Source organism: Actinomycetota bacterium (genome assembly GCA_040757835.1).
Classification (GTDB): domain Bacteria; phylum Actinomycetota; class Geothermincolia; order Geothermincolales; family RBG-13-55-18; genus SURF-21.
Window position 1 is genome coordinate 26,028 of the sequence record JBFLWJ010000017.1, and the last position, 42,471, is coordinate 68,498.

The 42,471-nt window shown below is 60.1% G+C and carries 46 protein-coding genes and 3 tRNA genes; 10 read left to right on the top strand and 39 right to left on the bottom strand.

Annotated features, from left to right (window positions below; genetic code table 11):
* From AB1384_12485 to AB1384_12610, 26 genes are all read right to left on the bottom strand, one after another.
* Nucleotides 1-1,212 (bottom strand): hypothetical protein (locus tag AB1384_12485; protein MEW6555090.1); only part of this gene is annotated, 1,212 nt, incomplete at its 3' end.
* Nucleotides 1,213-1,215: 3 nt separating this feature from the next.
* Nucleotides 1,216-1,695, bottom strand: coding sequence for a hypothetical protein (locus AB1384_12490; protein MEW6555091.1), 480 nt, complete (start codon nucleotides 1,693-1,695; stop codon nucleotides 1,216-1,218).
* A complete protein-coding gene (locus tag AB1384_12495; protein MEW6555092.1) occupies nucleotides 1,664-1,972 on the bottom strand; it encodes a hypothetical protein in 309 nt (102 codons plus the stop codon). Before AB1384_12495 ends, AB1384_12490 begins: the two co-directional genes overlap by 32 nt.
* Complete coding sequence (locus tag AB1384_12500) at nucleotides 1,972-2,403, bottom strand: hypothetical protein (GenBank protein MEW6555093.1); 432 nt, start codon at nucleotides 2,401-2,403, stop codon at nucleotides 1,972-1,974. The genes AB1384_12495 and AB1384_12500 overlap by 1 nt, the downstream gene beginning before the upstream one ends.
* Nucleotides 2,394-3,896, bottom strand: a complete 1,503-nt coding sequence (locus tag AB1384_12505) for a phage portal protein (GenBank protein ID MEW6555094.1) — start codon at nucleotides 3,894-3,896, stop codon at nucleotides 2,394-2,396. The genes AB1384_12500 and AB1384_12505 overlap by 10 nt, the downstream gene beginning before the upstream one ends.
* 8 nt (nucleotides 3,897-3,904) lie before the next feature.
* A complete protein-coding gene (gene terL / locus AB1384_12510) occupies nucleotides 3,905-5,347 on the bottom strand; it encodes a phage terminase large subunit (GenBank protein ID MEW6555095.1) in 1,443 nt (480 codons plus the stop codon).
* Nucleotides 5,319-5,837: a helix-turn-helix domain-containing protein gene (locus AB1384_12515; GenBank protein MEW6555096.1), complete on the bottom strand. Its 519-nt coding sequence runs from the start codon at nucleotides 5,835-5,837 to the stop codon at nucleotides 5,319-5,321. Before AB1384_12515 ends, terL begins: the two co-directional genes overlap by 29 nt.
* Nucleotides 5,838-5,929: 92 nt before the next feature.
* Nucleotides 5,930-6,796 (bottom strand): ParB N-terminal domain-containing protein, encoded by an 867-nt coding sequence (locus AB1384_12520; protein ID MEW6555097.1) that lies wholly within the window; start codon nucleotides 6,794-6,796, stop codon nucleotides 5,930-5,932.
* Entirely contained in the window at nucleotides 6,780-8,171 is a 1,392-nt protein-coding gene (locus AB1384_12525; GenBank protein ID MEW6555098.1) for a hypothetical protein, read from the bottom strand. The genes AB1384_12520 and AB1384_12525 overlap by 17 nt, the downstream gene beginning before the upstream one ends.
* A gap of 103 nt (nucleotides 8,172-8,274) precedes the next feature.
* Nucleotides 8,275-8,347: transfer RNA gene (locus tag AB1384_12530), tRNA-OTHER, on the bottom strand.
* Between the two features lie 310 nt (nucleotides 8,348-8,657).
* A complete protein-coding gene (locus tag AB1384_12535) occupies nucleotides 8,658-9,026 on the bottom strand; it encodes a DUF488 family protein (protein ID MEW6555099.1) in 369 nt (122 codons plus the stop codon).
* A gap of 423 nt (nucleotides 9,027-9,449) precedes the next feature.
* Nucleotides 9,450-9,758, bottom strand: a complete 309-nt coding sequence (locus tag AB1384_12540) for a hypothetical protein (GenBank protein ID MEW6555100.1) — start codon at nucleotides 9,756-9,758, stop codon at nucleotides 9,450-9,452.
* A gap of 3 nt (nucleotides 9,759-9,761) precedes the next feature.
* A complete protein-coding gene (locus AB1384_12545) occupies nucleotides 9,762-9,992 on the bottom strand; it encodes a hypothetical protein (protein MEW6555101.1) in 231 nt (76 codons plus the stop codon).
* The gene (locus tag AB1384_12550) at nucleotides 9,980-10,327 is read right to left on the bottom strand and encodes a hypothetical protein (protein ID MEW6555102.1); all 348 of its coding nucleotides are present in this window, start codon (nucleotides 10,325-10,327) and stop codon (nucleotides 9,980-9,982) included. Before AB1384_12550 ends, AB1384_12545 begins: the two co-directional genes overlap by 13 nt.
* On the bottom strand, nucleotides 10,324-10,680 hold the full coding sequence (locus tag AB1384_12555) for a hypothetical protein (GenBank protein MEW6555103.1): 357 nt from the start codon (nucleotides 10,678-10,680) through the stop codon (nucleotides 10,324-10,326). The genes AB1384_12550 and AB1384_12555 overlap by 4 nt, the downstream gene beginning before the upstream one ends.
* Before the next feature lie 384 nt (nucleotides 10,681-11,064).
* Nucleotides 11,065-11,421, bottom strand: coding sequence for a hypothetical protein (locus AB1384_12560; protein ID MEW6555104.1), 357 nt, complete (start codon nucleotides 11,419-11,421; stop codon nucleotides 11,065-11,067).
* A gap of 610 nt (nucleotides 11,422-12,031) precedes the next feature.
* Entirely contained in the window at nucleotides 12,032-12,385 is a 354-nt protein-coding gene (locus AB1384_12565; protein MEW6555105.1) for a RusA family crossover junction endodeoxyribonuclease, read from the bottom strand.
* A 16-nt stretch (nucleotides 12,386-12,401) separates the two neighbouring features.
* Entirely contained in the window at nucleotides 12,402-12,566 is a 165-nt protein-coding gene (locus AB1384_12570) for a hypothetical protein (protein MEW6555106.1), read from the bottom strand.
* Nucleotides 12,567-13,322 (bottom strand): phage replisome organizer N-terminal domain-containing protein, encoded by a 756-nt coding sequence (locus AB1384_12575; protein MEW6555107.1) that lies wholly within the window; start codon nucleotides 13,320-13,322, stop codon nucleotides 12,567-12,569.
* Nucleotides 13,280-14,350, bottom strand: a complete 1,071-nt coding sequence (locus tag AB1384_12580; GenBank protein MEW6555108.1) for a DnaB-like helicase C-terminal domain-containing protein — start codon at nucleotides 14,348-14,350, stop codon at nucleotides 13,280-13,282. The genes AB1384_12575 and AB1384_12580 overlap by 43 nt, the downstream gene beginning before the upstream one ends.
* Nucleotides 14,325-14,669 carry a hypothetical protein gene (locus AB1384_12585; GenBank protein ID MEW6555109.1) on the bottom strand — a complete coding sequence of 115 codons (345 nt, stop codon included), beginning with the start codon at nucleotides 14,667-14,669 and terminating at the stop codon, nucleotides 14,325-14,327. The genes AB1384_12580 and AB1384_12585 overlap by 26 nt, the downstream gene beginning before the upstream one ends.
* Nucleotides 14,670-14,734: 65 nt before the next feature.
* On the bottom strand, nucleotides 14,735-15,181 hold the full coding sequence (locus tag AB1384_12590) for a DUF669 domain-containing protein (GenBank protein MEW6555110.1): 447 nt from the start codon (nucleotides 15,179-15,181) through the stop codon (nucleotides 14,735-14,737).
* On the bottom strand, nucleotides 15,181-15,900 hold the full coding sequence (locus tag AB1384_12595; GenBank protein ID MEW6555111.1) for an ATP-binding protein: 720 nt from the start codon (nucleotides 15,898-15,900) through the stop codon (nucleotides 15,181-15,183). The genes AB1384_12590 and AB1384_12595 overlap by 1 nt, the downstream gene beginning before the upstream one ends.
* Nucleotides 15,900-16,898: a PD-(D/E)XK nuclease family protein gene (locus AB1384_12600; protein MEW6555112.1), complete on the bottom strand. Its 999-nt coding sequence runs from the start codon at nucleotides 16,896-16,898 to the stop codon at nucleotides 15,900-15,902. The genes AB1384_12595 and AB1384_12600 overlap by 1 nt, the downstream gene beginning before the upstream one ends.
* Entirely contained in the window at nucleotides 16,895-17,110 is a 216-nt protein-coding gene (locus AB1384_12605) for a hypothetical protein (protein ID MEW6555113.1), read from the bottom strand. The genes AB1384_12600 and AB1384_12605 overlap by 4 nt, the downstream gene beginning before the upstream one ends.
* A gap of 147 nt (nucleotides 17,111-17,257) precedes the next feature.
* A complete protein-coding gene (locus AB1384_12610) occupies nucleotides 17,258-17,446 on the bottom strand; it encodes a helix-turn-helix domain-containing protein (protein MEW6555114.1) in 189 nt (62 codons plus the stop codon).
* A gap of 182 nt (nucleotides 17,447-17,628) precedes the next feature.
* On the opposite strand from AB1384_12610, the gene AB1384_12615 reads away from it, so the two are divergent.
* Complete coding sequence (locus AB1384_12615) at nucleotides 17,629-18,093, top strand: helix-turn-helix domain-containing protein (GenBank protein ID MEW6555115.1); 465 nt, start codon at nucleotides 17,629-17,631, stop codon at nucleotides 18,091-18,093.
* Between the two features lie 2 nt (nucleotides 18,094-18,095).
* The gene (locus AB1384_12620; GenBank protein ID MEW6555116.1) at nucleotides 18,096-19,202 is read left to right on the top strand and encodes a site-specific integrase; all 1,107 of its coding nucleotides are present in this window, start codon (nucleotides 18,096-18,098) and stop codon (nucleotides 19,200-19,202) included.
* Nucleotides 19,203-19,250: 48 nt separating this feature from the next.
* Here the strand turns inward: AB1384_12620 and AB1384_12625 are convergent.
* The 3 genes from AB1384_12625 to nth all read right to left on the bottom strand — a co-directional run bounded on the left by AB1384_12625 (nucleotide 19,251) and on the right by nth (nucleotide 21,714).
* Nucleotides 19,251-19,327, bottom strand: a tRNA-Ile gene (locus tag AB1384_12625).
* A gap of 100 nt (nucleotides 19,328-19,427) precedes the next feature.
* Complete coding sequence (locus AB1384_12630) at nucleotides 19,428-21,005, bottom strand: hypothetical protein (GenBank protein MEW6555117.1); 1,578 nt, start codon at nucleotides 21,003-21,005, stop codon at nucleotides 19,428-19,430.
* On the bottom strand, nucleotides 20,998-21,714 hold the full coding sequence (gene nth, locus AB1384_12635; GenBank protein MEW6555118.1) for an endonuclease III: 717 nt from the start codon (nucleotides 21,712-21,714) through the stop codon (nucleotides 20,998-21,000). The genes AB1384_12630 and nth overlap by 8 nt, the downstream gene beginning before the upstream one ends.
* Before the next feature lie 202 nt (nucleotides 21,715-21,916).
* Here nth and AB1384_12640 point away from each other — a divergent pair, with 202 nt between their 5' ends.
* Both AB1384_12640 and AB1384_12645 read left to right on the top strand, forming a co-directional pair.
* The gene (locus AB1384_12640; protein MEW6555119.1) at nucleotides 21,917-22,507 is read left to right on the top strand and encodes a TetR/AcrR family transcriptional regulator; all 591 of its coding nucleotides are present in this window, start codon (nucleotides 21,917-21,919) and stop codon (nucleotides 22,505-22,507) included.
* Between the two features lie 97 nt (nucleotides 22,508-22,604).
* Complete coding sequence (locus AB1384_12645; GenBank protein ID MEW6555120.1) at nucleotides 22,605-24,986, top strand: hypothetical protein; 2,382 nt, start codon at nucleotides 22,605-22,607, stop codon at nucleotides 24,984-24,986.
* Between the two features lie 28 nt (nucleotides 24,987-25,014).
* On the opposite strand, the gene AB1384_12650 is transcribed toward AB1384_12645, so the two are convergent.
* The 5 genes from AB1384_12650 to AB1384_12670 form a co-directional block, all read right to left on the bottom strand.
* On the bottom strand, nucleotides 25,015-26,088 hold the full coding sequence (locus AB1384_12650) for a hypothetical protein (protein MEW6555121.1): 1,074 nt from the start codon (nucleotides 26,086-26,088) through the stop codon (nucleotides 25,015-25,017).
* 81 nt (nucleotides 26,089-26,169) lie between these two features.
* Complete coding sequence (locus tag AB1384_12655) at nucleotides 26,170-27,084, bottom strand: thiamine pyrophosphate-dependent enzyme (GenBank protein MEW6555122.1); 915 nt, start codon at nucleotides 27,082-27,084, stop codon at nucleotides 26,170-26,172.
* On the bottom strand, nucleotides 27,081-28,256 hold the full coding sequence (locus tag AB1384_12660) for a transketolase C-terminal domain-containing protein (GenBank protein MEW6555123.1): 1,176 nt from the start codon (nucleotides 28,254-28,256) through the stop codon (nucleotides 27,081-27,083). Before AB1384_12660 ends, AB1384_12655 begins: the two co-directional genes overlap by 4 nt.
* 4 nt (nucleotides 28,257-28,260) lie before the next feature.
* Complete coding sequence (locus tag AB1384_12665) at nucleotides 28,261-28,581, bottom strand: 4Fe-4S dicluster-binding protein (protein ID MEW6555124.1); 321 nt, start codon at nucleotides 28,579-28,581, stop codon at nucleotides 28,261-28,263.
* A complete protein-coding gene (locus AB1384_12670) occupies nucleotides 28,581-29,126 on the bottom strand; it encodes a pyruvate ferredoxin oxidoreductase subunit gamma (GenBank protein MEW6555125.1) in 546 nt (181 codons plus the stop codon). Before AB1384_12670 ends, AB1384_12665 begins: the two co-directional genes overlap by 1 nt.
* Nucleotides 29,127-29,371: 245 nt before the next feature.
* Between AB1384_12670 and AB1384_12675 the strand changes: the two genes are divergently transcribed.
* The 3 genes from AB1384_12675 to AB1384_12685 all read left to right on the top strand — a co-directional run bounded on the left by AB1384_12675 (nucleotide 29,372) and on the right by AB1384_12685 (nucleotide 32,728).
* Nucleotides 29,372-30,424, top strand: a complete 1,053-nt coding sequence (locus tag AB1384_12675; protein ID MEW6555126.1) for a hypothetical protein — start codon at nucleotides 29,372-29,374, stop codon at nucleotides 30,422-30,424.
* A gap of 128 nt (nucleotides 30,425-30,552) precedes the next feature.
* Nucleotides 30,553-32,076 (top strand): family 1 glycosylhydrolase, encoded by a 1,524-nt coding sequence (locus tag AB1384_12680; GenBank protein ID MEW6555127.1) that lies wholly within the window; start codon nucleotides 30,553-30,555, stop codon nucleotides 32,074-32,076.
* A gap of 127 nt (nucleotides 32,077-32,203) precedes the next feature.
* On the top strand, nucleotides 32,204-32,728 hold the full coding sequence (locus AB1384_12685; GenBank protein ID MEW6555128.1) for a hypothetical protein: 525 nt from the start codon (nucleotides 32,204-32,206) through the stop codon (nucleotides 32,726-32,728).
* A 13-nt stretch (nucleotides 32,729-32,741) separates the two neighbouring features.
* Here AB1384_12685 and carB read toward each other — a convergent pair whose 3' ends face one another.
* From carB to AB1384_12705, 4 genes are all read right to left on the bottom strand, one after another.
* Nucleotides 32,742-36,002 carry a carbamoyl-phosphate synthase large subunit gene (gene carB / locus AB1384_12690; protein MEW6555129.1) on the bottom strand — a complete coding sequence of 1,087 codons (3,261 nt, stop codon included), beginning with the start codon at nucleotides 36,000-36,002 and terminating at the stop codon, nucleotides 32,742-32,744.
* Entirely contained in the window at nucleotides 35,995-37,143 is a 1,149-nt protein-coding gene (carA, locus tag AB1384_12695; GenBank protein MEW6555130.1) for a glutamine-hydrolyzing carbamoyl-phosphate synthase small subunit, read from the bottom strand. The genes carB and carA overlap by 8 nt, the downstream gene beginning before the upstream one ends.
* A 497-nt stretch (nucleotides 37,144-37,640) precedes the next feature.
* Complete coding sequence (locus AB1384_12700) at nucleotides 37,641-39,212, bottom strand: FMN-binding glutamate synthase family protein (GenBank protein ID MEW6555131.1); 1,572 nt, start codon at nucleotides 39,210-39,212, stop codon at nucleotides 37,641-37,643.
* A gap of 333 nt (nucleotides 39,213-39,545) precedes the next feature.
* Nucleotides 39,546-40,247, bottom strand: a complete 702-nt coding sequence (locus tag AB1384_12705) for a GAF and ANTAR domain-containing protein (protein ID MEW6555132.1) — start codon at nucleotides 40,245-40,247, stop codon at nucleotides 39,546-39,548.
* Nucleotides 40,248-40,553: 306 nt separating this feature from the next.
* Between AB1384_12705 and AB1384_12710 the strand changes: the two genes are divergently transcribed.
* Nucleotides 40,554-41,381 carry a 4Fe-4S binding protein gene (locus AB1384_12710; protein MEW6555133.1) on the top strand — a complete coding sequence of 276 codons (828 nt, stop codon included), beginning with the start codon at nucleotides 40,554-40,556 and terminating at the stop codon, nucleotides 41,379-41,381.
* A gap of 3 nt (nucleotides 41,382-41,384) precedes the next feature.
* On the opposite strand, the gene AB1384_12715 is transcribed toward AB1384_12710, so the two are convergent.
* On the bottom strand, nucleotides 41,385-41,834 hold the full coding sequence (locus AB1384_12715) for a hypothetical protein (GenBank protein ID MEW6555134.1): 450 nt from the start codon (nucleotides 41,832-41,834) through the stop codon (nucleotides 41,385-41,387).
* Nucleotides 41,835-42,101: 267 nt separating this feature from the next.
* Between AB1384_12715 and AB1384_12720 the strand changes: the two genes are divergently transcribed.
* A tRNA-Asn gene (locus AB1384_12720) sits at nucleotides 42,102-42,177 on the top strand.
* A gap of 106 nt (nucleotides 42,178-42,283) precedes the next feature.
* The coding region (locus AB1384_12725; GenBank protein MEW6555135.1) for a transposase at nucleotides 42,284-42,471 on the top strand (188 nt) is incomplete at its 3' end.

Here is a 42,471-nt window from a genome sequence, read left to right on the forward strand (position 1 = left end):
GCTCATGTCCAGGGCCGGGACGTTGACCCTAGTGAGCATCTCCACCGCCGGCACGTCCGCGGCCAAGCTCATGTCCAGGGCCGGGACGTTGACCGTGGCATTCCCGCTCGTGGCGATCGTATAGGCCACCACCAGCGTAGGGAGGAAGTCGCCCAGGCCGGTACGGTCGTAAGCGCAAATATTGCGGTACTCGTTCTTCGCGTTGGCGTCGCCCTGGTCTATGCGGATACCGATGTAGGGCGCGTCCCCTGATCCGTCCGGGTCGTATCCTTCTTGCTCTACCCGGTAGCTGATCGGATTGGCGATATCCGGGGAGACATAAACGCCCTCAGCACTCCACCCTTCCACGCTCCAGTTGACCGCCGTCTGACCAGAAATGAGAGACCGCGAATAGACCGAGCTCCCTGATGGAAAGCTGCTCTCATCCTCCAGGGTGCCGATGCTCCCATACCAGCCCGTGGTATCGAGCTGGCTGTCAGCCGCCACGATCAGATGAGCCCCGTCTATGCTGGTGACGTCACTCCCTTTGTGGACCTTGGCATTGAAGCGGAAGAAGGCCCGGAAGGAGTTGGTCCCGTCATGGCCGAAACGAGCAAAAGCCGCCGACCTGTTGTCGGTCGTATCGTTGTCCTTGTTGTAGGTATCATCCGCCGAGGCCGCGATGGTCGAGGCCCTGACGTACTTGGTCAAGGTATGCCACTCGACGATGAGGACTGGGTAGATCTTCCCGCCGTAGTTGCTTTGGATCGTCCGGACATAGTTGTTGCTGCCCAGGCCGGGGGCCGTGACCACCAGGCCAATAGCATTGCCCGAAGCCCAGCCTGAACGGTTGACGATGGCCTGGATGACCGTCTTGATATCCGGGCTCTTGTCCCACTCCCAAACGGTAGGGAGCATACCGTTCCAAGTGACGCTCGTCCCGATCTGGCTCCGGCTGTAAGGATTAGAGGTGTAGGCCGAAGCATCGTCCGAGTCCTCCGCCGTCACCGAGCCGTTGACCGTCCCCAACCTGTTGTCACAGTAGAGATACAGATAGGCCGAATCGATCGTGGCGTCCTTGGGAATATCCAGATTGAAAAGGGCATGGTACTGGTTGTCCGTCGAATTGGCGTTGCCGATGTAGGCGTTGTTGCCGCTGTTGTCGTAAGCCGAGCTGGTGGCCTGGCAGTCTTGGTCCGCAGCCGAGCCCGGCCTGTATACTCCATTAGCCATGACCTACACCAGCCTGTTCAAGGCGTCTACGAAAGCGACCCTTGCCCCCTTCGCCTCGTTCCCGAAATAGGCGATACACCGGCGCGCCCTTTCCGCCCCCTCCGTGCCGTTGCAGACCTCGTAGTTGACGCACGCCCGGCAGCGGTTCTCCATGCTTTCCCGACTCTTGTAACCCCCCCTGCCGGAGAGAAAAAGCAGGGTCCTCCCGCAACGCCAGAGGATGTCGATATACGGGAAGCATTGAGAGGCCAAAGGACAGCCAGCGGCCTTGCACCTGTCCGGGCTCGTCCCGCCGTATTGCTCCTTGACCTTCTCGCACATGAGGAGAGTAGGCCCCTTGCAGAGCAGGGTTTCGTACTTGTCCACCAGGGTGGGGTCGTCGAAACCCCGTTCTCCTACCTCCTGGGCGATCTGGTCGATGGTGCTTATGACCCTGCTATACAGGGCCTTGTCATTCTGTATCTCCTTTTTCGTGAACGCCATTTTCCACTTCCTTCTGGGACCCGTAGACGAGGGAGGCCCCCGCGCAGGGGACCCCTACCGTAGCGTCCTTGCGCTCCATGTGGACCTCCTCCGAGAAGCTGATGTGCCCTCGCATCTTCCAGTCCTCCGTCCTCCAGCTCGTCTGGCCGCGCCGGTCCTGGATGATAACACCGTTTGCCGCCAGGGCGTCCCGGATGCTGTCCGCAGTCTCGTAATCCTGGGCGAGACGGGCCTTCTGCCGCTTGTGTAGTTGCGCCTCGATCTCTTGCTGTTCCATTACGCCGGCACCGTCAGGGTGAATATCCCGCCCGCGTCCCAGGTGATGGTGAAGCTCCCACCGGAGGAGCTCATGTTCTCCCCGAAGTCGATGCACAGGATGAGCTTCCCGGTCGATACCTCGTAGAGCACCGCGTACCTCGCGGTGATGGTCGAGTTAGACCACACCACGTCGTCCGCGTCGAACTTGGTCACCCTGGAGGCCTCGGAGAGGGCCTTGTTCGCCAGGGCCGCGCCTCCGGCCGTGTAACCGGTGCCGCTAACCTCGTTTGCGCTGATGTCGCTCCAATCGTCATGGGTCTCCTGGTCGAAGGTGTAGCCGGAGCCCAACAGAGCACACTTGATGGTGGTCCCCGCCGCGTCCAGGTCCGGGAAAAGGTCGTTACACAGGCCCAGCGGGAACTTCGCATAGAACTTGCTCGTTACTGCCATTCTTCTTCCTCCTCACTCTGTCCTAAACCCGGAGGGACCATGATGGAGGGAAGCTCCACCCGCTGTTGCTTGGCCTCCGGGTTTTCCTCTTCGATCTTTTCCTGCTCCCCGCCTTCGCCTTCCCACTCCCTGATAAGGGGCTCGTACTGGCGGAGTATCTTGTTGCCGGTGTCTTCAGAAATCTTCCTGGCGTTGATAAGGGCCATGACCGCGTCCGTCATGACCTTGAAGCTGTCCGCCTTGGCCTTGAGGTCCTCGACCTCGATAGGCGGGAACTCTATCTCGAAGTCGTCATTGAAGTCGTCCTTGCCCTTGGGTCTCTTGGGAAGGGAGCCGTATTCCCGCTGACAGGCTATCACCTGCTTGAGGATGACCCGCAGAGCCCGGCGCATGACCTTCTGCCTGTCCTGGAACTGCCGCAGGGTGGGGAGGTCCAGGGCCTTCGCGGTTGCAAGGTTTGTGTTGCCGGTGTCTCCCAGCCAATGCTCGGGGATGCCCATGCCGGCGGCGACCATGAGCTTGATAGCACGTCCGTCCTCCTTGGCGTCGGAGGCGTCTACCTTCGGCTGCACGGTGTCCCACTTTATCTTGTCCGAGTGAACACGGATGGCCCCGGCCCGTATGCGCTCGCTGGTCGAGAAGTCCTGGTAGTCCTCCCTCATGCTCTTGACCTCGCGGCCCTTGAGCTTGGAGAGGTAGTCCTTGATGTCCTGACGGTTGCCGCCCTCGATGGTCACGTCATAGTGGAACAGGTTGCGAATCTTGTTAGTGAGGGCGCGATCCTCCAGCCATTGGCGGTAGCGTTCCATCCACACGATGATGTCCAGCAGGTCCGAGATACCCCTGACCGCGTTGGACACCCCTCCCACCTTGACGTGCATTGCGTTGAGCAACCCGTCCGACCGTTGAACGTCTATCTTCTCGTAAGCGTTCTCGTACTCCACGTTGACCGAGCCGTCCGGCTGTACCTCCAGGCTTTTCTGCACTCGGTACTTGCGGTGGTAGGCTATATGCCGCTTGACGTTGTCCGGGTCCGTCTCGATATGGACTATCTCGGAGGGGTCGATAAGGCCGATATGCGTCTTGCCCACGTACTGGTCGTAGAAGAAGCGGACGAAGAACTCCCCACAGATCGCCAGCCAATCGGACATCTCCTTGACCGCGACCTCCATGTCGTTGTCATCGTCGCCCCAGAAGCCCTGCAAAACCTCGTTCACGCTCTCCTCATCCGCCACCACGTTGACGCCGTCCCCCACCACGAAGTAGGTGATATAGCGCACATACCGCTTGGCAAGGGGGTTGGTAAGATAGGCCTGATAGCAAGCCTTGTGGTTCTCCAGATACTCCTCCGTGGTCATCTGCTTGTCGGAGTACCCCCCTGACAGGTTTACCCAGTTCTGGTCCTCCAGCTTGAGCTGGGCCAGGGTGAGCTCCTCCCGCAGGTTCTCCACCGTCTCTATGAGGTTAAGCACATCACCCTTATTGACTCTCACGGGTCCTCCTATCCAATCCCGAAATCAACGCCGTCCTCCAGGGTCTCCTCATAGACGTCACCCGAATATTCCGCCAGGACGATAGCCGCATAAGCGATGACGTCCACCTGGTCGTCGTGGGCTCCGTGGGGAAAGGCCAACAGCTCGGCCTCGGTGTCGTCCAGCCAGGGAGCATGGCGCAGGTGGTAGACCGTCCGGGCCTGATACCTTGCCGCGGCTGGGAGAGCGCGGGTGCGTTTGTCCGCCTCCGCCTTGAGCTCCCTCACCGGGAGCCCTGCCCTCACCACGGCCTGGTAGAGGTTGAGCCCCATGGCCCCTGACTCCACCGCCTGGAAAGCAGGCCGGAAGCGGTCGTAATACCTCCGCATGAGGTCCGGCTGGTCCGGGCCTTCAAGCCTGTCCCGCATCATGTCCAGCACCAGCAGGTCGTTATGCGGCGTGACCACGAACGTCCCCAGGACGAAGTAGTCAGCCGAAGCCTTGGTGGAGACAGCGGGGTCGCAGGCCTGGAACATCCAGCAGTCCGAGACCGCGTAGCGGTTGATGCCGTAAGGCCCAGCCAAGACGTAGATATCATCCTCGCGCCAGAAGTAAAGGAAGTCCTGCCGCTTGAACAGCTCCCCTTCTTCCTCTCTCGGCCTCTGCTGGTAGAGGGCCTCCCAGACGTATCCCCCGACTGCGGTCTTTATCCGCGCCAAACTTTTCTCGTCGTACCGCTCCGGGCATAGGGCCTCGCCGGGCTCCCTTCCCAGGGGGTCCTCGTGGCCTTCCTCGGCTATGGCGGGGAGCCGTATGACTTCCCAGGGGTCCCCGTCCTCCCCTTCCTCCGCCTGCTCGATGAGCCTCCCCGCCAGGTCGTCCTCGTGCCAGCGCGTCATGATGAGGATGACCGAGCCGCCAGGCTCAAGCCTGGTGCGGAACACGGACTGATACCACTCCCACGCTTTGTCGCGGTAGGTCTTGGAGTGGGCGTCCTCCCATCCTTTGACCGGGTCGTCGATGATAGCCAGGTGTGCACCCTTGCCGGTGATCGGACCTCCGACGCCGGCGGCGTTCATCTGTCCGCGGTGGCCCTCGGCCTCCCAGGTGCTCTTGCTCGAAGAAGCCTGGGAGAGCTCCATGCCCCACAGCTCCGGCCCCATCTCCCGGAAGACCTCGCGCGAGCGGTAGCTAAAACCCTGCGCCAGGTCCGCGCCGTAAGATACCAGCAACACGTTCTGGTCCGGGTGCTTGCCCCTCCACCATGAGGGGAGGTAGATGCTGAACAGCTCGGACTTGCCGTGCCTGGGAGGGACCTCGATGATGATAAAGGCGTTGCCCTCCGCCAGGCGTTGCTGGACGTATTCCGCCAGCATGAGAAGGTAGCGGTAGGGCTTCCAGCGGGTGCGAGATGCGTACTCGGCGTAGAAGGCCAGGCTATCCCTAGCTATCTGCCTGCTGGCCTCCTGCATCTCCTCCGCCGTGTATGACCCGGAAGGCTTGTTTGACGAGCTCCCTTGCTTCTTCGTTTTCGGCGATTTGCTTTCCCGCTTCCTTGGTCCTGTCATCCGTGATCTCCGCCTCTATTCTGGAAACATCCCGCCACCTCTTGGGCCTCCGGTTCTTGAGCCAGAAGATGCAGGCGGTCACGTCGGGAACCATGTGCTTGTAGGTAGTCTTCACTTTCACGGGCTTGCGGGTCTCCGGGTCCGACTGTACCTCCCGCTCCTCGTAGCTGAAACCGATAGCCCGCTGGTAGAGGGATTCCTCCACCCGCGCGTCCGCTATGTCCTTGCCCTCCTGGAGGGAGGCGTCGAAATCCGGGAACTGCTTGCGCCACTTGCGTATGGTCTCCCGCGAGACTCCGAGCTCGTCCGCGATCTCCACGTTGGTGAGTCCCTGGCGGGCCATCCACTTGACCAGCTCCGGGTAGTGTTCCTTGTACTTTGAGGGGTATGCCATGCCTCTTATCTCCTACCTGACCTCATGAGACCGCCCGAGACGGGCGAACGCATCAGGGTCAATGGGTTAGTATGGGTAGCTGAAGTGGGCTTTTATGACGCCAGGAAATCGGCAGCCATGTATTCCAGAAGCTGCCAGAGGTTCCTGGGGCCTACTATCCCTTGCCCCACCGCCCTGTCCAATGCTTGCTTCAAAACCTTTGCCGCCTCCACCGGGACCTTGTCGTTACCGAATATCGAAACCAGGGGGACCCACCTGTTCTTGTCCTCCTCCACCCAACCTTCAGCCAGGTCGTCCTGGTGGGCCTCGAAGACGTCCAAGATGATGTCCAGGCTGGTAGCGGTGTTCTTTATGCCGTGGGCCGAGCCCGCCGCCTCGAGGTCGTCGAGGAGCCGGTCGTAAGCATCGGCGCGCGCCAGCCATACCTCCTTGCCGGGGGCCTCCTTGCGTACCTCGTCGATTACCTCCCGCACCCGCTCCAGCTCGTGGGGAAGGAAGGATATGCTGATGAGCCGGTAGTCCAGGTTGGCCTCCGACATCGCCATGGCCTCCACCTTCTCCAGCAGCTCCAGCGTGGCGTCGTCCAGGCCGGTGTATTCCTTCCACTCCGCGTCGTCTATTGCGTCGTATATCTCCTTGAGTATCGCAGGGTCGTCCTTGCCTACTATGGCGTTGTGGGAAAGCTGTATGGCGTATCTCTGTGCCTGGGTCAGGGGGTCGGAGGTGACCATGACGTCTATCTCGGAGAGACCTGCCGCGATAGCGGCCTTGACACGGTGGTTCCCGGAGAGCACCAGGAGCCTGCCCTCCTCCTCGCAGCAGAAGGGGGTGCTGGTGAGCTTCCCGTCCCGCTTCACGTTGTCCACCAGGCGCATGAACTCCTCGTGCCTCATATATCTGGCGTTGACCTCCGCGAGGGAGAGGTCCTGGGGGTCAACCCGCTCAATCCTTGTCTCCATCGGCCTCTCTCTTTCCCGCGTACTTCTTCTTCCACATGGCGAGCCCTTCCGCCAGGGTCCACTCCCCCAGCACCGCCCCGTAGTTGAGCTCGTACCGTTGACCGTAGTAGGCGTCCGTGAGGTCCTCGTAATCCTTGTGCTCCTGCTCCTTGCGTGACAGCAGCTCGAACAGGCCCCGATACTTCATGGACACCGGCCTGTCGGTAAAGGCCGTCGTGATCGCGGAGCGTATCCTGTGCCTGGCGTACCGCTCCAGCATAAGCTTGACCTCTTTCGAGAGCGAGGCATACAGCACCAGCTTTGCCAGGTGCTTGTAGTCCGAGGGCTCCACCGGGAAGTCGGAGAGTAGGTAGGCGTGGGGTGTCTGCACCCTGCCCTCCCAATGCGCCATGGTGGGAGCGGTCGAGTAAGCGAACACTCCGACCAGCATACCGTCCACCAGGACCCCGCAAGCGAGAGACGCCTGGCCCGGCCTGATGTAAGCGTTCATGTACTCGGAGCGTAGGGCCGCGAACTGGGGAGCGGTGAAGGGCAGGAGGGCAATCTCTGACCCCACCTCGTCGCCCGGTCCCAGGCGTTCGACCAGTACCTCCTCTGTGTCCTGGTTCGGTACGCATATGCGGGCTGGCCCGTCCGAGGCGTACACGTAGACCTTGACTCCCCGGTTGGTGGTCTGGGTTATCCCGACCAAGTGATCTGACAGCTCCTCAATCTCGAAGTTGACGCATACCTCCCAGAACCGCTTGCTCATGATGTCCGCTATGAGCTCCTCGCGGTGTTCGGCCACGTCCGAGAAGTCCGGGGGCTCCCACTCAAAGAGAGCCTCCAGGCCGCGGAACATCCGCTCGTAGTCTCCTTTGACAAAAGGCGGAAAGGCTATGAGTCCCTGGTCGGTGGGGACCTGCTTCACGTACTCCCTCACGTCCCCGCTGTAAAAACTTGAGAGCCTCATGGAGAAGGCCCGGACCCGGTCGAGGGTTTTTGTATGCAGGCTATCCCATTGCCGCTTGTGGCCCTCGTAGATGCGCTTATAGTAGGCGTTATCCCCTTCCCGGTTGACCGGTAGCCTGGTGGCAAGGAGCAGGGTGGCTATGGACTCCTCCTCCCCGTCAAGGTAAAGCTCCAGCCAGCCGTAGCTGTCCATGACCTCCGGCCTCAAACGCAGGTCCACTCCCATGCTGGCCAGCCACTCCCCGATCACGCAAGAGTAGATGGTGACGTCGTTGCCGTGGAGCCGGAAGCGGTCCAGGGGCCAGAGCACCCGCTCCACCGTGAAGTTGCCGGAGCACCCCACCCAGACATCGGAGCAATCCCAGCCTTTGACTATCTCCTGGGTCATGCTCCGCAAGGGAGCGGGTATCGATCCTCGAAACATCAGTACTCCTTGGTGGTATAATCTTAACGAGGTCACCTCTTTTGAGCCTGGATGAAGCAAGCAACTCCAAGCCCATATGCCCGGAGGTGGCCTCGATGTTCTCTGGAGCGGAGGGGAAGGATTCGCACCTCCCGTCACCGGTGGGGACCGGAGTTGGGCTACTCAACTACCTCCGCAAGGATTGTCAGTTAATTCCTTTAGAAACCAGGATAATAGGGAAGCGCGTGTCATCAGCAAGGTGTATAGTGGGATTGTCGAGCTCGATTGGTGAGCTAACGGCCAGAGGCCGGGGTCCTACTTGGTATGTAGGTCCCGGCCCTCTCTTCTGTAACCATACACCTAGGTGGTGACAAAAAACAACTTTTCTTATTATTGTCAAGTTTCTTTGTTTTCTATCAAAACTTGGAGAAGCCCCCGGCGTGGGGGCCTCTCGTGGTCCGGGGAGACCGGTTTGGGCCTGCATTTTTACTCCATGCCCTTACCTCCTTACGCAAACTCCATGCTCATATTCTGGCCGGGGAGCTGTCCCTTATTCTCAAGCTCGGGGACCTCGATCCCCAGGTTTTCCTGTAACCACTCTGCGACCAGGCGGCGGTGGCAGTTGGCAGGATCGGATTCCCAGCACAATAGCACTTTGCCCTCGAGGACCTCCGCCACCTTGCGGGGGTCGAGCCTGTCCAGGACCTCCCGCTTGTACCTCTCCTTGTAGCGTACCGGGTCGTTTTCGTGTATGAGGGACCAGGGCGGTGCCAGGTCCTCGAAGCTGGGACCGTGGTACCATTCTGGCTTACCCCTGGCTATACAGACCGCCTGGGCGAGCCTGGAGCTCTTGGCGAAGTAGGACGTGTAGATCATGCTCCTCCTCCCGTGCATATTACCACAATAACATCATAACATACCGCGATGACATGGTCTTATGTGTCCCTTTAGGATGGCAACCTTCCTGGCGAAGTCAGCTTCGGTGTGCGCCCTGGCATGGTGCTCCACGCAGAGAGAGAAGAGGTTTTCATCCTCGTCCCCTCCGCCCGACCCCCGCGTCTTGATGTGGTGGGGCGTGGGCATAGCAAACCTCCCACATCCCGGTATCTCGCAATAGGGGTGCCGGCGATGGTAGAGCCGTAGAGCCCGCTCACTCCTGTACGGTATACGCTTGGGCAAAGAGATTACTTCAGCATCCATTCCACGGCATAAAAAAAGCCCCGGCCCCACCGGGGGGCCAGGGACAAACTCCCACTTGATACCACACTACCACATTGTTAGATAAGTTTCAACATTTCTTTACGAGGCTTTTTTCTGCTTCCTGGGAAGCACAACGTCCCAGTTGATGTACTCACGCCAATCCCCGCCGTTCTGTATCCTCCTCCCCAATTTGGAGAGAAAGCGTTGCAGATCTACCAGGTCGCAGAAGGCGTCGCCGTTCTTGACCAGGTCGGTCTTGCGATACAGCCGTTTTGACAGGGGCAGGGTCCCCCCGCTCGATAGCTCGTAAGCCTCGTAGCGGCGGGACCCATAGGCCAGGATGTGTAGGTATTCGATTGCGGCAAGGAGCTCCTCGGGCGGAAGTATGTCCCAGCGATGCTCCGCCATAAACTACCCCCCTATCAAGGTCAGAAGCCCCCCGTCCGGTTCGGGGTCCTCCAGCTCACGGCGCATCTTGCGGAAACCCGCGTTGGCGGGGTGCATATAGTAGCTCTCGTCATGGGGCTCAATGATCCCCTTGAGCACCTTGTTGTGGTAATAGCAGAGAGACGAACCCGGCTCCACGGTCTGATCACAGCGTCCCCAGGGCTGTATGAGCTTACACCTCGTCATTCCGACCATTTTCCTTCCTCCTTGACCATCTCGATGACGCGCAGGGCCACCGGCGGAAAACGCTCCATGAGAAACGTCCAGCAGGCATAGGCCCTGGCATGACCGTTCTTCCGGCAACCGGGGCAGCGGCGGGTGCGTCCGTGGGCTCCCTGAAGGGAGGCCCCGCACACCAGGCATGACCTCTCGGTGTATTCCTCCTTCGCCGCGAACAGCCGGCGGAAGGCCTCCTCCACCTGGACCTGGACACGGTCGTCGATGTACTCCGCGACCTGGCGGGTAAACTCGTGCTTGCGGAAGCCCTCTATAAACTCCGGTGCGGGGGTTGTTTTCATCATTCCTCTCATTGTTCCTCCCACGGGTCCGCTTTGGGCTGGACGATGAAGCCGAGCCTTTCCACCCTTTCCTCCAAGCGGGCCTGGTTCTCCTGCCAAAAAGCCTCGTACTTCTTCAGGCCTTGCTCGTAAGTCTCCGGCGCGAAGATGATACCCTCCGGGTCGTCGCGGTAGTCCAAGAGACCGGCGATTTGCACCTGCTCGGATTCGTCCTCTTTGGCCTCGGTGATACTCAGGTTCAAGGCCAAGCCATAAGGGTGGAGAATGGAGCGGTTGATCTCAAACAGCAATCCAGAGTCCAGAAGAAATCTCAAGGCCTCGTCCGGTCCAATGCGTTGAAGGTCGTCGTTCTGAATGGCTATCATGTCTCACCACCTCATCTTTCTCGTGCTGGATATGAATATCAGGATCACCAGCACCAGGACAGGTATGCCGATATGCGCTCCATTGAGGCCGATCATCCATTCCGGCATTTACACCGCCTCCTTCAGCGTTTGATCGAGATTAGTAAGAGCCTGTAAAAGCTCTCCTACACAAGGACAAGGTGACGGCAAATAACCCTTGGCAGGACCATAAAACTCACTCCTCGTTCCTGTACCCGAACAAGCCTCGCAGTTGATGTGGTACCTCGCTGCCTTTTCCACTTGTTTCAAGGCGGCATAATGATCGGGATGTATCAAAAGCCATCCTTCCGTTATTAACATCGCGTATACACCGGGTATTCGAAACACCCCTGGGATGTCGTCCATCTACACCGCCTCCCTTTCCAGCTCCATGTACTCCGTTACGTCGAACAGGGCCGGGGGGCCGAAGACCTGGGAGCTTCCCAGGCGCAGCCCGTCCACCACTTCCTCCATGACCTTGATCCGGCTCTTGATGTGAGCCTCGGTGCGGCGTATGTCCTCCGGTGCCTTGGGCCAGTAGAAGCCCGATTGAGACGTAGAGCAGATAGGGATGAAGTGCTCCCGGCGTAGGTGTGAGATGACGGCGCGGACGTGTTGCTGACCGAGGTGGAGGTAGCCCCCGAGCTCCCCCGCGCTTATGGGCCCCTGGTGTCTGATGATCTCAACCAGCCTCCTCTCGGTCTCGTCACAGTAGTTCTCCACAACCTCCTCCCTTCAAAGCGAAGGGGACACCCGTATCAGGATGTCCCCTCTCGGCATTAAGCCTTTACTCGGACTCGTGTATGTTTCAATCCACACCCCGCAACAAGGGGGCGACAATCAAGCTATCGATTGATGGTCTCCTTTACCCGCCACCTCCCTTCTCGGTCCATGTACGCAGTCACCTTGCCACCGCGCTTCGCCACCATCGCAAGGTGACGCATGGATAAGATGACCTTCCTCTCTTCCGAAGTGAAAACGCACGACTCGCATCCGTTCTCCGTCTTCAGCATGCTTGTGCCCCCGATGTGAACATAGGGCAGCTCGGACCCTGGAGTATGGTTTCGATTACACCCGGTGACAACGTGTCCCTCACGCCCAATACGTGTAAGGAGACATACATCAGAAGCGGGCAGGCGATCCCTTGGTCGAGGCTCCGGTTGTGAAAGCACTTGTAGCAACGTTCCTCAAGGTGTTTGGACGCCCATTCTGCGTAGGTTTCTGTGAGCAGTTCTGTCATTGGCCCCTCCCGTTTGGTCTGTTCCCGGCGCCCCACCGTCAACATTGCTTGATACCGAGTATAACAACTTTGACGGACAATTCAAGCCGAACATCACACCATTTCCACGATTACCTCAGTCCTGTATTCCCGTCTTTCCTTGGGGACCTTTCGTCCGGTGATCTCCACGACCTGGCGGTCGTCCTTGTAAACGATGCCTTGTAGAGCGTCCATGACGCTCTGCACGAGGTTGTCCAGATCATTTCGGCAGGAGGTCACCACCTCCAGGCGGACGGGGGACCCTGTGGGGGGTCTCCGCCATACGCGCTTGGCCTCCCACCGGGCGTACTTCTGCCATTCCTGGTAGGCGTTGGAAGGTACGGTGAAATCCTTGCCCTTCGGCTTCACCCGGCTGTTCTTCTTGCTCGGGATTCTTCCCTCAAGGGTGAAGGTAACCCCCACGCTCATGCCAATTCCTCCTTCCTCACATCCACCAGTGGTCGCGTCCTCCGTCTTCCAGCCCTTCCTCGTACGCTTCCTCAACAGCCTTCTCAACGTCTGCTTCCAACTGAGCTTTGGCACCTGCATCGAGCTGACTCATATCCAGGTTGCCGATAAGCCTCCTTGCTATCCTGCGTGGGTCTTCCATCTACGCCGTTTCCTCCTTCCTCCGCTCAAGCTCCGCCGTGCATTCCTCGCAGCCGCACCGCATGAGGTTCTTCGGGGACCGGCCCCGGACGTGCATGGCGGCGTTGATGCACTCGCGGTGAGGGGGCCGGTAGTTAAGGTAGTCCTCGAAGGGCTTGCTCGGCCCGAGAAAAGTGGGGGGGTATTTGATGAACTCCGGGTCTTTCCCCTTCATCGCCCTGGCGTAGTTAATGGCGGCGTTTATGAGGTCCTTGGGATCGTGGCCTTCCTTCAATCTGGTCTCCCAACATTTGAAGGCCTTGAGCTTCTCGATCTTACGCGGATATACCTTCCAAAAAGCCTCAAATTGGGGGGAATATAATATCTGTTTCTGTCTCTGTCTCTGGGGCGTTCCCGGAACGTCCCCGGAACGTTCTGATTTGCGACGATGTTTACGTGTCCTTTCGGTGACGTTATCCGAGGTAAACTGGCGTTTTTCCCAATTAAGGATTCGATAGACTGCGCCTTCTTCTGCGACCATCGCAAAAGGTCTCATTTTTTCTGCGATTGCATTTGCGATTGTAGTCGCATCAAGACCACTCTCCGCAGCCAAATCATCTATGTCCAAAGGTATGTCTTCAGCCAGCAAGAGGTATCCAGGCTTGGGGCTTTCTTTAGCCAACGTAAGCATAACTATCCACAACCACCGCTCCTCATAGGTAAGCCTCTTAATCTTCATGTCAGAGCGTATGTCGGTGTAGAGTCTGACCCACGCCACCTGTTCACCTCCTTCGTTTCATAGATCTTCAGGAACCTGCTATCAAACATCATGTCTATATCCGTGGTCCTGCCGTGCCGGTTCTTCAGGATGGTGAGGGAGAAGCTGTCGTCTTCCTCTTCCTCCCCCAAGTTCGGACGCCAGGCACCGATGAGGAAATCGCAGGCCTCCTCTATCTGCCCGGAGTCCCGCGCCATGGCCATGGTCACGCGCTCCTTCCCAACGCCTCCCTCCCGCGAGGTCTGGACGATGGAGAGGACCGCTGTCCCCTTGGCCTTGGCAAACTGCTTGAGGCCCCTGGCGACGTAGGAGGTCCTCTCGTAGTTGCTTCCTCCCCTGCCGCTAACAAGGCCCATGTAGTCGATAACCACCAGTGGAATATGCTTGCCGAGATAGGCGCACGACTTGTCGTATAGCCCGGACATTTCTTCCAAGGACAAGGACCCCTCGTCAATGATGACCAGGTCGTGATAGAGGAGAGCCCACTCCGCCACCAAGGGAGCGTCCGCCGAGAGGGTGAAGTATTCCTCCACCTTGGACGGGAACATCTCGCGGTCGATAACGAACAGGCGCGCCGCGATCTCCGCCGCCGGCATCTCCAGGGAGAAGAAGAGAACCGGGGGGTGACCCTGTCCCTCGCGATAGAGGTTGACTATCACATTGCAGGCAAAGGTTGTCTTCCCTACTCCTGCCCGCGCCATGAATCCGCACACCTGGCCCGGACGTATCCCCCGCATATATGAGTCCAGTTTGGGGAAGCCCAGCATAATCCGTTGCCCCAGGTCCCCGCGCATGATGCGGTGGTAGTCGTAGATTGCACCAGCCACGCTCTTGAGTGTCGGGGCCTGGTAACCGAACCTCTCGAAGATATCTTCCCAGGAGACCTGCGGGTTAGCCCGTTTGTAGCCCGCGACGAGTATCGAGAGATAGTAAGTGGGGGGCTGGATTAACTCCCCGTATATCGTCTGTGACGCCTCCCCGAGAGGCATTGAGCTTATGGTGTTAAGCAGTTCTCTCAAGTGTTCCATAGATACTCGCCTCCCCAAAGACGAAACTGTGAGCCGGGGCCACCGGGACATTGTAGAGGGTGCAAAAGATGTAAACCACGTCCTCCAGCTCCTTAAAAGGCGCGCCCCGCTCGTACAGTTGCCAGAGGTCCCAGATGATGCGCGCCGTCGACGTGTCGAGGGGGCAGGGGTGGAAAGGCTTAGCCCCCACCAGCCTGGTGAGCATGACCTCCTCGTGGTCCATCGGACAGGGGTGCGGGTACTTCTCCACCTCGCCACCGTAGCGCAGCTTCATCATGTCTATAAGGTCGCTAAAGAGCGACCCGGTTTTCTCATTCATCGGCAGCTCCTTGTGGTAAAGAGGGGAGGGGGCCGGGTTAGGCGACCCCCTCCCCAGCAGGGGCGTTAGAAGGATACGCTGTCTCTTGCAACGAGATCGCCGCTGATGACAACGTCGTCTCCGTAGCCGCCGTCCTCGAGAGGAACAATATCCACGACCTTCTCCCGCGTCTTTTCCTTGTAAAGCTCGTGCTCTACCAGAACCCGCGCATACCTGCCGCACAGGTCGTCCAGGTTGATCTTGGCCTTGCCGGTGACGTGATAGCCGATAGCCGTCAGCGTACGCTTGAGGTAGTAGTTCTTGTCCTTGCCGTCGATGGCGTTCCGGAGCCACAACTTCTTACCCGGATAGGGGCCGTTGAGCACGTTGAGCTCGAAGACGATCATCGGGTTTCCGGCCTGTGAATATTCCAGCTTGGCCTCGTACACCGCCACCTCGTACCAGCCCTTGGGCAGGGGCTCGAAGTTGATCTCGTCGGCGTCCGTGAAGTCCACTTCCAAAGGTGCCGCCATTACTTATTCCCTCCCTTCTTCTTGCCGTTGCCACCGACGGCGCTGATCCACTTGCCGATGTCGGGGATGACCGCCTGACCGAGCTTGCTGGTCCTGTCCTTGGCGATGACCTTCCCTTGGGGCTGCACCAGCACCCCGCGCTTGATCTCCCCGCCGTTGTCCTTGTCGATCTTGGTGAACATGTAGCCCACGATATCCACGTAACCCGCCAGCTCATAAGCCAGCTTGCCAGGAAGGGAGGGAAGCCGGGTGATGGTCCCGTCTACCTCGTCCTTCTGGTCTTGGGCCAGGGCGGTGAATATGACATTGACCGGCAAGTCGCGGAAGGCCCGGATGGCCCTCCGCATGAGCTCGGTAGCCCTGCCGTAGTCGCTCTGTGACGCCTGGTCTGTGTACGCCCTGGAGACCTGGGGGTTGGTCTTGATAACCTCGTCCATGATGACCTTGTACATCTCGGTAATCGAGTCCAGGGCCACGGTCTTGTACTCCAGCTCCCCGTTCTTCAGCCTCGCGAGCACCTCCCGGATCGCGTCGGGGCTCTCCACCTTCACCAGGTCCACGTCCTTCCCCGCCAGGGGGAGAGAGCCTCCCTCCATGTCCAATACCAGGACCGGCCCAGGTGCGGTGGCGATAATGGTGGTCTTTCCGACGCCGGAGTCTCCGTAGATGAGGACGTTGAGATGCTCCATGCGTATCTCCTTCGCTTTGACTATCTCCATCAAACAGTCATCTCCTCTCGTGTTGACCGGAAGGCCATTCTCGCTTCCGGCGTGTCCTCGACGCACAGCACCCGGTAGGGGCATGAGCGTATCTGCGTACAGAGCGGGGAGGGGGTCTTCACCGGGGGGACCTTGGCTATCATCCTCCGGTAGAGCCAGTAGAGCTCCGTCTCCACCTCCGCGATCTCGCCCTCGTTGAAGGCGAAGCCATCCCGCTCGAAGAAGGTGTTGCCCTTCGCCTTGAGGTGCTCCAGAATGTCGGTGTAGTCGGCAGGGTCCAGGTTCCGCTTCGTGAGCTCCGCCATATAGAGCTCGTAGGTGGTATCCTGGGCCTTGTCCTTGGACGGGCTGCCGTCCTTGAGCTCCCTGGGGGGGACCGGCAACTTCTTCCGCGCCGCATTGACACAGAAGCCCCGTACCTCCTTGCCGGTCAGCTTCTCGTAGGCCCAGGCATAGCGGCGAAACTGGCGGTCGATGCTGTTCTGGGCGAACCAGCTTGAGCCGAAAGAGCTCACCGTCTTGTGGTCCCAGATGAAGATGCCACCCGTCTCCAGGTCCAGCTCCACCAGGTCGATGACCCCGGTGAAATAGGCCACAGGCCGCTTGCCGCCCGGCTTGATAACGGGAACACGGAAGCTGACCTCCGTCGCCAGGATCACCATGTCGCGGTCCGCCTCTCCCCAGTAGTCGTCGTAGTGGGAGAGCATCCCCCGCAGAAGCTCCAGCTCCTCCTGCATCCGCTGATAGTCCTCGTCCCAGAGCTGGCCCGTATTTCCCAGATCACACACCTGCCTGTTCCACGCCTCGTCCAACGCGTCCAGGGCGTGGGTGTAAGCATTGTGACGGTGTTGGTAGTAGGCTTCCATCGCCTCGTGCCACAAAGAGCCGAACGCGAGCTCTGGTGCGGTCACCTTGGGCTCCAGGCCCTCGACGTACTTGAAGTGGTACCGCTGGGTACAGGTGGCAAAGGCATCAATGCGGCTGCTTGAAAAGCTCAACAACAACGCAGTCTCCCCTCCTCTCTCATCTGCTCGAACCTGCTCTCCCAGTAGTCATCCCGTGCCGCCTCATCGCCGCAGACCCCGCAGAGGTCATAGCTCTTGAAGGCCTGCTCATCCCAGCACTCCTCGCAGAGGTGGCACCCGCAACCCCTGCAGTAGTGGAGCCCGTTCTCTGTGACCTGGAAGTTGCATGAGTCACAGGTTCCCATCACTTTCCTCCTCTCGCTTCTTCGCGCAGGCTCTCTTCGTTGGCCCGCTTCTCTCTCTCCAATTGAGCTTTGGTAATCCGGTAACGACGGCTCCCCCGCCACATATCCGGAACCAGCATCTGTCCTTTGGGTACAGGCCACTTGGTCTTACCCACAGCTCGCCTCCTTCAGCTCCCGCTGGCGCGTTGCCTCCAGCACCTCCGCAGGGTCGAAGCGCATCAGCCTACCGAAACGGTAATAGGGGATGTAGCCTAGACGCGCGCTCCGTCTCACTTCTGCTTCTGAGATGCCCAGAATGGGAGCCATTTCCTTTGAAGTTAGCAACCTCTTATCCATACAACCCTCCTTTCTCTAACTACTTTTACGTGCGTCTAATATGTTGGATTTAAGTTTATATCGGAACACTGACAACCGTCAATGTATATGGATGCTTATCTAACTAAAACCATCTTAATTGTTTGATAAGCGTCAATATGTTAAACTTTCAACAACCGTTTCAATTGAATAGGGAGGAAACAATGGCAACAAAACGCACGCTGTCACACAAGGAATTAGGTGGCTGGATCCGCCGAATCCGCGAGGAAGAATATGGCATGAGCTATATAGACTTCTCGCGCGAGGTACTTCACAGCAAGGTATCACACCAATCAATAAAGAACCTTGAAGACGGTTTATCTCCGCGCTATGAAACCCTTGTCGCCTTGGCCACAGAACTCAACCTGGATATTCACGAGGTAGCCCACTCATATTTTGATCTCCCGGTGATCGTGGAGGAACAGGAAGCCGCAAAGACCTTCATCCGCGTGGTACCCAACCCTTACCTAACTGAGTGTTTCAATAAGATGGGCGACAATGCTGAGAAGAAAATGAAGTCCTGGTGGAGGATGCTTTCTCGTCTAAAGAAAGAAGACTTAGACCTTTGTTTCTCCTTTACAAAAACCTTGTATGACCTACGCACGCGGGAGGCCAGGGAGAATAGATAATCATGCCCGTCTACAAGTACAAGGTTAAGACCGGGGCCACCGAGAAGGACAAAGTCCGCTACATGGTAAAGGTAAATACCCGCGATCTCCAGCACACTCGTCGAGGCTTTCTCACTAAAAAACATGCGGAGGCCTACGATAGGCGCATCAAGGAACAGATGCTTATAGGGGTAGTCCCCCGCTCCATAACTCTCGCCCAGGTGTCCGAGAAGTGGCTTAAACACCACCGGGACGAAGTGAAGGAATCCACCTACCGGGACTACCGGACGCTCCTCGATAAGCATATCCTCCCGGCCCTCGGTCACTACAAGCTGGACGACATAACCGCCATGCAGGTGCAGGAGTTCCTCGGCAACATCAAGGACACCCACAAAGGCCGGAAGGATGACCCGGTCGGCCCGCGCACCCGCGACAAGGTCCGCATGACGCTGGGGGCCGTCTACCGCCAGGCGCGAGCCTGGGGCCTCACCATCAATAACCCGGTGGAGGGGACGCGCACCCCGCCGTACAAACGGGAGCGTACCATCGTCTTCCTTGAGCCGGCCCAGGCCCAGCCCTTCCTCGACGCCCTGGAGGAGCCGATAAAGACCATGGCCTTCCTTCTCCTCTCCACGGGCATGAGGTCGGGGGAGGCCGCGGCCCTCCGCTGGGTTGACGTGAACCCGTCCTTCATCAACGTGGACAAGTCCTTCTACAAGGGGGTCCTCACGGACCCGAAAACATATAAGGGAATCCGGCGTGTGAAGATCACGCCGGAGGTGTATGCAAGGTTGAAGGCATACCGTGGTAGCAAGGGTGATGCCGACCTCGTCTTCTCTCTCGACGGTGGCTATATCCCACACCACTACATCTATCGCCGCGTCCGGGCAGCGGGCAGGGCGGCAGGCATGGACCGGTTAGGCGTCCACGACCTCCGCCACACCTATGCCGCCTGGATGATCTCCGAAGGGTTTAACCTCCGCTTTATCATGGAGCAGATGGGACACTCCGATGTCCAGGTTCTGCTCAACACCTATGGTCATATCATCTCGTCCGTCGAAGCAGACTATGTTGTTCGTTTCGACCGTTTTCTGCACCAAATCGTACGCTTTTCTGGTCACGCGCAGTAAATAAATGGTAAGCAGGTCAGGGTGTATATGCCCTGACCTGCTCTTTCGTGGTGGGCCCAGCAGGACTCGAACCTGCGACACGCGGATTATGAGTCCGCTGCTCTGACCAACTGAGCTATGGGCCCATACGACCATCACAGATGAATATTATAGCGCAAGCGGCGCAGGCGCAAACAATCATGGGGGCTCAGTTTGAAGCCGCGCCTGCCGCCTGTACTCGCCCCCCTATTCGCTCGGCTCCACTGGTGTCGCCGGTGGCGGTGTCGCATCAGACGGCACCGCTCCCGGTGGAGGCGGTACCTGCGATGGCGGAGGCGGTGGGATCGATCCGGGAGGACTGTAATACGGTCCGGTGTTCCCGGCCGGAGGCTGCGCGGGTGGCGCCGGCGGGCGGCGGTACATAATCAACATCACTATCACCAGGATGATGCCCAGCACCAGCAGGCCGACGACCAGGGCTATGATCAGCCAGGTAAGGTCGGTCTCCTCGTCGCCCTCTCCTGTCTCGGCCTTCAGGGCACCTTCGTCAATGGTGTCTCCAGCCTCTCCCAACGAGCTGATGGCGGTTTCGAGGGGTTCATCGACGTTCGCCTGCACCACGCAGATATCCTTACCGTCCCTCTTGATCCCTATCTCGTATTCATCAGTCGACCAGACCGTCCACGCTCCGCGCGATGCTTCCTTCTTCACCTCGTCGCCGAAGCGGTCCTCAAGGTACTGCGTGTAGGCGGACGCGAATTCCTGGGCGTCCTTTTCGCTGTCCCAGGCGTACTTCTGGAGCAACAGCTCATCCCCTTCTCCATTGCTGTAATACTGGTATTTATTACCACCCCAGCCGGCTGCCGCGGCTTCCACGTCATCCGTATCCATGAAATAGGGGGAGAACAGTTGATAGACATCGAACTCGCCCAACACGTTCTCGTAGTCCAGGTTCCAGCCGTCGCCAAGCTGCTCCGAGATGTCCTCCAGCTTCACCTCCACCGCTTTTTCTCCCTTGAGATATTTCTCGGGGTGGTAGATCTGCTCGGTGGTTGAGGGGGGATCGCTGTATGCCCTGTCTATGGCATCCCAGCCTCCCTCATCGTAAACGTAATTGACGAACTCCGCCCCTTCGATATATGGGAACAGCAGGCTCTCATATATATATGGCGGGGCGCTGTCCAGCACCTCGGTGGAATAATCCCCGCTCTCGGACTGCATATCCAGCATGTCCTCGGGGTCCATGTATTTCATCAACCAGTTCTCCGACGCAAGCATGGCATCGCCTTCGACGAGACAGGTCGCCGCGAAGGAAGCGTCGTCGTCCGTCTCCACCTCGGCGTCGTCAGGGTCGTGGAAGGGCGGGCGCATGAGGTCGAAGTTCTGGTCCTGCAGGTAGTGGACGAACTCGTGCGACAGGGTGTACTGGTCCATGGCGCTCATGGACTGGCTCTCGGAGATGAGGTACAGGCCGTCGTCCTCGGGGTCGTAGAAGCCGGCCACCTGTTCGGTGAGGAGGGCGATGTAGAAATCCTCCAGGTCGAGATCGGGCTCGATGAAGCCCAGCATGACCATGATCCTCTCCGCGTCGTCGATCTCCTCCTCGGGGTTCTCTTCGGCGAAGTCATCGAGCATGCGCTGCTCGAGCTGCTCCCGGTCGAGGTAATTCACCTGGATGCCCGGGTTCGCCTGCAGGCCCCTTATGGATTCCGTCTCCGTGAAGACCTCGTTTATGACCTCCTGGTCTGTCTGGGCCAGAGCCAGCGACAGGGAAAGCGCCATTACCACCAGGACCAGGACACAAGCTGTGAATATCTTACGCATCGCTGCTTCCTTCCTCTTTCACACCTATGCGCGGACACATATCGTTAAGACAGCAGACGGGGCAGTTTGGTTTCCGCGCTTTGCATACCTGCCGACCGTGCTCGATGAGGTTCATGTGTAGCCTGAACTTTATATCGTCCGGCACCACCGCGTCCATGATATCGTGTGCCTGCGCCGGGTTTGCCCGCGGCGGTACGGCACCGAGCCTCCTGGCCACGCGAAAGATGTGCGTATCGACAGGGAAGTAGGGATAACCGAGCTGGAACAGCAGGAGCACCGCGGCGGTCTTTCTCCCCACCCCGGGCATGTCCAACAGGTAGCGCCGGGCCTGTTCGCTCTCCATGTCCCTCAGGCATTCCAGTGAATACGAACCGCAGTCCCGGCGCACCGTCTCAAGCACGGACTTGATGCGTTCCGCCTTGACGCGCGATATACCCCCCGAGCGGATGGCCTCCTCCAGCTCCTCTATCCGCGCTCCCGCCGCATCCTCCCAGGTCGGGAACGCCTCTTTCAATGACCGGAAGGCGCGCTGGGAGTTCACGTCGCTGGTGTTCTGGGAGAGTATGGTATGAACAAGACCGTCTAGAAGATCATCGAACGGGGGGGACCAATCGCGCTCACCATAGCAGCGCCGCAGCCTGCGATCGACTCCGGGGATAAGCCTTGCGGGATTGTCTACTTCTTTCTCGCTGCGGGATCCAGCGGCCAATCCCACCCTCCTTTCCGACCGCCGGCCGGTCTATAAATCCCCTCTCTGGCGTTGTTTATCGTGCGTGCATGTCTGCCGCCGGCGTTTTTCCCAGCATAGCATAGAGATGTGAATCATTGTCTGGTTTGACAATCCATGTAAAGATTGTGGAAAATATATAAAAATCCCGGAGTTATTCAGCAGCCAAGGAGGAGGAAGCAAATTGCCAAGGCGAGATAAGAGAGCGGACATAGTGAACGCGGGTATTCGGATCTTCTCCCGTAAGGGATTCAATCGCTGCTCGGTCGAGGATATCCTGCAGGAGGCGCACGTGGCCCGCGCCACCTTCTACAGCTACTTCGACAGCAAGAAAGACCTCTTCGTCGAGTTGGTGGAAGGCATATTGAACAACATGTTCGAAATCGTGGCGAGGGAACTGGGCGATATCCCCGTCACCCTGGAGGAGCTCAAGCAGAAGACCTCCAATACCATACTCGAGCTGTACAAGTTCTTCAGCGAGAACTGGGAGTTCTCGGCCATCTATATCAAGGAAGTCATGGGGATGAACCCGGAGATCGACTTCCGCATCGTGGAATGGCAGCAGCGCGTCGCGGAGATGGTGAAGGTCTTGCTGAACCGGGGCATCGAGAAGGGGATGTTCCGCCCGATGGACGTGGACATCGTCGCCACCGTGGTGGCCGGAACCCCGCAGCACGTGGGGCTGCAGCTCTTCATGCTCAACCAGAACGTTGACATACCCCGTGTCGCGGATGCGGTCACTGATTACCTCATCTACGGTCTGGCCGCACGCTAGAACGGTACGTAACAGCCTGCGAAGGCCCCGCACAGCGGGGTTTCGTTCTATTCGAAGCATCATGCGGGACATGTATCGGGTCTGATAAGGCGGAACGATGCCTGGAGAGTCTGATCGGATATCCATGCGGGATGAGGGCCGGTTTGTCCCCGTGCTGTCCACGCCATCGGGCATACCTTCCCTGGCCATCTATCTCGAGGAGACCGGCGGGGAGAAGCTGATCGCCGAGGGCTCCCCACTGCTTGATGTGTTCACCAGAGGTCCATACACGCTGGCGCGCCGACCGCATCCCGAGGCATCCCTGGATATCGAGAACTCGCTCCTCGGTGTCGGCGAGGGCGTCTTCCGCATGGAACACAGGTTGCGGGCCAAGCGCAGGACCTACCTGGTCAGCTGCATGGCATCGCTCGACCTGACCAGCCCTCCCGGCGAAGACGCTTTCCGCTTCGTCCCCCACCTCCACCCCAAGGACAAGATGGTCGCACCCGACCAGATATTCCGCTCACCATGCGCCATTCTGGAGGGGGAGCCGGCGACGCTGGCCATGGTGCCGGACCTCACATCCTTGAGCGAGCTCAACCGGGCGCGTTTGAGGACGGCTTTTACCCTTAAGGGGAACACCATAACCTACGGCATCGTGGGGCACCGCGTGAAGGGCCACGTCTATTTCTACGCCCGCTCCCTCCCCGGTTTTTACCTGGCAAAGGACCAGGAGGCCGTGCTTGCTTACTACGTATTCGTCACCCGGGATACGGGAGCCGGACTCCACCGCAGGATCAATTCGTTCCTGTGGGAGAACTACGGCCGCAAGCGTATGGCCGGACCCGGTCCGCAGCGGCTTCCCCTTGATCAGGCGGCCGAGATGGCCGGGAAGTGGGCGTTTCTCAACGATGAGAACTGGACCGACCTGGACATGGGTGGAGTACGTTGCGGCGGTGCCTACGCATACAACATGAACTCCATGTTCCCCCCTCTGCGCAGGGACAGGCTCACCAATACCGCCTTCATCCTCCTGCCGGGCCTCTACGCCTTCATACTCAGGTTCGGGGCTTCCCACGTCACCAGCCGTCCTGTGCTCTACCGCCTGCTGCGCCGGTCACTGGGTTCGAACCCCGGCGCATCCCCTTCGGTGATAGAGCTGCAGAGCTGGTTCAACAATGTGCGCTCCGCATATGGAGCCGTCTGGCTCGCGCACGAGAAAGAGGATACGGAACTCGAGGCCAGGGCTTCGCAAGTCCCGCGGTTCGCCCTGGCATCTCCTCGCCCGCACGGGTTCTTCCCGGCCGTGCTCTACCTCGTGGGTGAAAAAATGGTCTGGAGAAAGGGGACGCGTGGGTTCACCGTTCTTGACCGCTACCACCTCGCCGACAGCTGTACCACCGCCTACCACCTCCTTGAGTGGTGCCGTGACCTGGGCGAGGAGCCCGGTATGGTCGAAGCCTGCCGCAGGCAGGCCGACGAAGTCATGAAGCTCCAGCTCCCCGGCGGGGCCTTCCCGGCATGGTTCGGGTTCAAGCGCGGAAAGGCAGTTATCGATCCCTGTCTGGCGGAGAGCGCCGAGTCCGCTTCCGCGGTCATGTTCCTGGCGCTGCTCGCGCTTATCACCGGTGAGGACCGGTACCTGCGCAACGCAAGGGCGGGTGGTGATTTCCTCATCGACAGGGTAGTAGCTCCCAATACATGGTACGACTATGAGACTTTCTTCTCGTGTTCCCCCAAACCCGTCGGCTGGACCGATCCCCGCAGTGGCTGCCGTCCGGAAAACACCATGTGCGTCTTCTGGACCGCGGCCGCCTTCCTGCACCTCTTCCAGGCCTGCGGCGAGGACCGCTACCTGGAGGCCGGGCGCAGAGCACTTGACCGCCTCCTCGCATATCACCAGGTGTGGGGTCCGCCGTTTCTCTCCATCGACGCATTCGGCGGCTTCGCTTCCCAGAACACCGATGCGGAATGGAACGATGCCCGTCAAGGCCTGATAGCCCCCCTGCTTATCGACTATTACCATGCCACGGGTGAGCCGGAATACTTCGAGCGCGGCATCGCCACGCTGCGTGCCTGTTTCACCACCATGTACCTGGGCCGCGAGCCCTACGTACCCCTCCGCCCTTCGGTCCTCGGAGGCATCGAGGAGAACTACGCTCACTTCGGCTACGATGTACCCACTCCCGGCTACCTCATGCTCGACTGGGGGGCCGGCTCCTCCCTTTATGCGGCCGCCCGTATACTCTCGCGGCACGGCCAGGTCTTCGTGGATGTGCGGGCCGGCCGGGCTTTCGGTATCGACGGTTGCAGGGTGACCGCTTACGAACGCGAGGGAGACACTCTACACCTGCGCATCGAATCCCAGCTGCCTGGAGCGAGGGAACTCAGGATCGTGTGCGAGCACGACGGCGCGCCATTGCGCCTTACCGTGAACGGCCGCGAACTGGGAGCCCGGGACAGCGCCACCCTGAGGTCCGGCGTCACCGCCGCCATCTGATTGAAGAGAGCTTGTCGACCAGTCCGCCTCAAGTCCGCGGCGAGATCTCTATATCAAGGTCGCCGTCCGCGGCCTGTTCCCAGTCCGCTAACCCTCCTCCGCCGGTAGCCTGCTCGAACAGGCCGAGCGCCAATCCGATGAGCACAGGAGCAATGCACGGGTTTTCCAGGCGCATGCGCATCCGCCCATCCACCCATTCGCACTCCGCCAGGTTTCCCAGGCCCCTGAAGGCCAACTGTGTCCGGAGTCTCGCGGGGTCCCGCGTATCCTCGGCACTGAGGGGGCCGCCCTTCACAAACCCCCTCTGCGCCTCGATCACCGCCCTGGTTATATCCTCACCCAACTCCTTCTCCAGCTCCTTGAAGATAGTCTCGTACTCACCCGGACCGGTAAGGACCACGCGCTGACCGCTCTGCCTGTTCGCGATCATCCCCGGGCCGATCTGCCATTCGAAGCCCTTGAGGGCGGCAGGCCCGCCACAGGTGCCGCACCTCTCGAGGGTGATATCTCCCTCCTTGTTAGAGTATTCCGGCAGCGGCAACCTCTCCTCGAGCACCCTGTCCCTGGTCGAGACCGAGGTCGTGAATTCGTAGTAGCCGGGTGATATCTCCTCATAGGTAGCCGCGCATTCCTTACCGATCAACGCCTCCATGGAGCCGGCCACTATGCCGCTGAGGGCCGCAGGAAACCAGGCGTTCTTCACCCCAAGCTTGATATAGTCGCCCTCGTCTCCCTTGAGGCGCTTGGAGATGATCTCGATGTCTCCAAAACCCATGAGCTGGCCCTGCAAGGCCGTGCTTCGCGACGAAAGGTCTATATGGGTCAGGCGCACGAACTTCCTCACGATCCCCGGGACGAAATGGCTGACATAATCGTAGGCGAGCTTCCTTTCGCTCTCCACGATGATGCGCTCGATGGAGAGCCCCAGGATCTCCTCGATCCTTCCGAATACGCCGCAGATGCTGTCATCTTCGATGAAGACCATACGGTGAGAGGGGTCCTTCCTCGATACGATCTTGCCGTTGCTCTGCCAGATGTTCTCCCTGGTGATACGCTTGGGCACGCCGCATCCCGGGCAGAGTTTGATGCGATCTTTCTTCATGATTCCGCCTCCAATGATTCATCTATATACATATTGATTATCCGTATTTTGGCCGGAATCCTTGAATAGGGGCCGAGCTTGTCAGGCGCCGGTGAGGGTGGCGGGTCCCGGCTCCAGGCGGGAGTTCTCCTCCGCCATCAGCCTTAACTCCTCCAGGATGGGTTCACCCCCTGGCTTGAAGAGATGGGCGAAGCGCTTCTGCGGGCGTAGGTAATCCTCCACCGGCCTGCGATCCTTGACCTTCTTCACCTTGGTGATCACGCCGTTCTCTATCTCGAAGAGCGGGAAGAGGAAGGTCTCGGTGGCCAGGCGGGCCATCTCCTGCGATAGATGAGATTCTATCCCCCACCCGGGGACGCAGGGCACCAGCAAGTGCAGGTACTTAGGCCCCTCTATCTCGAGGGCCTTCTGCACCTTGCGCATGAGGTCGCGCGGCTCGGCCGGGGTCGCGGTGGCCACGTAGGGAACGCCGTGGGCAACGGCGATGAGGGGCATGTTTTTCTTGCGCGTGACGTTGCCCCAAGTCTTACGCCCCGGCGGGCTGGTGGTGGTGCGCGCCCCCGGCGGCGTAAGACTGGAGCGCTGATACCCGGTGTTCATGTAGCCCTCGTTGTCGTAACAGACGTAGAGGATGTCGTGCCCACGCTCGAACATACCGCTGATGCACCCCATGCCGATGTCCGCCGTGCCTCCGTCGCCGGCCTGGGCGATGATATTCACGCCCTCGTAGCGCCCCATGGCCTTGAGGGTGACCTCCATGCCGGAAGCCACCGCCGCGGCGTTCTCGAAGAGGGAGTGGATCCAGGGGACCTCCCAGGAGGTCCGCGGGTAGGTCGTCGTATAGACCTCCAGGCACCCGGTGGCGTTGGCGATGATGGTGCGCGGACCGGCCGCCTTTATCACCAGCCGCGCGCCTATGGCCTGGCCGCAGCCCGCGCACCCGGTATGCCCCGGTTCCATGAGGTTGATGATGCGCCCCTCTTCCCTCTCCATCATCCCTCGTCTCCCTTGAGCAGTTCCTCCCTGAGTCCGCGGAACTCCACGCGGCAGGCGGGGTTCGCGGCCAGGTCCCGCGCCACCTGCTTTATCTCCTCGACGGTGATGTCCCTGCCGCCAAGGCCCATGATGAAACTGGATATCTCCGGCGAGTCCTCGCCGCAGAAGGCGGCGCGCAGCTCCGAGCAGAGCGTGCCCTCCAGGCCCAGCGAGATATCCTTCTCGATCACCCCCACCGTCTGGGTCTCCTTGACCGCATCGTGGATGGCGTCCTTGGGGAAGGGCCGGAAACAGCGCACCTTGATCAGGCCCACCTTGAGGCCCTCCTCCTCGCGCAGCTCGTCCACGGCCACGCGCATGGTGCCGAGGAGGGAGCCCATGGAGACCAGCACCACCTCCGCGCCTTCCATGCCATAGGAGTCGATGACGCCGGTGCCGCCGCGGCCGAAGGCCTCGCGGTACTCCTCGCAGACCCGCTTGATCACCTGGCGCGCCTCCATCATGTCCATGTGCACGTTGTAGCGCGTCTCCATGTAGGCGTCTGGGCCCACCATGGATCCCATGGTGAAGGGGTCGTCCGGGTCCAGCCTGTCGGCAGGCCGGTAAGGCGGCAGGAAGCGGTCGACCTCCTCCTGCCCGGGTATGTCCACCGGCTCCCATGTGTGGGTGAGCACGTAGCCGTCCATGCACACCATCACCGGGATCATCAGCTCCTCGGCGATCTTGAAGGCCTGGATGTGGGTGTCCACCGCCTCCTGGTTGTCCTCCACGAATAGCTGGATCCAGCCGGAATCGCGGATGGACACCGCGTCCTGCTGGTCGTTCCAGATGTTGATGGGCGCGGAGACGGCGCGGTTGGCGCAGGTCATCACCACCGGCAGGCGCAGCCCCGCGATGTTGAAGATCACCTCCACCATGAGCAGCAGCCCCTGCGAGCTGGTGGCGGTGTAGGTGCGGCCCCCCACGGCGCTGCCGCCGAGGACGATGGAGGCGGCTCCGAACTCGCTCTCCGCCAGCACGTAGCCGGCGTCGAGGCGGCCGTCCGCCACCATGCGCGACAGCTCCTCCACGATGTGGGTCTGGGGCGTGATTGGGTAGGCGCAGACCATGTCCGGGCGGCACAAGCGCACCGCCTCGGCCACCGCCACGGAGCCCTCGAGTATCGTCTTCACGCCATCACTTCCCTTTCCCTTGCTGCCCTTCCCTGCCGTCTTTCAGCATCGCCTCGGGAATCTCGCATCCTTCCTCGAGCACCATGTCGATATCGTCCACCGGGCATTCGTGGGCGCAGATACCACAACCCTTGCAGTAGTCCAGGTTGACGTCGAACTTCTTCTTCTCTATCTGGTAGACGGTGCCCTCGGGACATCCCAGGAAGCATCTCTGGCATCCGATGCAGTCCTTCTGCTTGTATACCGGGTGTTTGCCGCGCCAGGCCCTGGTCTGGTTCTCCAGGCTGGTGCCCGGCCTGCCCCTCCTGCCTACGAAGACGCGCATCAGCCGCACTCCCCTATACGTTCGCATGCCACCCTGGTGGCCTCTGCCTCTTTCTCCCCCAGCTCACCGGGAAAGCGCTCTCGGATAGCATCGGTAACCGCTTCCAATCGGACCAATCCCGTGGCGCAAGCGAACGCCCCCACCATGACCACGTTGAAGAAAGGCTGCCCGATGACCTCGTATGCTACCTGCAGCGCTGGAACGGTATAGATCTTGAAGCCGGCCGCTATGGGCAGCTCCTCGCCGGGCCGGTTGGTGTTGACCAGCACGGCGCCGCCCGGCTTCAAGCCCTCCATGACGTCCCCGGAATATAGCAGGCCCGGGTCCTGGACGATGAGGTAATCCGGCTCGTATACCTGCTGCCGCAGACTGATGGGTTTGTCGCTGATACGCACGAAGGCGACCACCGGAGCCCCCTGTCTCTCGGCTCCGAAACTGGGAAACGCCTGGGAGCACTTGCCGTCGGCGAAAGCGGCCTGGGCCAGCAACTCGGCGGCGGTGACGTTCCCCATGCCGCCACGGCCATGTACGCGTATTTCCTTCATCGTCCCTCCCTTCACAAAGAGAATTCCCCAGCGGCCCTCCTGATAAACTCCAGCGATTCCAGCGCGGAGAAGCACGTGGCCATCTCCCCCGGAGCGGGGACAGGACGTTTCGCCCTCACGCCCGCGGGGTACTAAGTTAATAAGTCGCATTTGCCGATGATAATCGCATGTCTCTCCGTTTTGACGAGGCTGGAGCAGCACGCCGGGGGGACCGAGACCTATTGCGAAAAACGCGGGAGGGAGAGATGAAGAAGATAATGGTTTGCGCGGATTGCGGGGTACCCATTGAGATCTCGCGGGGATCCAGATGGGAGGACAACGGCACCATCGACGCACTCAGGACCCCCGGTCAGAGGAGCCTCCTGTATGAAGTGGAAGGCATCGATGGCCTCTTCAGAAACATCGAGAAGCTGGTGGGACAATCCGTTAACCGCGTCGTCGCCGAGGGCAAGAGAAAGAACAGCCTGGAGTTCCTGGAAAGTTATTTCTCCGGCATTACCGGCCTTCTTGCCAGGACGGTGGGGCGGCGCCGCGTCTACAACACCATCGCCAGCCTGGGCGCCACGTTCGGCTATGGACATTTCGAGATCCGGGACATAAGGCGTGGCGAATACGTCATCGTCTTCGCCCGCAACGTGTACAGCATGCCCCTGCTCACCGGCGACCTCGTCGCGACCTTCAACGTGACCGAAAGGCTCCCCGCGAATGTCAGCATCGAGGAAGAGAGCGATGGGTACCTGATCAGGATCGAGCGGGGCAACGAGCTGGAGGAAGAGCTTACCTCCCGCCTTGAAGCCGAGATCCTCGTTCCCAAGCCTGGCGACATCGCCTTCGACACCTGCCCGTCCTGCGGTGCTCCCATCGACCTCAAGCAATGGCGTTTCGATACCGAAGAGGGCGTCATAACGGACACCGTCACCGGAAGGCGCATGGCCTCCATGGGTATCGAACAGATAGACGCGGTATTGAGAGAGTTGGAAGCGGAGTTGGGCAAGGAGTTCGCCGAGATAATCCTGCGGGCCCAACGGGATTATGTGTTGAACAACCTGGGGAAAGAAGAGATGGCGCAGGGCCGCTCATACGTACGCCATTTCTTCGCGCTGAGAGGAATGGGCAACCTGGTCGAGTACGAGATCGACGACGGCAGGCTCCAGGCCAGGGTGGAGAACGCCCGCCCGCCCCTGCTGGTGGCTGGAATCCTCTATGGCGTTTTTGAACTGCTAACCGGCAGGGAGAGTAGCATCGATTATAATCTGCATGATGATGGTAGCCTGGATATCCGCGTAGTGGCTGTCTAGGGAAGTCCCCCCTCACCCGCGACCAGTGATTGGTCCGGATATAGCCATGCCGCTGACGGACACGCCGGTTTATCCTACGCCTGGAAGCTATAATGAGACAGTAATCGATTTCCGCCTGGAGGGGTGCCATGGAAAAGCAGGACACTTGCGCGCTGCCCCCCGACTTCCTCTTCGGGGTGAGCAACGCCGCTTACCAGGTTGAAGGGGGATACAACCGCGCCGGCGGGCCTTTCAACAACTGGGCGGAATGGGAGAGGGAGGGCAAGGTCGAGGACCCTGGCGAGACCTGCCGCTTCTGGGAAAGGTACCGCGAACACGTGGACCTGGCCGCCTCCCTGGGGTTGAACGCCTTCCGCCTGAGCCTGGAATGGGCGCGTCTGCAGCCCTCCACTTTCACCGGCAAGTCCTCACCTCCACCCTGGGACGAGGACGCCGCGGACCGCTACGCGGATATCGTGGGCACGGTCATCGACGCGGGGATGGAGCCGGTGGTCACCCTGCACCATTTCACCCACCCCGCCTGGTGCGGCGCGGACCTGTGGCTCGACGATTCGTCCCCCGACCTCTTCGCCGCCTTCGCGGCACGCGCCGCGAGGAGCGTAAACGGGCGGCTCATAGACGCCGGCAAGAGGCCCATCCGCATCTGGGTGACCATAAACGAGCCCAATCTCCTGGGATTACTCACCTACGTCACCGGAGAGCACCCCCACGGCAAGTCGGGTATCCGAGCCGCCCGGCACGCCTCCGAGAACCTGACCATCGCCCACGTGCGCGCCTACAATGCGCTCCACGACGTCTACGAGGAGATGGGCTGGGGCGCTCCCCGGGTGAGCTTCAACAACTACTGCATGTGTTTCTATGTCCTGGACAAGGCCGGGTTCGACCTCGTGCGCGCGCCCTCACTCGGAGTAACCAGGGCCGGCCTGGAGACGCACATGAGGACAAAAAGACAGGCCTGGGACCGCAGGTTCAGCCGCCTGGCGGAGGAGAGGTGGGGGCGCAGGTCTTTCCAGACCCTTTACTACCTCTTCATCAACAAGTTCTACGGCAGGCTGGCAGATCCGCTCCGCTCCGCGCGGGCCATCGATGCCATCTACGCTTCTCCTCGCACCACGCTCGTCGATTACCTGGGCCTGGACATATACGACCCCTTCTCCCCCGCCATGGCCCCCAAGCTGCCCACGCCGCGCCGCCTGAGGGAGCGAGAGCCGCTGCTGCACACCCCCCTGTGGGAAAACCGTTACGACCCCCACGAGTTCGGGGAGGTGATCCGCGGCTACGCGGAGGGCGCGGGGCAGCTCCCCATCTACGTGCTGGAGAGCGGCATGTGCCACCGCCAACCCAGAGATGGCGCGGCGGTTTCACGCAAGGACGGCCTCACCCGCGACACCTTCCTCAAGAACATGCTGGGCGAGGTCCTGAGATGCGTCCAAGAGGGCGTTCCCGTCCAGTCTTACTCGTTCTGGTCGCTCACTGACAACTACGAATGGGGGAGCTTCGAGCCCCGTTTCGGCCTGTACGAATACGACTTCTCGCGCGGCGAGGTAAGGGAGACGGACGGGCAGGGTATCGCAGCCGCGAAGACCTATGCGGGCATCATCGGCGCGCTGCGCTCCGGGGACGCCGAGCGCATCGCCTCCGCTCTCGCCTGAGGCAGCGCGGGGGAGGATGATGGGGCGCGAAAGTAGTATAATTCTGTAAGGACGAGATTTATTTCAGGGCGGAAAAGGGACACAAAAACAGGCCCACACTCCGCGGCCGGAAGCGGGAGGTTGGGTTTTGTTCACCTCGAGGACTTTCTTGATCTTCATGATCCCGCTGGTCATCTTCGGCCTGTTCCTATGGTTCATCACCAGCCTGGATCTGGACCGCAGCAACGTCAAGGTCGGAGGGGCACTGGTCGGTGCGGATGATATGGAGATCTCGGTTCTCTCTTCCCGCCTCGAAGAGAGCAATGGGGCCAGAAGACTCATCGTGGAAATGGAGGGCAGGAATACCTCACCGGCCAACCTCGACCTCAACCCCAAGGGGTTCAAGCTGGTGTTGGCGAGCAATGAAGATCCCGCCAATCCGACAGCGCGGCAGAGCATCTATAACCCCATGAATTACAGCTCCGTCTGCGAACAGGCCCCGGCCAGCGTATCCAGCATTCCCCCGAATGCAGTCCGTTCCATGACCCTGGTCTTTTGGGGGGAGAACCTCCCGCGGGGAGACGAGTGGGATGACTACCACCTCAGCCTGGAATATTACGATGTGCCCAGCCATATCATGATCAGCCGGCTCATCAACCCCACGGAGGAATGACGGGACTAGTGCACTAGGCGTGCCAGTCCTGCAGCGGCTTTACCTCCATGCCCCTCTCGATGAGTGATTCCATGCCGTGCAGGGCGGCGCGGGCGGCGCTCATGGTGGTGATGAGCGGGATGTTGTAGAGGACGGCGTAGCTGCGGATGGACCACTGGTCGGCACGCTGCCTCTTTCCCGACGGGGTGTTGATGATCAACTGCATCTCGCGGTTCTTCATGAAGTCCACGACGTGGGGCCGCCCCTCGTGCATCTTGTTCAGCACCTCTACCTCCACGCCGTTGCGGCGCAACACCTCGGCGGTCCCCCGCGTGGCGAGGATATTGAACCCCAGCTCCGCCAGGCGGCGCGAGATGTGCACGATGTCCCGCTTGTCGCTGTCCTTGACGCTCACGAAGATGTTGCCCTCGCGGGGCAGCAGGGACCCCGCCGCTATCTGGCTCTTGGCGTAGGCCATGCCCAGGTCGCGGTCTATCCCCATGACCTCACCGGTGGAACGCATCTCCGGGCCCAGGATGGTGTCCACCCCGGAGAAGCGGTTGAACGGCAGCACCGCCTCCTTGACCGCGATGTGGTCTATATCCACCTCGCGGGTGATGCCCAGCTCGCGCAGGGTCTTCCCGATCATCAGCTTGGTCGCCACCTTGGCCCAGGAGACGCCGGTGGCCTTGGAGACGAAGGGCACGGTGCGCGAGGCGCGGGGATTGACCTCCAGCACGTAGAGGCGCTCGTCCTTCACCGCGTACTGCACGTTCATCAGCCCCACCACGCCCAGTTCCCTGGCCAGGGCGTAAGTGGCATCTTTGATCTCGTCGACCATGGCCTCGCCCAGGGAGAAGGGCGGGATGGCGCAGGCGGAATCGCCGGAGTGCACCCCCGCCTCCTCGATGTGCTCCATGACCCCAGCCACCACCACGTCGCGGCCGTCGCAGACCGCGTCCACGTCGATCTCCACCGCCTCCTCGAGGAACTTGTCGATGAGCACGGGGTGGTCAGGCGAGACCTCGGTGGCGCCGCGCATGAACTCCTCCAGGGACTGGTCGTCGTAGACGATCTCCATGCCGCGGCCCCCCAGCACGTATGAGGGGCGCACCACCGCGGGGTAGCCGATGCGGCGGGCCACCTGCAGCGCCTCCTCGAAGGACCTGGCGGTGCCGTTCTCGGGCTGGCGCAGGCCAAGTTTGTGCAGCAACTCCTTGAAGCGGTCGCGGTCCTCGGCGCGGTCGATGGAGTCGGGGCTGGTGCCGATGATGGGTGCGCCCGCGCGCATGAGGGGGACGGCCAGGTTCAGGGGCGTCTGCCCCCCGAACTGCACGATGATGCCCTCGGGCTGCTCCCGCTCCACTATCTCCAGCACGTCCTCCAGGGTCAGGGGCTCGAAGTAGAGGCGGTCCGAGGTGTCGTAGTCCGTGGAGACCGTCTCGGGGTTGTTATTTACCATGATCGACTCGTAGCCCTCCTCGCGCAGGGCGAAGGAGGCGTGCACGCAGCAGTAGTCGAACTCGATCCCCTGCCCGATGCGGTTGGGCCCGCCTCCGAGGATCATCACCTTAGGCTTGGTTGCGGAGGCGTGGGACCCGGCCAGGGGCTCCTCCTCCTGTTCGTAACAGGAGTAGTAATAGGGGGTGTAGGCCTCGAACTCAGCCGCACAGGTGTCCACCAGCTTATACGCGGGGCGGATGGAGGAGCGTGCGCGCCTCTCCCTCACCGCCGCTTCACTGCTGCCGGTGAGCATGCCCAGTTGCAGGTCCGAGAACCCGAAGGACTTGGCGCGGAATAGCCCGGCGTCGTCCAGCTCCTCCAGGGCGCAGCCGCTTAGGCTTTCCTCCATCTCCACGATCTCCCGCATGTTGTTAAGGAACCAGGGGTCGATGTGGGATATCTCGTACATCTCCCGCACGCTCATCCCCAGCTTGAAACCGTAGCGCAGATAATAAAGGCGCTCGGCGTTGGGAGTGGTGAGCTTCTCCCTCACCTCTCCAAGCGCTTCCTCGCGCTCTTGCTGTACCGCCACAGCCCCGGGGTCCATCATCTCCTTGCGGTCGCTGCCCAGGCCGAAGCGCCCGATCTCCAGGGAGCGTATCCCCTTCTGCAGGGCCTCCTTGAAGGTGCGCCCGATGGACATGACCTCCCCCACCGATTTCATGGAGATGCCCAGGGCGGGGTCGGCGCCGGGGAACTTCTCGAAGGTGAAGCGCGGGATCTTCACCACGCAGTAGTCGATGGTGGGCTCGAAAGACGCCGGGGTCTCGCGGGTTATGTCGTTGGGTATCTCGTCCAGGGTGTAGCCCACGGCCAGCTTGGCGGCGATCTTGGCGATGGGGAAGCCGGTAGCCTTTGAGGCCAGGGCGCTGGAGCGCGAGACACGGGGGTTCATCTCGATGACCACCATGCGCCCGTCGCGCGGGTCCAGCGCGAACTGGATATTGGACCCACCGGTCTCCACCCCGATCTCGCGGATGATGGCGATGGAGGCGTCGCGCATGAGCTGGTACTCCCGGTCGGTCAGGGTCTGGGCGGGAGCTACGGTGATGGAGTCCCCGGTATGGATGCCCATGGCGTCGAAGTTCTCGATGGAGCAGATGATGACCACGTTGTCCTTTAGGTCCCGCATCACCTCGAGCTCGTATTCCTTCCAGCCGATCACCGATTCCTCGACGAGGATCTCGTCGATCATGGAGGCCTCGATGCCTGAAGCCGCGATGCGCTCGAACTCCTCCATGTTGAAGGCCACCCCGCCCCCGGTTCCCCCCAGGGTGAAGGCGGGCCGGATTATCAAGGGGAGGCCCAGTTCCGCCGCCACCTCGCGGGCCTCCTCCATGGTGTGCGCCAGACCGGAGCGCGGCAGGTCAAGCCCGATGGAGGCCATGGCATCGCGGAAGAGCTCGCGGTCCTCCGCCTTGCGGATGGAGTTGTAGTTGGCCCCGATCATCTCCACCCCGTACTCTTCCAGCGCCCCCATCTCGGCTACCTTGACCGCGGTGTTGAGGCCGGTCTGTCCGCCCAGGGTGGGCAGGAGGGCGTCGGGCCGCTCCCTGGCGATGATCCGCGCCACCACCTCCGGGGTAATGGGCTCGATATAGGTGCGGTCGGCCATCTCCGGGTCGGTCATGATGGTGGCGGGGTTGGAGTTCACCAGCACCACCTCGAACCCCTCTTCCCGCAAGGCCTTGCAGGCCTGAGTGCCGGAATAGTCGAACTCGCAGGCCTGGGAGATGATGATGGGCCCGGACCCGATGATGAGGATCTTGCGCAGGTCGGTGCGTTTAGGCACGGGCCTCACCCCGTCCGGCGCGCATGTCGCGGATGAAATCCCCGAAGAGGTAGACGGCATCGTGTGGGCCGGGCGAGTCCTCGGGGTGGAACTGCACCGAGTAGGCGGGATAGCGCTTGTGGCGGAACCCCTCCAGGGTCTCGTCGTTGAGGTTGATGAAGGTGGGCTCCGTCTCGCCCGCAATGGCCTCCAGGTCCACACAGAAGCCGTGGTTCTGGGCGGTGATGAGGATGTTGCCGCGGCGCAGGTCCTTCACGGGCTGGTTGGCGCCGCGATGCCCGAATTTAAGCTTGAAGGTGCGCCCGCCCAGGGCGAGGCCGAGTATCTGGTGGCCCAGGCAGATCCCGAAGATAGGTTTGACGCCCACCAGCTTGGCCAGCTCGTCGATGAGGTAGGTCACCGCTGCCGGGTCCCCGGGACCATTGGAGAGGAAGATGCCGTCGGGCCCCATCTGCAGCACCTTGGAGGCGGTGATATCCGCCGGTACCACGATGACCTCGCAGCCCAGGTGGGCGAGGATGCGCAGGATGTTCTGCTTGATACCGCAGTCGTAGGCCACCACCCGCAAGGGGCGCTCCCCGCCGCCGGAGACGTCGGGCAGGACCCCCCTGCCCATGGGCGGTATGCGGGAGTCCTCCCAGCGGTAGGGTTCCGAGCAAGCCACCTCTGCCACCAGGTCGACGCCCACGTAGCCGGGAGCTTCGTCCAGCTTGCGTCTGAGGGAAGCGAGGTCCGTGTCCTCAGTGGATATGATGCACATCTTGGCGCCCAGGGACCTTATGTGTCGGGTCACTGCACGCGTGTCCACCCCCTCGATGCCCACGATGCCGTGTTCAGCCAGGTACTCGTCCAGGGAGTGGGTGGCCCGCCAGTTGGAGGGGTAGCGGCAGCACTCCCGCACGATGAAGCCCTCCACGTGGGGGCGGGGGGATTCCAGGTCCTCGGCGTTGACGCCGTAGTTCCCGATGAGGGGGTAGGTCATGGTTACGATCTGGCCCTTGTAGGAGGGGTCGGTGAGGATCTCCTGGTACCCGGTCATGCTGGTATTGAAGACCAACTCCCCCGGCCGCGTCCCCCGGGCTCCGAAGGGCGTGCCGGTAAAATATTTCCCGTCCTCGAGCAGGATGACCGCTTTTTCCATGCTTTAATCGCTCTCCCGTCCTGGAATCTCCGCTCTATTATATGGACTGCCCCCGACACATGGAAGAACGATGGAGACCTGACCCCCCGAGTTCATTTAAGATAGTGTAATAGCGGATCGGTTCATCAGGGTACTCTTTATAGCCTTCGCGGGCCTGTTGTTGCTTTCACCCTTTCAACTCGAAGCCTTGGCGCGGGGACCAGAAAGCGGCGGGTTCCGGCAGGGTTCGGGCGAGGTGTACGTGCAGGCCGGGGAGTGGCCTTCCATCCATCACGACGCCGCAGCCTCGCGGACGGCGCCTCATCGCGCCCATCTTCTGGGGCGGTGAGATGGGCAACTCCATGGTGACCTGGAGGGGCTTCGGCCTGCACTGCTACGAGGACACAGCCGAAGAGGAAGAGTCTCTCGGGGTTTCTGCCAAGTTGATATGCATCAAGGCCGGGTGAAACAACGAGGCCGGGAGAATAATCCCGGCCTCTCTCGCTATAATGCCCCTGTCAACCGAGGATCTTGTCTACTTCGTCTTTGTCGAGGTCCATCACATAAGGGATACCGGTGATCTCCGCGCACTCCTTGGTTAGAGAGCATAAATCGTCGCGGCTGAGATATTCCAGGGCGAACTTGCGCGTGCCACACATCAGCTGCCGTATACCCTGGGCAAGACGTTTGTAGTAAGTGTAGATGCCGATAGCCGAAGTCGGGATGTCTTTGAAACGGCCACCGTACCGCTCCTTCAACTCGGGTACCGCCACAAAGATCTCCTCCACGCTGTTGCCGAACGTGGAGATGGCCTTGGGGAGGTTCTCCTCTCCGATGAGCTTGCCGATGGTCTTTCCCACCATGGCAGCCGCTATGGGTGAGCGGGCCATGCCGATGAGCTTAAAGTAGGGGGCGCCCAAGGCCAAGGCCTTGACGATATGATCCTCGAGGGTAAATCCTCCCGCGATGGCGATGTCTGGGACGTACTCTCCCTTATCCGCCAGACGTTTGGCATACTCATAGGTCATGGCGGCGAGGTGGATGGTCGGGATGCCCCACTCGTTCATCATCCTCCATGGGCTCATGCCGGTACCGCCTCCCGCTCCATCCACGGTGAGAAGGTCGATCTTGGCTATAGATGAGAACTTGACCGCCCTTGCGAGGTCGGCTGGACGGTAGGCGCCGGTCTTCAGGAAGACGTGCTTCGCACCAGCATCACGCAGCTCCTTCACTCGGCTGACAAACGCCTCTTCTTCCACAAAACCGATTCGCGAATGGCGCTCGAACTCACTAAACGTCTTATAGAAGTTCTCCGTTGAAGAGGACGCTTCCGGGTCGGGAAGCACTATATAGCCTCTCTCCTTCAGCATCTGTGCTTTTTCGAGAGAACGTATCTTTACCTCACCGCCGATATCCTTCGCGCCCTGGCCCCACTTGAGCTCCACGATCTCCACACCGAGCTTGTCCAGGGCGTATTCCAGCACCCCAAGGCGTGTGTCCTCGACATTGGACTGCACCACGACTGCACCGTACCCGTCGTACCATTCCTGAAAGAGCTTGACCCTGCGGGTGAGATCGGGAGAATCGATAACCCTCCCATTCTCGATGACCGACTTCTCGTCCATTCCGCAGACATTCTCTCCAATAGTTAATATCGTACCGGAAATGGCCGAGCCGATGGCCAGCCCTTCCCAGTTGTTCTTGGCTACGTCAGTGGATCCCAGGCCCGGGATCACAAAGGGAAGGCGGAGTTTCAGCCCTTTATCGACGCCTATAGCCAGTTCCAGGTCTACTGCCGGGAAGGTGGCAACATCCGGGTCAGGTTCCAAGCCCACTGCTCCCACCGCTGTGCCCAGGATATTCAAGTGAGAGAAATCAACCGGGTAATCCTTCTGGGAAGCAGACGTGCTTCCTCCGTATGGCTGTGGATAGAGTACTTCGGCTCCCCGGTATGCCGACTTCCCGATCTCACAGAGTCCCGTACATCCTTCGACACAGGTTACACACATACCGCTGAAAGGGCAGTAATCCTTCCCCGTACGAAGGCGCGTCAGGGTCGCTTCGCTTGAGTTCGGCTTGCTCAAACTCATAATATTCCCTCCTTATTTCTGTCCCCCGTTCATTCCAATAAAAAACGCCCGACTCCGCAGAGCCGGACGACGATGTCCAAAGGCAGACACGCCATTGTGTCTTGCTTCCAATGCCTAAAAATCATAACATAACCCGATATTGTGTCAAGCTGGAGCCAATGCCATTAGATGGCCATTAGATACGAAAGTTGCCTGGTCATTGACTTTCCCTGCAAGTTATCGAAGCAACACCGATGGTGTTACCCCCGGGAAAGGATGGAGGTCTGTATTCATTCCTTCCCTGCAAGTTATCGAAGCAACACCGATGGTGTTAGGATATAGTCTGCGATGGGTTCAGTCCTCGCCGATGTCAGCAAGGATGATGGCTTCCGCGATCTCGCGCATGCTTTTGCGGGTGTTCATGGATTTACGCTGTATCATCCGGTAAGCTTCATTCCCAGAGATATCCTGATTGCGGGCGATGACGTCCTTCGCTCTCTCCACCAGCTTGCGTGTCTCCAGCTCTTCCTGGACTATACGCGTTTTCACCAGCAGCTCGGTGTTCTCGATGGCTACTGCGGCCTGGTTGGCGACCGCGATGAGCAGGCTCACGTCATCTGGAGTGAACTCACGGGGGCTGGATGTGTAGCAGTTGAGCACCCCGATAACCCTTCCCTTAACGGACATGGGGACGCTGAGGAGCGAGCACAGGCCTTCCTTCTCGGCGACATCCTTGTTGACATAACGGGAGTCCGATTTGACGTCCCAGACCTGGATGGGCTGATTGCTCTGGGCGACCAAGCCCGCGATACCCTCTCCCAACCTAACCGAAGGCTTGTTCAGATATGCCTCGCTCACCGCCTGGGTGGCACGGATCTCGAGGCTGTCCCCCCCGTCGTTCAGGAGCAGGAGTGAACAGATATTGGAATCCATCACTTCCGCCGTGACCAGCACGATGAGCTTGAGAATGTCCCCGAGGTAAAGGTCGGAGACTATTGCTTTGCTTACTTCCTCGAGAGCTTCGATCTTCTTCTTATTCTGTGTCTTCTCGGGCATCGTTCCTCACACGTTCGGGATTGAGCGGCTCCCGGTCGTTCGTTTCCCCTTGGCAATATCCCGTAGATAGATCCAGGCCGATCTGCCTGCACTGCCTCCCTCTCTCACAAAGGTAATTCTAACCCAGCCACATCGGGGTGAAAAGTTGAGCGCTTAACCCTCGCGGTCCGGGGGCAGCAACCGCTTGGGACGTGGCTTCTCTTCATCCACATCATGCGGGATTTTCGGGGGGTAGTCCGAACCCTTTGATATGGTTAGAATTATCTTGCCTGGTTTGCAAGGCTAGCAGGGAAAAGGGGGATCATCTTGAGAAAGAACCTGATCAAGCGCAATTGGCGCACCTTCATGGCGGCTGCCCTTATCTGGCAGCCGGTTACCGACCTCTGGGCCAAGACCACCGCCTGGCCGGTGATCGGCAGGCTGACCGGGTGGATCGTCAACAGGGACCACTACGATGTGACCTTCATCCCCATCAACGAGGGGCTTGCCGCGGACGGCTCAACCGTTCTACCCAAGCAGGTGGTTGAGGAGATGATCCGCCGTTCCTGCCACCGCGTCATCCTGCCCATCTGCCTGTGCAGGATGGGGTGCCGCTGCCAGGACTACCCCATGGAGATAGGGTGCATCTTCCTGGGCGAGGGGGCCAGGCAGATAGACCCGAGTATCGGCAGGGCGGTCTCAGTCGAGGAAGCCCTGGAGCACTTGGAACGCTCCATCGCGGCAGGGCTCGTCCCCCAGATCGGCCGCGTGGACCCCGACCCCTTATGGCTGGGAGTGAGGATGAAGGACTGGGACCACTTCCTGACCCTCTGCTTCTGCTGTACCTGCTGTTGCATCGCCATGCGCAACCAGCTCTCCTGGTACCAGGACATGCGGGACCGCATGCACCGCCTGGAAGGCTTGAGCATCGAGATCAGCGACGACTGCGACGGCTGCGGTAAGTGCGCCAAACGATGCTTCGCGCAGGCCATCACCATCGAGGACAGGAAAGCGCGCATCGGCGAGGCCTGTAAGGGCTGCGGGTTGTGCGTGGAGGTCTGCCCCAGGGACGCCATCAGTATAAGCGTAATCGACGGGGAAAGGATGTTGAGCGAGGCTTTCCGGCGTATCGAGAGCTACGCCGATATCACCTGAGCCTCAACCCGTGCTGGAACTGAGCTGGCCGATCCAGGAGGGAAGCGATATCTTCTTCGTCATCTGCTGCTTCTTTCGTTCGAGCGATACTACGTCCGCCGCCTCTTTCTCCTTCTTTATCAGCACGGCATTGGCGCAGATCTTGATGGGGGTATCCAGGTTCCCGGCATAGACCATCATATCTTCCCAACCCTCTGGGTCCGCGCCCATCTCGTTGAAGATCTCCTCCAGGGCGGACACGATGTTGGGGATAAGGGGGCAGAACTTCTGCTCGAAGTATACGCTCTGCTGCTCATTGAGGGTACAAAGTGGCGTGTCCAGAAAGGCGACCACGGAGTTGGGGACGTCAACCCCCCTCTGCTGCAGTTTACCGGTAAGCCGGCGGGTGAAGAAACTCGTCTTCGTCGCGAGGTTTGCCGTTTGCTCCTCGCCTCTCTCCATGTAACCTTCCATCTCTCTGCCTCCCCTCGCTTGCGAGCACCTCATCAACACCGCCCACTAACTTCTCATCGGCACCTGCCATACACTTCTTGAGCCCATTGTCTATGCTTGAACAGCTTTGTCTGATTCAACGGGAAGCCCCTTTTGATCGATTCCGCTCTCTCCATATCATCGATCCAGCGCATCGCTTGTACCCTGCAGCGTGGTATCATATAATCTGGAATCGTGCGCGAGTTGACAAAATAAAATAGCAGGTAGAGTTGAGTTTAAAGAGTTCTTTCCCCGGTAGCTCAACCGGTAGAGCGGATGGCTGTTAACCATTAGGTTGGGGGTTCGAGTCCCTCCCGGGGAGCCAGCTAGTACGAACGGAGGCGAGAGCCTCCGTTTTCCTTTTATTCATGCGGTTTTTCTTCGGTTCTAACCTTAGGTAGTCTGCCTCGATCTCGGGATAAGCTTCTCCAATGGGCTTTAACCAAGGATTGGCTTCAATACTGAGTTTCCCATCCATTAATATCGGCTTCAACCTGCTGAGAGAGATGATGAGATTGATGGCGGGCATGCTCATGGATGCAGAGGTGTCTTCCATCTGCGGGGCGGAGTACCGGGAGAGATCGGAGGAGCGCACGAACTCGAGGAACGGCCACCGCCA

Excerpts from the sequence above, each read along its gene's own strand:
- AB1384_12490 (MEW6555091.1), bottom strand. The coding sequence starts at position 1,695 with ATGGCGTTCACGAAAAAGGAGATACAGAATGACAAGGCCCTGTATAGC.
- AB1384_12495 (MEW6555092.1), bottom strand. The coding sequence starts at position 1,972 with ATGGAACAGCAAGAGATCGAGGCGCAACTACACAAGCGGCAGAAGGCC.
- AB1384_12500 (MEW6555093.1), bottom strand. The coding sequence starts at position 2,403 with ATGGCAGTAACGAGCAAGTTCTATGCGAAGTTCCCGCTGGGCCTGTGT.
- terL (MEW6555095.1), bottom strand. The coding sequence starts at position 5,347 with ATGCAGGAGGCCAGCAGGCAGATAGCTAGGGATAGCCTGGCCTTCTAC.
- AB1384_12515 (MEW6555096.1), bottom strand. The coding sequence starts at position 5,837 with ATGGCATACCCCTCAAAGTACAAGGAACACTACCCGGAGCTGGTCAAG.
- AB1384_12520 (MEW6555097.1), bottom strand. The coding sequence starts at position 6,796 with ATGGAGACAAGGATTGAGCGGGTTGACCCCCAGGACCTCTCCCTCGCG.
- AB1384_12525 (MEW6555098.1), bottom strand. The coding sequence starts at position 8,171 with ATGTTTCGAGGATCGATACCCGCTCCCTTGCGGAGCATGACCCAGGAG.
- AB1384_12535 (MEW6555099.1), bottom strand. The coding sequence starts at position 9,026 with ATGATCTACACGTCCTACTTCGCCAAGAGCTCCAGGCTCGCCCAGGCG.
- AB1384_12540 (MEW6555100.1), bottom strand. The coding sequence starts at position 9,758 with ATGGCGGAGCATCGCTGGGACATACTTCCGCCCGAGGAGCTCCTTGCC.
- AB1384_12545 (MEW6555101.1), bottom strand. The coding sequence starts at position 9,992 with ATGGTCGGAATGACGAGGTGTAAGCTCATACAGCCCTGGGGACGCTGT.
- AB1384_12550 (MEW6555102.1), bottom strand. The coding sequence starts at position 10,327 with ATGAGAGGAATGATGAAAACAACCCCCGCACCGGAGTTTATAGAGGGC.
- AB1384_12555 (MEW6555103.1), bottom strand. The coding sequence starts at position 10,680 with ATGATAGCCATTCAGAACGACGACCTTCAACGCATTGGACCGGACGAG.
- AB1384_12565 (MEW6555105.1), bottom strand. The coding sequence starts at position 12,385 with ATGAGCGTGGGGGTTACCTTCACCCTTGAGGGAAGAATCCCGAGCAAG.
- AB1384_12570 (MEW6555106.1), bottom strand. The coding sequence starts at position 12,566 with ATGGAAGACCCACGCAGGATAGCAAGGAGGCTTATCGGCAACCTGGAT.
- AB1384_12580 (MEW6555108.1), bottom strand. The coding sequence starts at position 14,350 with ATGGAACACTTGAGAGAACTGCTTAACACCATAAGCTCAATGCCTCTC.
- AB1384_12585 (MEW6555109.1), bottom strand. The coding sequence starts at position 14,669 with ATGAATGAGAAAACCGGGTCGCTCTTTAGCGACCTTATAGACATGATG.
- AB1384_12590 (MEW6555110.1), bottom strand. The coding sequence starts at position 15,181 with ATGGCGGCACCTTTGGAAGTGGACTTCACGGACGCCGACGAGATCAAC.
- AB1384_12595 (MEW6555111.1), bottom strand. The coding sequence starts at position 15,900 with ATGGAGATAGTCAAAGCGAAGGAGATACGCATGGAGCATCTCAACGTC.
- AB1384_12605 (MEW6555113.1), bottom strand. The coding sequence starts at position 17,110 with ATGGGAACCTGTGACTCATGCAACTTCCAGGTCACAGAGAACGGGCTC.
- AB1384_12610 (MEW6555114.1), bottom strand. The coding sequence starts at position 17,446 with ATGGATAAGAGGTTGCTAACTTCAAAGGAAATGGCTCCCATTCTGGGC.
- AB1384_12615 (MEW6555115.1), top strand. The coding sequence starts at position 17,629 with ATGGCAACAAAACGCACGCTGTCACACAAGGAATTAGGTGGCTGGATC.
- AB1384_12620 (MEW6555116.1), top strand. The coding sequence starts at position 18,096 with ATGCCCGTCTACAAGTACAAGGTTAAGACCGGGGCCACCGAGAAGGAC.
- AB1384_12630 (MEW6555117.1), bottom strand. The coding sequence starts at position 21,005 with ATGCGTAAGATATTCACAGCTTGTGTCCTGGTCCTGGTGGTAATGGCG.
- AB1384_12645 (MEW6555120.1), top strand. The coding sequence starts at position 22,605 with ATGCCTGGAGAGTCTGATCGGATATCCATGCGGGATGAGGGCCGGTTT.
- AB1384_12650 (MEW6555121.1), bottom strand. The coding sequence starts at position 26,088 with ATGAAGAAAGATCGCATCAAACTCTGCCCGGGATGCGGCGTGCCCAAG.
- AB1384_12655 (MEW6555122.1), bottom strand. The coding sequence starts at position 27,084 with ATGATGGAGAGGGAAGAGGGGCGCATCATCAACCTCATGGAACCGGGG.
- AB1384_12665 (MEW6555124.1), bottom strand. The coding sequence starts at position 28,581 with ATGCGCGTCTTCGTAGGCAGGAGGGGCAGGCCGGGCACCAGCCTGGAG.
- AB1384_12670 (MEW6555125.1), bottom strand. The coding sequence starts at position 29,126 with ATGAAGGAAATACGCGTACATGGCCGTGGCGGCATGGGGAACGTCACC.
- AB1384_12675 (MEW6555126.1), top strand. The coding sequence starts at position 29,372 with ATGAAGAAGATAATGGTTTGCGCGGATTGCGGGGTACCCATTGAGATC.
- AB1384_12680 (MEW6555127.1), top strand. The coding sequence starts at position 30,553 with ATGGAAAAGCAGGACACTTGCGCGCTGCCCCCCGACTTCCTCTTCGGG.
- carA (MEW6555130.1), bottom strand. The coding sequence starts at position 37,143 with ATGGAAAAAGCGGTCATCCTGCTCGAGGACGGGAAATATTTTACCGGC.
- AB1384_12700 (MEW6555131.1), bottom strand. The coding sequence starts at position 39,212 with ATGAGTTTGAGCAAGCCGAACTCAAGCGAAGCGACCCTGACGCGCCTT.
- AB1384_12705 (MEW6555132.1), bottom strand. The coding sequence starts at position 40,247 with ATGCCCGAGAAGACACAGAATAAGAAGAAGATCGAAGCTCTCGAGGAA.
- AB1384_12715 (MEW6555134.1), bottom strand. The coding sequence starts at position 41,834 with ATGGAAGGTTACATGGAGAGAGGCGAGGAGCAAACGGCAAACCTCGCG.